Annotated in this window: 58 protein-coding genes, 4 pseudogenes and 2 riboswitches; of the genes and pseudogenes, 42 read left to right on the plus strand and 20 right to left on the minus strand. The window is 38.1% G+C overall.

The genetic code is table 11. The annotated features are described in order from the left end of the window. The first annotated feature begins 462 nt into the window (after window positions 1-462). On the plus strand, window positions 463-1,023 hold the full coding sequence (locus tag ACQKMR_RS18870) for a dihydrofolate reductase family protein (protein WP_427698686.1): 561 nt from the start codon (window positions 463-465) through the stop codon (window positions 1,021-1,023). A gap of 179 nt (window positions 1,024-1,202) precedes the next feature. On the opposite strand, the gene ACQKMR_RS18875 is transcribed toward ACQKMR_RS18870, so the two are convergent. Beyond that, window positions 1,203-1,691, minus strand: a complete 489-nt coding sequence (locus ACQKMR_RS18875) for a DUF4825 domain-containing protein (protein WP_336483014.1) — start codon at window positions 1,689-1,691, stop codon at window positions 1,203-1,205. A 93-nt stretch (window positions 1,692-1,784) separates the two neighbouring features. After that, window positions 1,785-2,329 (minus strand): annotated as a pseudogene (locus tag ACQKMR_RS18880) (IS1595 family transposase); the annotation flags it as partial. A gap of 246 nt (window positions 2,330-2,575) precedes the next feature. On the opposite strand from ACQKMR_RS18880, the pseudogene spoIID reads away from it, so the two are divergent. The 4 genes and pseudogenes from spoIID to ACQKMR_RS18900 all read left to right on the plus strand — a co-directional run bounded on the left by spoIID (window position 2,576) and on the right by ACQKMR_RS18900 (window position 5,743). Beyond that, window positions 2,576-3,610, plus strand: a pseudogene (spoIID, locus tag ACQKMR_RS18885) (stage II sporulation protein D). A gap of 307 nt (window positions 3,611-3,917) precedes the next feature. Continuing rightward, window positions 3,918-4,328: an SRPBCC family protein gene (locus tag ACQKMR_RS18890; RefSeq protein WP_427698687.1), complete on the plus strand. Its 411-nt coding sequence runs from the start codon at window positions 3,918-3,920 to the stop codon at window positions 4,326-4,328. A gap of 20 nt (window positions 4,329-4,348) precedes the next feature. Then, window positions 4,349-4,729 carry a VOC family protein gene (locus ACQKMR_RS18895; protein ID WP_427698688.1) on the plus strand — a complete coding sequence of 127 codons (381 nt, stop codon included), beginning with the start codon at window positions 4,349-4,351 and terminating at the stop codon, window positions 4,727-4,729. Between the two features lie 468 nt (window positions 4,730-5,197). Beyond that, window positions 5,198-5,743 carry a GNAT family N-acetyltransferase gene (locus tag ACQKMR_RS18900; protein ID WP_427698689.1) on the plus strand — a complete coding sequence of 182 codons (546 nt, stop codon included), beginning with the start codon at window positions 5,198-5,200 and terminating at the stop codon, window positions 5,741-5,743. Between the two features lie 1,104 nt (window positions 5,744-6,847). Here ACQKMR_RS18900 and ACQKMR_RS18905 read toward each other — a convergent pair. The 3 genes from ACQKMR_RS18905 to ACQKMR_RS18915 are packed head-to-tail and all read right to left on the minus strand — an operon-like array spanning window position 6,848 to window position 9,211. Beyond that, window positions 6,848-7,294, minus strand: coding sequence for a PaaI family thioesterase (locus ACQKMR_RS18905; RefSeq protein ID WP_427698690.1), 447 nt, complete (start codon window positions 7,292-7,294; stop codon window positions 6,848-6,850). A 16-nt stretch (window positions 7,295-7,310) separates the two neighbouring features. Next, a complete protein-coding gene (locus ACQKMR_RS18910) occupies window positions 7,311-8,861 on the minus strand; it encodes a solute symporter family protein (protein WP_427698691.1) in 1,551 nt (516 codons plus the stop codon). Then, window positions 8,858-9,211, minus strand: a complete 354-nt coding sequence (locus tag ACQKMR_RS18915) for a DUF485 domain-containing protein (protein WP_427698692.1) — start codon at window positions 9,209-9,211, stop codon at window positions 8,858-8,860. Before ACQKMR_RS18915 ends, ACQKMR_RS18910 begins: the two co-directional genes overlap by 4 nt. Before the next feature lie 280 nt (window positions 9,212-9,491). Here ACQKMR_RS18915 and paaK point away from each other — a divergent pair, with 280 nt between their 5' ends. The 15 genes from paaK (at window position 9,492) to paaX (ending at window position 22,327) form a co-directional block, all read left to right on the plus strand. Continuing rightward, the gene (gene paaK, locus ACQKMR_RS18920; protein WP_427698693.1) at window positions 9,492-10,823 is read left to right on the plus strand and encodes a phenylacetate--CoA ligase PaaK; all 1,332 of its coding nucleotides are present in this window, start codon (window positions 9,492-9,494) and stop codon (window positions 10,821-10,823) included. A gap of 18 nt (window positions 10,824-10,841) precedes the next feature. Then, on the plus strand, window positions 10,842-11,858 hold the full coding sequence (locus tag ACQKMR_RS18925) for an NAD(P)/FAD-dependent oxidoreductase (protein WP_427698694.1): 1,017 nt from the start codon (window positions 10,842-10,844) through the stop codon (window positions 11,856-11,858). Between the two features lie 19 nt (window positions 11,859-11,877). Continuing rightward, on the plus strand, window positions 11,878-12,117 hold the full coding sequence (locus ACQKMR_RS18930; RefSeq protein ID WP_427698695.1) for a ferredoxin: 240 nt from the start codon (window positions 11,878-11,880) through the stop codon (window positions 12,115-12,117). Between the two features lie 134 nt (window positions 12,118-12,251). Beyond that, window positions 12,252-13,208, plus strand: a complete 957-nt coding sequence (gene paaA, locus ACQKMR_RS18935; protein ID WP_427698696.1) for a 1,2-phenylacetyl-CoA epoxidase subunit PaaA — start codon at window positions 12,252-12,254, stop codon at window positions 13,206-13,208. A gap of 15 nt (window positions 13,209-13,223) precedes the next feature. After that, window positions 13,224-13,583, plus strand: a complete 360-nt coding sequence (paaB, locus tag ACQKMR_RS18940) for a 1,2-phenylacetyl-CoA epoxidase subunit PaaB (protein WP_201182242.1) — start codon at window positions 13,224-13,226, stop codon at window positions 13,581-13,583. Beyond that, window positions 13,573-14,376, plus strand: a complete 804-nt coding sequence (gene paaC / locus ACQKMR_RS18945; RefSeq protein ID WP_427698697.1) for a 1,2-phenylacetyl-CoA epoxidase subunit PaaC — start codon at window positions 13,573-13,575, stop codon at window positions 14,374-14,376. The genes paaB and paaC overlap by 11 nt, the downstream gene beginning before the upstream one ends. A 26-nt stretch (window positions 14,377-14,402) precedes the next feature. Then, window positions 14,403-14,900 (plus strand): 1,2-phenylacetyl-CoA epoxidase subunit PaaD, encoded by a 498-nt coding sequence (paaD, locus tag ACQKMR_RS18950; RefSeq protein ID WP_427698698.1) that lies wholly within the window; start codon window positions 14,403-14,405, stop codon window positions 14,898-14,900. A gap of 19 nt (window positions 14,901-14,919) precedes the next feature. Further along, window positions 14,920-15,225: an EthD family reductase gene (locus ACQKMR_RS18955; protein ID WP_053344772.1), complete on the plus strand. Its 306-nt coding sequence runs from the start codon at window positions 14,920-14,922 to the stop codon at window positions 15,223-15,225. Continuing rightward, on the plus strand, window positions 15,222-15,998 hold the full coding sequence (locus ACQKMR_RS18960; RefSeq protein WP_427698699.1) for an enoyl-CoA hydratase/isomerase family protein: 777 nt from the start codon (window positions 15,222-15,224) through the stop codon (window positions 15,996-15,998). The genes ACQKMR_RS18955 and ACQKMR_RS18960 overlap by 4 nt, the downstream gene beginning before the upstream one ends. Before the next feature lie 10 nt (window positions 15,999-16,008). After that, a complete protein-coding gene (locus ACQKMR_RS18965) occupies window positions 16,009-16,782 on the plus strand; it encodes an enoyl-CoA hydratase-related protein (protein WP_427698700.1) in 774 nt (257 codons plus the stop codon). Between the two features lie 23 nt (window positions 16,783-16,805). Next, complete coding sequence (locus ACQKMR_RS18970; protein ID WP_427698701.1) at window positions 16,806-18,326, plus strand: aldehyde dehydrogenase family protein; 1,521 nt, start codon at window positions 16,806-16,808, stop codon at window positions 18,324-18,326. 115 nt (window positions 18,327-18,441) lie between these two features. Continuing rightward, window positions 18,442-19,314 (plus strand): 3-hydroxyacyl-CoA dehydrogenase, encoded by an 873-nt coding sequence (locus ACQKMR_RS18975; RefSeq protein WP_427698702.1) that lies wholly within the window; start codon window positions 18,442-18,444, stop codon window positions 19,312-19,314. After that, entirely contained in the window at window positions 19,311-20,519 is a 1,209-nt protein-coding gene (locus ACQKMR_RS18980; protein ID WP_427698703.1) for an acetyl-CoA C-acyltransferase, read from the plus strand. The genes ACQKMR_RS18975 and ACQKMR_RS18980 overlap by 4 nt, the downstream gene beginning before the upstream one ends. Before the next feature lie 61 nt (window positions 20,520-20,580). Beyond that, window positions 20,581-21,357 (plus strand): enoyl-CoA hydratase-related protein, encoded by a 777-nt coding sequence (locus tag ACQKMR_RS18985; RefSeq protein ID WP_427698704.1) that lies wholly within the window; start codon window positions 20,581-20,583, stop codon window positions 21,355-21,357. A 70-nt stretch (window positions 21,358-21,427) separates the two neighbouring features. Next, window positions 21,428-22,327: a phenylacetic acid degradation operon negative regulatory protein PaaX gene (gene paaX, locus ACQKMR_RS18990; protein ID WP_427698705.1), complete on the plus strand. Its 900-nt coding sequence runs from the start codon at window positions 21,428-21,430 to the stop codon at window positions 22,325-22,327. 91 nt (window positions 22,328-22,418) lie between these two features. Here the strand turns inward: paaX and ACQKMR_RS18995 are convergent, their stop codons facing one another. Beyond that, on the minus strand, window positions 22,419-22,931 hold the full coding sequence (locus ACQKMR_RS18995) for a gamma carbonic anhydrase family protein (RefSeq protein ID WP_387592248.1): 513 nt from the start codon (window positions 22,929-22,931) through the stop codon (window positions 22,419-22,421). A gap of 79 nt (window positions 22,932-23,010) precedes the next feature. Between ACQKMR_RS18995 and ACQKMR_RS19000 the strand changes: the two genes are divergently transcribed. Both ACQKMR_RS19000 and ACQKMR_RS19005 read left to right on the plus strand, forming a co-directional pair. After that, complete coding sequence (locus tag ACQKMR_RS19000; RefSeq protein WP_427698706.1) at window positions 23,011-23,979, plus strand: NAD(P)H-dependent flavin oxidoreductase; 969 nt, start codon at window positions 23,011-23,013, stop codon at window positions 23,977-23,979. A gap of 609 nt (window positions 23,980-24,588) precedes the next feature. Then, window positions 24,589-24,809, plus strand: a pseudogene (locus ACQKMR_RS19005) (transposase); the annotation flags it as partial. Between the two features lie 120 nt (window positions 24,810-24,929). On the opposite strand, the gene ACQKMR_RS19010 reads toward ACQKMR_RS19005, so the two are convergent. Continuing rightward, entirely contained in the window at window positions 24,930-25,079 is a 150-nt protein-coding gene (locus tag ACQKMR_RS19010) for a YjcZ family sporulation protein (protein WP_427698707.1), read from the minus strand. A gap of 199 nt (window positions 25,080-25,278) precedes the next feature. Between ACQKMR_RS19010 and ACQKMR_RS19015 the strand changes: the two genes are divergently transcribed. From ACQKMR_RS19015 to ACQKMR_RS19035, 5 genes are all read left to right on the plus strand, one after another. Further along, a complete protein-coding gene (locus ACQKMR_RS19015) occupies window positions 25,279-26,022 on the plus strand; it encodes a metallophosphoesterase family protein (protein WP_427698708.1) in 744 nt (247 codons plus the stop codon). A gap of 101 nt (window positions 26,023-26,123) precedes the next feature. Beyond that, complete coding sequence (locus ACQKMR_RS19020) at window positions 26,124-26,258, plus strand: hypothetical protein (protein WP_427698709.1); 135 nt, start codon at window positions 26,124-26,126, stop codon at window positions 26,256-26,258. Between the two features lie 209 nt (window positions 26,259-26,467). Beyond that, complete coding sequence (locus ACQKMR_RS19025) at window positions 26,468-27,397, plus strand: cation diffusion facilitator family transporter (RefSeq protein ID WP_427698710.1); 930 nt, start codon at window positions 26,468-26,470, stop codon at window positions 27,395-27,397. 295 nt (window positions 27,398-27,692) lie between these two features. Next, window positions 27,693-28,382, plus strand: coding sequence for a response regulator transcription factor (locus ACQKMR_RS19030; RefSeq protein WP_427698711.1), 690 nt, complete (start codon window positions 27,693-27,695; stop codon window positions 28,380-28,382). Then, a complete protein-coding gene (locus ACQKMR_RS19035) occupies window positions 28,372-29,802 on the plus strand; it encodes an ATP-binding protein (RefSeq protein ID WP_427698774.1) in 1,431 nt (476 codons plus the stop codon). The genes ACQKMR_RS19030 and ACQKMR_RS19035 overlap by 11 nt, the downstream gene beginning before the upstream one ends. Window positions 29,803-29,870: 68 nt before the next feature. Here ACQKMR_RS19035 and spx (ACQKMR_RS19040) read toward each other — a convergent pair whose 3' ends face one another. Beyond that, window positions 29,871-30,266 carry a transcriptional regulator Spx gene (gene spx, locus ACQKMR_RS19040; RefSeq protein WP_427698712.1) on the minus strand — a complete coding sequence of 132 codons (396 nt, stop codon included), beginning with the start codon at window positions 30,264-30,266 and terminating at the stop codon, window positions 29,871-29,873. Window positions 30,267-30,361: 95 nt separating this feature from the next. On the opposite strand from spx (ACQKMR_RS19040), the gene ACQKMR_RS19045 reads away from it, so the two are divergent. Next, window positions 30,362-30,595 carry an ATP-binding protein gene (locus ACQKMR_RS19045; RefSeq protein ID WP_427698713.1) on the plus strand — a complete coding sequence of 78 codons (234 nt, stop codon included), beginning with the start codon at window positions 30,362-30,364 and terminating at the stop codon, window positions 30,593-30,595. Window positions 30,596-30,631: 36 nt separating this feature from the next. On the opposite strand, the gene spx (ACQKMR_RS19050) is transcribed toward ACQKMR_RS19045, so the two are convergent. After that, window positions 30,632-31,051 carry a transcriptional regulator Spx gene (gene spx / locus ACQKMR_RS19050; RefSeq protein ID WP_053344784.1) on the minus strand — a complete coding sequence of 140 codons (420 nt, stop codon included), beginning with the start codon at window positions 31,049-31,051 and terminating at the stop codon, window positions 30,632-30,634. Window positions 31,052-31,199: 148 nt separating this feature from the next. On the opposite strand from spx (ACQKMR_RS19050), the gene ACQKMR_RS19055 reads away from it, so the two are divergent. After that, complete coding sequence (locus ACQKMR_RS19055) at window positions 31,200-31,556, plus strand: hypothetical protein (RefSeq protein ID WP_427698714.1); 357 nt, start codon at window positions 31,200-31,202, stop codon at window positions 31,554-31,556. Then, entirely contained in the window at window positions 31,553-32,206 is a 654-nt protein-coding gene (gene modB, locus ACQKMR_RS19060) for a molybdate ABC transporter permease subunit (protein ID WP_427698715.1), read from the plus strand. Before ACQKMR_RS19055 ends, modB begins: the two co-directional genes overlap by 4 nt. Here modB and ACQKMR_RS19065 read toward each other — a convergent pair. Then, a complete protein-coding gene (locus tag ACQKMR_RS19065; RefSeq protein WP_427698716.1) occupies window positions 32,168-32,656 on the minus strand; it encodes a GNAT family N-acetyltransferase in 489 nt (162 codons plus the stop codon). The genes modB and ACQKMR_RS19065 overlap by 39 nt on opposite strands. 114 nt (window positions 32,657-32,770) lie before the next feature. Between ACQKMR_RS19065 and ACQKMR_RS19070 the strand changes: the two genes are divergently transcribed. After that, a complete protein-coding gene (locus ACQKMR_RS19070) occupies window positions 32,771-33,262 on the plus strand; it encodes a hypothetical protein (RefSeq protein ID WP_427698717.1) in 492 nt (163 codons plus the stop codon). A gap of 198 nt (window positions 33,263-33,460) precedes the next feature. After that, window positions 33,461-33,658, plus strand: a complete 198-nt coding sequence (locus tag ACQKMR_RS19075) for a cold-shock protein (RefSeq protein WP_028393295.1) — start codon at window positions 33,461-33,463, stop codon at window positions 33,656-33,658. Window positions 33,659-33,822: 164 nt separating this feature from the next. Here the strand turns inward: ACQKMR_RS19075 and ACQKMR_RS19080 are convergent, their stop codons facing one another. Genes ACQKMR_RS19080 through ACQKMR_RS19090 form a run of 3 tightly spaced genes read right to left on the minus strand, consistent with a single transcriptional unit; the run spans window position 33,823 to window position 37,622 of the window. After that, the gene (locus ACQKMR_RS19080) at window positions 33,823-34,242 is read right to left on the minus strand and encodes a flavodoxin domain-containing protein (protein ID WP_427698718.1); all 420 of its coding nucleotides are present in this window, start codon (window positions 34,240-34,242) and stop codon (window positions 33,823-33,825) included. Continuing rightward, window positions 34,232-35,284 carry a ribonucleotide-diphosphate reductase subunit beta gene (locus ACQKMR_RS19085; protein ID WP_427698719.1) on the minus strand — a complete coding sequence of 351 codons (1,053 nt, stop codon included), beginning with the start codon at window positions 35,282-35,284 and terminating at the stop codon, window positions 34,232-34,234. Before ACQKMR_RS19085 ends, ACQKMR_RS19080 begins: the two co-directional genes overlap by 11 nt. Window positions 35,285-35,324: 40 nt before the next feature. Beyond that, window positions 35,325-37,622 (minus strand): ribonucleoside-diphosphate reductase subunit alpha, encoded by a 2,298-nt coding sequence (locus ACQKMR_RS19090; protein ID WP_427698720.1) that lies wholly within the window; start codon window positions 37,620-37,622, stop codon window positions 35,325-35,327. A 137-nt stretch (window positions 37,623-37,759) separates the two neighbouring features. Further along, window positions 37,760-37,940, minus strand: a riboswitch (cobalamin riboswitch). A 293-nt stretch (window positions 37,941-38,233) separates the two neighbouring features. Here ACQKMR_RS19090 and ACQKMR_RS19095 point away from each other — a divergent pair. Further along, window positions 38,234-39,163 (plus strand): manganese-dependent inorganic pyrophosphatase, encoded by a 930-nt coding sequence (locus ACQKMR_RS19095; protein WP_427698721.1) that lies wholly within the window; start codon window positions 38,234-38,236, stop codon window positions 39,161-39,163. Window positions 39,164-39,287: 124 nt separating this feature from the next. On the opposite strand, the gene ACQKMR_RS19100 is transcribed toward ACQKMR_RS19095, so the two are convergent. Then, on the minus strand, window positions 39,288-39,434 hold the full coding sequence (locus tag ACQKMR_RS19100) for a hypothetical protein (protein ID WP_427698722.1): 147 nt from the start codon (window positions 39,432-39,434) through the stop codon (window positions 39,288-39,290). Window positions 39,435-40,076: 642 nt separating this feature from the next. Between ACQKMR_RS19100 and ACQKMR_RS19105 the strand changes: the two genes are divergently transcribed. The 7 genes from ACQKMR_RS19105 (at window position 40,077) to ACQKMR_RS19135 (ending at window position 47,810) form a co-directional block, all read left to right on the plus strand. Next, window positions 40,077-42,287 (plus strand): helix-turn-helix domain-containing protein, encoded by a 2,211-nt coding sequence (locus tag ACQKMR_RS19105; protein ID WP_427698723.1) that lies wholly within the window; start codon window positions 40,077-40,079, stop codon window positions 42,285-42,287. A 573-nt stretch (window positions 42,288-42,860) separates the two neighbouring features. Continuing rightward, window positions 42,861-42,951: riboswitch (cyclic di-GMP riboswitch) on the minus strand. A 343-nt stretch (window positions 42,952-43,294) separates the two neighbouring features. Beyond that, the gene (locus ACQKMR_RS19110) at window positions 43,295-44,431 is read left to right on the plus strand and encodes an acyl-CoA dehydrogenase family protein (RefSeq protein WP_427698724.1); all 1,137 of its coding nucleotides are present in this window, start codon (window positions 43,295-43,297) and stop codon (window positions 44,429-44,431) included. Between the two features lie 20 nt (window positions 44,432-44,451). Next, on the plus strand, window positions 44,452-45,312 hold the full coding sequence (locus ACQKMR_RS19115; protein ID WP_427698725.1) for a 3-hydroxyacyl-CoA dehydrogenase family protein: 861 nt from the start codon (window positions 44,452-44,454) through the stop codon (window positions 45,310-45,312). Then, on the plus strand, window positions 45,293-46,099 hold the full coding sequence (locus tag ACQKMR_RS19120; RefSeq protein ID WP_427698726.1) for an enoyl-CoA hydratase/isomerase family protein: 807 nt from the start codon (window positions 45,293-45,295) through the stop codon (window positions 46,097-46,099). Before ACQKMR_RS19115 ends, ACQKMR_RS19120 begins: the two co-directional genes overlap by 20 nt. Before the next feature lie 47 nt (window positions 46,100-46,146). After that, window positions 46,147-47,328 (plus strand): acetyl-CoA C-acetyltransferase, encoded by a 1,182-nt coding sequence (locus ACQKMR_RS19125; protein WP_427698727.1) that lies wholly within the window; start codon window positions 46,147-46,149, stop codon window positions 47,326-47,328. Window positions 47,329-47,364: 36 nt separating this feature from the next. Beyond that, window positions 47,365-47,490 carry a hypothetical protein gene (locus ACQKMR_RS19130; protein ID WP_427698728.1) on the plus strand — a complete coding sequence of 42 codons (126 nt, stop codon included), beginning with the start codon at window positions 47,365-47,367 and terminating at the stop codon, window positions 47,488-47,490. Window positions 47,491-47,591: 101 nt separating this feature from the next. Further along, window positions 47,592-47,810, plus strand: a complete 219-nt coding sequence (locus ACQKMR_RS19135) for a hypothetical protein (RefSeq protein WP_427698729.1) — start codon at window positions 47,592-47,594, stop codon at window positions 47,808-47,810. A 396-nt stretch (window positions 47,811-48,206) separates the two neighbouring features. Here ACQKMR_RS19135 and ACQKMR_RS19140 read toward each other — a convergent pair whose 3' ends face one another. The 3 genes from ACQKMR_RS19140 to ACQKMR_RS19150 all read right to left on the minus strand — a co-directional run bounded on the left by ACQKMR_RS19140 (window position 48,207) and on the right by ACQKMR_RS19150 (window position 50,890). Continuing rightward, complete coding sequence (locus ACQKMR_RS19140; protein ID WP_427698730.1) at window positions 48,207-48,704, minus strand: DinB family protein; 498 nt, start codon at window positions 48,702-48,704, stop codon at window positions 48,207-48,209. A 174-nt stretch (window positions 48,705-48,878) separates the two neighbouring features. Further along, a complete protein-coding gene (locus ACQKMR_RS19145) occupies window positions 48,879-49,424 on the minus strand; it encodes a dihydrofolate reductase family protein (RefSeq protein ID WP_427698731.1) in 546 nt (181 codons plus the stop codon). Window positions 49,425-49,678: 254 nt separating this feature from the next. Next, window positions 49,679-50,890 carry an MFS transporter gene (locus ACQKMR_RS19150; RefSeq protein ID WP_427698732.1) on the minus strand — a complete coding sequence of 404 codons (1,212 nt, stop codon included), beginning with the start codon at window positions 50,888-50,890 and terminating at the stop codon, window positions 49,679-49,681. A gap of 269 nt (window positions 50,891-51,159) precedes the next feature. Here ACQKMR_RS19150 and ACQKMR_RS19155 point away from each other — a divergent pair. Both ACQKMR_RS19155 and ACQKMR_RS19160 read left to right on the plus strand, forming a co-directional pair. Continuing rightward, window positions 51,160-52,462: pseudogene (locus ACQKMR_RS19155) on the plus strand (CitMHS family transporter). Between the two features lie 170 nt (window positions 52,463-52,632). Continuing rightward, window positions 52,633-53,265, plus strand: a complete 633-nt coding sequence (locus tag ACQKMR_RS19160) for a superoxide dismutase family protein (protein WP_427698733.1) — start codon at window positions 52,633-52,635, stop codon at window positions 53,263-53,265. Between the two features lie 105 nt (window positions 53,266-53,370). Here ACQKMR_RS19160 and ACQKMR_RS19165 read toward each other — a convergent pair whose 3' ends face one another. Genes ACQKMR_RS19165 through ACQKMR_RS19175 form a run of 3 tightly spaced genes read right to left on the minus strand, consistent with a single transcriptional unit; the run spans window position 53,371 to window position 56,725 of the window. Beyond that, entirely contained in the window at window positions 53,371-55,026 is a 1,656-nt protein-coding gene (locus ACQKMR_RS19165; protein WP_427698734.1) for a hypothetical protein, read from the minus strand. Between the two features lie 59 nt (window positions 55,027-55,085). Next, on the minus strand, window positions 55,086-55,844 hold the full coding sequence (locus tag ACQKMR_RS19170; RefSeq protein WP_427698735.1) for an ABC transporter permease: 759 nt from the start codon (window positions 55,842-55,844) through the stop codon (window positions 55,086-55,088). Next, window positions 55,841-56,725 (minus strand): ABC transporter ATP-binding protein, encoded by an 885-nt coding sequence (locus tag ACQKMR_RS19175; RefSeq protein WP_427698736.1) that lies wholly within the window; start codon window positions 56,723-56,725, stop codon window positions 55,841-55,843. Before ACQKMR_RS19175 ends, ACQKMR_RS19170 begins: the two co-directional genes overlap by 4 nt. Window positions 56,726-56,827 lie beyond the last annotated feature (102 nt).

A 56,827-nucleotide genomic window follows, 5' to 3' on the forward strand; every position in this document is an offset into this window, starting at 1 on the left:
AAAATAGTTAACTTTAATTTTGAATGTTGTCTTATTCGTAGGATTTCAAATATGTACGGAGTACCAGGTTTCTTGAACAAAAGGGCACTGTGACCTATCAGGATAGCATAACTGGCCTTCACCCCTTGGATAGGCATGACGAAGGAATGAGAGGGCAATTGACCCGTTGAGACATGGGAGGGATAGCCTCCAGGGGCGGCGTGGAGATGTACATTATATGGTAAAATATGGAGTGGTAGCTGACTCCTTTATTTAACTATGCCTTCACGAAGCCAAAATGATCTGATCTCATTTCAATTACCCGGAAATCCAATTACAAGGGTTATGAAATCCTGCGAATAAGTGAGCATTCGAGAGATATTCGTATCAAACTGAGGGAGTTGATAAAGAATAACAATTAGAGGAAATTAATAGAGTTTAATAGAAATAATTTAGAAAATTTCTTTTAAAGGGGACTAAATTATGTCTGAATTGATTTATCATGTGGCAACTACGGCCGACGGATATATTGCAGATCCAAATTACATTGCGGATGATTCGATTTTTCTTTATGAAGGTGACCACGGCCCAGACTTTTTATCTGATATTAGAGAATATGGAATTGCTTTAATGGGAGGAAAATCATACGAGCTCGGATTACAGGATGGAGTGAAACCAGGTGAGCCATGGCCACTTGCAAAGTTTGCAAATCCCGAACTAAAGCACTATGTTTTCTCGAGTAAATTGCATATTGAGTCGAATGAGGAAGTGGAGTTTGTAAAAGAAAACACAATTGAGTTTGTTAACACTTTAAAACATACAGTGAATCAAAAAATTTGGCTTTGTGGTGGTGGTCAACTGGCTGGTTCACTCCTTGACCACGAATTGATCGACACTCTTATACTAAAAGTCAATCCTGTCATGATTGGAGAAGGTATTTCACTTTTTGGTTCGAGTAAAAAGAAGATTCAATTAGAACTAATGGACCTAAAAAAATATAACAATGGGGTTATTTTGCCAAAATACAGGATTATATATAAGTAAACTATTATGGTAAGCGAAGAATAATTCAGTTTTTATTCATATTCTAGTTTTTTAAACGACTTTATTGTTACTGATTATGAGTAAAATGAGTACAGGTCCTTAAAAAATAGGCTCTGTTAAAGATAGTTGTTGATAATACCCTAAAAATAAGAGTGCTCTGGATTAGAGCACTCTTGCTTTTACTGGTGAAAAAACTGATTAACTGAGTCCTCAGACTTCAAGTGTTCCTGTATCAGTTTCTTTAAGTCTTGTTCATTTTCAAACCCATCCAATTTATTGTTGTACCAATCTTGTAATTTCTCTTTTGTTACAGAGAATTCTTGGTCTGGAAATTTGAATGTAATCCAATCTACATTTTTAATTAAAGCAAAAAGAAATGTAGAGTTTGATATAACAGTTTCCTTCATTTCTTTATCTACTTTTTTTACATCTATATCTTTGTATTCCAAAATAATTCCATATGGTTCTTTCTTGGTCTCAAGTGAAATTTGATTTAACTCTTTGTTATGTGCCAATTGTTTTACGATATTTCCAACCGCACTGTTGTCACCTACATATGAATTCTTATATTGAAACAAATCTGTTTTTGAATCAGCATTTAGACTACATCCACTCAATAATATCATTAGCGATAACAATGAAATAAAATAAATGGTAATCCTCTTCACTGTTTCCTCCTTTCATCTGATATTTTTATCTAATTTTATCATATTCAATAAAATTCATTCTAATAATTTCTTGTTTTGGGATTTTCAAAGCAATCAATTTACAGAGAATTTAGAGAGACGTAAGCTATCATAAAAGTATCCGTCATTTCAAATACAAATGATGACAGTAGAAATTCTTTAATATTGTGTTTAGTGTTTTCGTTGCTGCGGCTATCTACAAAGAGGAACCAGGCAAGATAATTGTCCAGATACTTTGTAGTCACGCCTTTAAAACGGTCTATCCATTGCTTCATACGAGAATGGAGACCGTTCACATTTTGAATGTGATATAGACCCTTTATAACGTGTTTTCCATCATTTGATTTAATTCGGTAGTGCTCTATCCCTTTCTCTTTTGCATAAGTCTTGTAGGCTCTCCAAGCATCTGTAACGAGTACATTATCAGATGTAAGTTTAGAACCAATCATACTCTCAACCTTTGTTTTTACAACACGCCCCATACACACAACCTTGGATACGGTTGCTTTGGTGCGGTCTCTAGAAACAAGAACACAAACCTGTTCGTGGCTAATTCCTCTATGTTTAGATTTACCGCCACGTTTACGAGGTTTACGGTCAATTATGCCACGTCGTCCTTTTACGATTGGAATTGTGAAGATATACACTTAAACTAACGGGTGCTTTACTTCAATAAGAGAGGTTGCTGAGGCAGCCTTTTTCTTATGGCACTAACGGGGCAGATTAGTTCATTAAGTATTGTTAAAATGGACTATATAAATTGTAAGTCTTATCTAATGATCGTATATGAAGTTTCCAATAGGTGGTAATATAAAGAATGAATTATTCATAACCTTAAAAAAGTGATTTATTTTTAAGGAGGAATGATGAATAAATTTCAACCATTAATGTGGATAGTTCTTACAATATTTTCTGTAATTTTAGTAGTACCTTCTCTTTTAGTAGTTTCATTTTCGAACAATCCAAAACAAGCATCTACAAAACAGAATATTATTGCATCAACTGACATTAAAGAAAGTAACAAAGATAAAAATTCGACTGAACCATCCATCGACGTGTCAGTTTATAGGACAAACACTAAAGAGATTGAAAATATTCCTTTAGAAGAATATGTGGTAGGTGTTGTTGCTTCAGAAATGCCAGTAACTTTTGAATTAGAGGCCTTAAAGGCTCAATCTTTAGCAGCTAGAACATTTTTAGTTAAACAAATGCTCTCTAATTCTAAAATTAATTTACCAGAAGGTACTGATATAACTGATAATATTCAATACCATCAAGTCTATAAAAATAAAAAAGAACTAGCTAATGAATGGGGAGAAGATTATAAATCAAATATCTCTAAAGTTCAGAAAGCAGTTGAAGCGACAAAAGGTCAAATTTTAACCTATGATGAGAAACCAATCGATGCTTCTTTCTTTTCAACCAGTAATGGATATACGGAGAGTTCTGAGGATTATTGGGGTAATAAAACGCCATATCTAAAAAGCGTTGAAAGTCCTTGGGACATACAATCTCCTAAATTCCAATACCAAACAACTATTCAAGTATCTAGATTTGAAGAGTTGCTGGGAATTAAATTGAATAATGATGTTAATATCGGGATGGTTATCTCAAAATCCAAAGGAAATCGTATAAAGTTATTTGAAATTAACGATAAGAAATATAGTGGGAAAACTATCAGAGATAAGCTAAAACTTAATTCTTCCGATTTCACATTTAAAAGAGAAGGTAGTAAGGTTATTATTACTACTAAGGGTAATGGTCACGGAGTAGGTTAATATGGCGCTAATGGATTGGCACAACAGGGTAAAAATTATAAGGATATTGTAAATTATTATTATCAAGATGTAACCATTTCTTCTGTTGACCCCTTTATAAACAAAATGTATGTAAAAAAGTAATAAATACACCTCTACTAACAGATTGCAATTCCACATAAAATTAAAATCGAAATGAGAAAAAATAACATTGGAGTATAGCCAAAGTAAAGGGACAATAAAGCAGTTACTTCAAGTTTTAGAAGATCTTGAAAAGCACCTAACAGGTGCATTACATCAAAAAGGGGGTTGCTTCGGCAGCTCTTTTCTTATGGAGCTAAAGGGGCAGTTTAGTTCAACAAGACTTTGGATAAAAAAGGAATTATTAGTAGGGATCAAGAACTTTAATATAAGAATTTTAAATTTTGTTTTTTAGATGAGAGGTGAAGAAATGGACACACGGAGAATTGTTGGTCAAACTAAAACGGTTGGATTTCAAGTAGGAATTAGAAGAACCTTTCCAATTTCACAGGAAAAAGCCTGGGAATTTGTCGCATCTGAAGATGGATTAAAATTATGGTTAGGTGAAAGCACCAAAATAAATCTTCAACCAGGTCAGAAATTCTGTACAAAAATGGGGGAAGGTGAATTTCGAATTGTTAAACCTCTACAACAACTTCGACTTGCTTGGAAAAAAGAAGGTTGGGATAAAACTTCTACCATTCAAGTTCGAATCATACCAAAAGAAAACACAAAAACGACCATTAGCTTTCATCAAGAAAACCTCTCTGATCAGAATGTGAGAGAAGAAATGCTGCAATACTGGGAAAGAATTCTTAAACAAATAGAAGAAGGGATTTAATTTAAAAGGAGGGATAAGTTATGAACCCATTTAGTCACATTGACCTTAGAGTAAATAATTTAGAGGAAAATTTACCATTCTATGAGGGTTTTCTTACCGCATTAGGCTTTATTCAAACATTCCATAGTGATAAGTGGAAGGTGTTTGCAGCCAATGGGAATCTTCCAAGTGTAGCCTATTTTGCCATCACTGAAGATCCTTTGCATAAACCAAACGGCAATCTAGTTGGATTTTGGGTAGAAAATCGTGATGAAGTTGACAAACTTGCTACACTAATTAAAGAAATTGGTGGAAAAATTACCTCTGGACCTCAACAATTTCCCATTAGCCCTACTTACTATGCAGTTTATTTTGAAGATCCTTGTGGAAATCAATATGAAATTGTTCACCGTTTGAACTAAACTATTGTTAAACTCCATAAGTTTCATATTCTTTGATATGTACTTGTAGTTGGGACATTAACTGAAGGTGATCTTAGGAGACTTTTTCACATCCCTCGAAATGGGTTTGTCAACGGAACAAGCAAAGGTTCCTCTTTTGTAAAAAGTTTGTGAAATAATGTACTTAAGCTAACGGGTGCGTTAGTTCATTAAGGAACACAAAAATGATCAAACTTTTTTATGAAAAAATAATCCAATTAAATAATATAAGGGCGTGTTTTTGATTAATCTTTTTTCAAAACATGCCCTTTCTATTATTCATTTATCAAGGTTTCTTGTATTAAATTTGATCAAAATTTGTTTCAAGGCTACAGAAATATGGCATGAAAATTTAGTAGGTTTTCACTTAAACTAACGAAGCATGATACTTCAAAAAGGATTATTGAAAGCTTTTATTGAATTTAAGAGCTGAGAGGGAGGGGGTTCGGAGTGCTTAATGTTGAGATTAGAAGGCCAAGAACTGAGAACATTAAAGAGTTAAATCATTTTTTTAGGGTAGTGATTACAGACACGTTTAATAAAGAAGGTATCGGAGAGAAGTTGGATGATATAGAAGATGAAATCGAAGCTAAGAAAAAATACTTAGAAAGTGATCTTGAAAGCAATGGGGAAAAACGATATTTTTTGATTGCTTTAGATGATGATAAAATTATTGGTTCAATCGAATACGGTCCATCAAGCGAGCTGATATGCAATTGTACAAAAAATGCTTTAAATAAGCTAATTGAGGTAGGTACAGTATTTGTTCATCCTGACTACCAGAGGAATGGGGTAGGTAATTTGCTATTGAAGACAATGTATTTTACTTTGAAGCATAGTGGCATAGAAGAATTTTGTTTAGATAGTGGATATATTCGTGCACAAAAAATCTGGAAAAAGAAATTTGGTGATCCTGATTATTTGTTAAAGGATTATTGGGATGAAGGGTATGATCATTTGGTTTGGAGAATCAAAGTCAATGATTTATTAAAATAGGATATTTTGCACTCGTTCGCTGTATGCTTTTATTCAATTAGACAGCATAAATGATCTTCCACAATCAAACGTCTTTGTTATAGAGAGCGTTCAAATTGCGTGTTTATAGCCTCAGAATTAAAGTGAAAAAGTTACCCTTAAATAACTAACAGGTGCGTTAGTTCAAGGTCAGAGCTGTCTTTAAGGCAGCTTTTTCATTATGCAACTATCGGGGCATAATGGTTTAAGATAAGCAATTTATACTTTTGTCTGATTATATATATAATCTAAGGCTTAAGACTGAAATTAATTAAGACTCTAAGTGTATAGAAATAATAATCAACAAATGTTAAAATTTTCTAGTGCAGTTTATAGTTGGGAATCTTAGGGGCAACAATTATGAAAAAAGTTTGTATGATATTTATATTTACTTTTAGTATAACTATACTTTTATTTGGGTGTAGCAATGAAAAAAAGTTATGAAAGAAGACTTTGGGCTTGAGAAAATCCAAAAGATAGAAGTGTCGTCAGTAGAAAATCCAGAATTGATTTTAAATGTTATCGATAATTAAGATGGTGTAAATGAATTTGTTAATACACTTAAAGTCGATAAATGGAGTATTGTGGATATTCCTTCAAATGCAACAAAAGAGAAAATTTATAAGATGTCCCAAGAGAATACAGTTAAACTTGGAGAGTCTAACACAGATGAAAAGGAACTTAAACAAATAGCTACAATTACTACCTATAAAGACAGTCTGGAGTTAGTATAGTTTCATGAGTTTTGGAAACGAATTTTTTCGCGAAAAATAAGTAAAGTGTTTATATGGGTCATATTTTCCCTTGTCAAATAACCGTCACGGAAAAAGAGTATATGAGGCTGGTGAAGTAAGTAAGCGGGAGCGGGGGGAGTGGTTAAAAGTTATAGAACCCGGAATTGTAGTAAATAACTAGTCGGAAGACTTATGGAATTTGTACAAGTGTAGCAATAGTTATTTTAAATATTATTTTTTTAATCCAGTTATCTAGTATTCTCCTATATATGTCTTGTTAAAGGCCTATCTATCAAGGGGAAAAAGCCAACCGGACAAGTCTACTGACTTGTCCGGTTATAATAATGCTTTATTAATCTTGTTGAACAAAATAATGATTCTTCCGGTATACCATCGCTTCCATGGTTGCGATTAGTTCCTTTTCATTTAGGACTTCGATTTTGTACCATGCAAGTTTGTGATTTTTCTTTACTTCTTTTGCATTTGCAGTTAAGGTCTCACCACGTTTGCCAGCTGATATAAAGTTAACATTGGTTGTGACACCGACTGCTGTTTTGCCATATGAATTGCTCGCAGCTGCGAATGCGTAATCTGCAAGTGAAAAGATAATTGCCCCGTGAACTGTTCCGTGTGAATTGAGCATTCGATCGTCAGGGATTAATTCAGCTTCCGCTGTGCCGGGACCGAGTTTTGTCAGTTTCATACCGAGAAAAGAAGCAAATGGTTCGTCTATTAGCACTTGCTTAATTTGATCGTAATGTAATTCGTGAATACTCTGATCATCTAATTGAATGGTCATGGAAATTCTCCTTTCTTTAATGGTCTTTTGCTGAACTTATCCCAAATCCGGTGTTAGATTTGAACAGTACTTCCGGAAATTTATTTTCCTCGTCTTTTGTTCTAGACAACACTGTCCCTAAATATGCACCGATAAAACCAAGTGGCACAGTGAAAATGGTTGGGTTGCTCATTGAGAAGAGAGGATCTCCAGTGAAAATACCCATTCCTGGTTCTGGATTCCACACATTCGGGCTGAGCATAACTAATAAAAGTGAGCTGAGTAATCCGAATAACATCCCAGTGATTGCGCCAGTTGCATTAAATCGTTTCCAGTAAATTGTACAAAGGATAATCGGCAAGTTGGCACTTGCAGCGATTCCTAATGCAAGTACAGAAAGAAAAGCAACGTTCAACGATTGTGCAAACAAAGCAAGCACGATTGAAATAACAGCAACACTAACTGATGCAACACGGGCTACAAGAATTTGCTGCTTTTCAGTTATTTTCCCGTCTTTAATAATTTCTCCATAAATGTCATGTGCGAAAGCGGACGCAGACGTTAAAACAAGACCGGAGACAACCGCTAAAATAGTGGCAAATGCGACAGCTGAAACGAAAGCGAACAAAAATTCACCGCCCACGGTTAATGCGAGGAGTGGCGCCGCCATGTTTCCAGCGGAGTTTGCTTCAACAATGCGGTCAAATCCGACGAAAGAAGCAGCTCCGAATCCTAGAAAAATAGTCATGATGAAAAATATGCCTATAAACCATGTAGAGTATACTACCGATTTTCTTGCAGTAGCCGCGTCCTTTACTGTAAAGAAGCGGACGAGCAAATGTGGAAGGCCAGCTGCGCCTAAGACAAGCGACATATTAAACGAAATCATGTCAAGTCCATCAGTGTATTTATTGCCTGGATTTAAAAAATTATTACCAAGAGGTGTTGCTGTTTGAACATGGTGGAACATTTCAGAGATGTTAAAATTGAAGCGGGAAAAAACAATAAAGGTCAGCACGGCGGAACCGCACAGTAAAAGAACAGCTTTGGTGATTTGCACCCAGCTTGTCGCTCTCATCCCACCGAAAATTACGTAAATTGTCATTAATACACCGACGAGAAGAACGGACAGCCCGTAATCGATGCCGAGCAACAGTTTAATTAATCCGCCAGCACCAACTAGTTGTGCAATCATGTAAAAGATTGAAATGACAAGTGTGTTCGCGGCAGCTATCCCACGTACTTTTTTTGATTTGAAACGCGCTGAAATCATGTCTGCAAGCGTATATTTTCCTAAGTTACGCAGTGGTTCTGAAACAAGATATAATAAGACAAGAAATGCAACAAGGTTCCCGATGCTCATATAAAAGCCATCAAAACCTATTAGTGCGATTGCTCCTGTAATTCCTAGGAAAGAGGCAGCTGACATAAAGTCACCGGCCACGGCTAATCCATTTTGCCAGGCGGTCAATCCCCCACCTGCTGTATAAAAATCGCTTGCGTTTTTCGTCTTTTTAGAAGAATAATATGTTATTGTAAGCGTTAACAAAATGATTCCTAAAAAAAGCGTAAGAGATAAAGTACTCATTCGCCAAGCTCCTCCCGATATTTAGTCAAAATATTTTTGGCCATCTTGTCGTACTTCGCTGATTTCTTAATATAGACAATTCCTCCGATCCATACGACAGCAAATTGGAGAAGTGCGTACACCCATGCCCATGTAATATTGAAAAAAGCTTCACCCTTTAATACATCTGTATAAGCAGCTAAAACAGGCAGGACAAAATAAAATGCAAGAAAGAATAGAGTGACTGGTACAATGAATGCTTTTTTCTTTTGAAGTAAATCTTTGAAATCTTCTGTTTCAATTAATTTACGATACTGAACCTCTCTGTCATGGCCTTTGATTAAATGATCTGTTTTTACTGGTGATTCCATAATGATCCCTCCTTGAAATTGTAATACGATTTCAAAACGTTTGTATCGAAAAATGATATATATCATAGTAAAAGTATCATAGTCAGAAAGTTATGTAAATTTAAATTTAAATATTTGTTAATTTTTCTATTTTTGTTAATTTCAAAGAAAACATTATTGACAACGTAGAAATGGCGTATTAATCTTAAAAATGAAACATAACAATAATTAATATTCCGTTTTAATATCGTTATGAAAAAGGGGCCGGATGAAAAACGAGCAAATAAGGGGGACTGAAACAATGTACAATCCAGAAGTTGAAACAGCTATGCGTGCTGAAATGGAAAGATTACAAGTGACACGCCTTAAAAAAACGGTAAGCCATGTATATGAGAATGTACCTTATTACAGAGAGAAATTTGAAGAACTGGGTATTAATCCACAGGATATTCAACAGTTAAGTGATATAACAAAGCTTCCATTTACAAAAAAACAGGTTCTACGCGATCAATATCCGTTTGGTTTATTCGCGGTTCCGATGGAAGATGTAACACGTATTCATGGATCATCCGGAACAAGCGGGAAGCCGACAATTGTCGGATATACGAAAAATGATTTGGAGAACTGGGCAACTATCGTCGCGCGAGGTATTGTCGCTGCAGGAGGGCGAAAATCCGATATATTTCATAATGCATACGGGTATGGACTGTTTACAGGCGGACTTGGTCTTCACTATGGTGCAGAGCAGTTAGGCGTTGCAACGGTTCCTATTTCAGGAGGAAACACAGATCGTCAAATTACCATTATTAATGATTTTAAACCGCGAGGCATTTGTGGTACTCCCTCTTATATTTTGAATATTGCTGAAAAGATGGAAGAGATGGGGATTGACCCAGCTGATAATGGTCTTGAGTATGGGATTTTCGGAGCTGAGCCATGGTCAGAGGAAATGAGAGCTACTCTGGAAAAGAAACTGAACTTGAAAGCGGTCGATATTTACGGTCTAAGTGAAATCATGGGGCCGGGTGTTGCTATTGAATGTCATGAAGCGCAGGATGGACTTCATATCGCAGAAGATCATTTCCTTGTAGAAGTAATCAATCCGGACACGCTTGAACCTGTAGAGGATGGAGAAGATGGAGAACTTGTTTTTACTAGCTTAACAAAGGAAGCGCTACCAATTATTCGATATCGTACAGGTGATATTGCTTCCATTACTCATGAAAAGTGTAGATGCGGACGTACGACAACAAGAATGTCCCGCGTTAAAGGCAGGACGGACGATATGATCATAGTAAGAGGGGTGAATGTATTCCCATCTGAAATTGAGCGTGTGCTGTTCCAAATGGAGGGGATTGTTCCTCATTATCAGATTCATCTTGTTAAGAAAGGTAATATGGATAGTGTTGAACTGCATATTGAAATTGAAAGCGGTTTCTATAGAGGTATAGATGGAGACTTAACACATGAAAATGTACAAAAATTAAAGAAGGCGATTCAGCATCATATGAAATCTACATGTCTTGTCACGATGGATATTGTGGTCAACATCCCAAAAAGCATTCCGCGTTCAGAGGGAAAAGCCATTCGTGTTGTTGATAAGCGGAAAGATGCTGTGATTAACGTAACTTGATGGAAAGGAAGATATTGGATGAATCAGCGAAGTAATGTAGTCGATGTCACGATTATTGGCGGAGGACCTGTGGGGCTTTTTACAGCATTTTATGGTGGCATGAGACAAATGTCTGTCAAAATCATAGAAAGTTTGCCACAGCTAGGAGGTCAGTTATCTGCGTTATATCCAGAAAAGTATATTTATGATGTTGCAGGATTTCCAAAAGTACGGGCACAGGAACTAGTTAATAATTTAAAAGAACAAATGAAAGCGTTTAAACAAGAGGTCTGCTTAGAGCAGGCGGTCGAAACAATCGAAAAGCAGGAAGATGGTATTTTTAAGCTGACAACAAATAAAGAAGTTCATTTTTCAAGAACAATCATAATTACTGCGGGAAATGGTGCATTTCAGCCGAGGAAACTAAAAATTAAAACAGAAGAAAAATTTGAGGGGAAAAACCTCCATTATTTCGTGGATAACCTAAATTCGTTTACGGAAAAGGATGTTGTGGTGTTTGGTGGCGGTGATTCAGCGGTTGATTGGGCCTTAATGCTAGAGCCTATCGCTAATAACGTAACTATTGCCCACCGACGTGATAAATTCCGAGCACATGAGCATAGCGTCGAAAATTTAACAAACTCTACCGTTCATGTTATGACTCCTTATGTCCCGGTTGAATTGCGTGGTTCTGAAGAGATTGAATATGTGGTACTTGAGAATGTGAATAATGGTCAAGAATCTATACAAAAGGTAGATGCAGTTGTGGTTAACTATGGTTTTATCTCATCCCTGGGACCGATTAAAGACTGGGGGCTTGAAATTGAAAAAAATGCAATTGTCGTTAACTCAAGAATGGAAACGAATATTCCTGGAATTTATGCTGCGGGTGATATTTGTACATACGATGGCAAAGTAAAGCTAATAGCAAGTGGTTTTGGTGAAGCTCCTACTGCAATCAGTAATGCAAAAGTATACGTTGATCCGTCCTCAAAAGTGCAGCCGCTTCATAGTACAAGTTTAATGGAAGAGAAGAAAGAACCTATAATTAAATAAGAATAAGGAGGAAGGCATCATGGCTAAATATACAATTGTGGATCAAGATACATGCATTGCATGCGGTGCATGTGGTGCAGCGGCACCAGAAATTTTTGATTACAATGATGAAGGAATCGCATTTGTTCTTCTGGATGAAAATGAAGGAACTGCAGAAGTTGCGGAAGATTTATATGATGATCTGGATGATGCAATGGAAGGCTGCCCGACAGATTCTATCAAAGTAGATTCGTCTCCATGTAAGGTTTTGGCTGAATAATAGGAAAATGGTTCAATCTCACCATTTTCCTATTATTTAGAAAAAGTGACGCATTAGTCTTGCTTTTAATATAACGATAAAATATAATAACGTTATATTAACGTTATATATATTATTGGATAAGAGGTGTTTAGATGAACGTTCTTTTAAATGATATGGCAGAACAAGAAAAGTTAGATCAATTTATTGCCAGAATCAAAGCAGGAGAAAAGATAGAAGCGGATGATTGGATGCCGGAAGATTACAGAGGCACACTCATTAAATTAATTTCAATGCATGGAATCAGTGAAATCATGGGGGCACTTCCAGAAAAAGAATGGGTACCTAAAGCCCCTACCTTGAATAGAAAACTTGGAATCATGGCAAAAGTGCAGGATGAAATGGGACATGGACAATTATTGCTTCGCGTTGCCGAGGATTTGTTAAAGCCGTATAACAAAAAAAGGGATGACTTGATGCAAGATTTGTTCAAAGGAGATTTAAAGTTTCATAATGTCTTCCATATGGAATCTAAATCTTGGGGAGATGCAGGGTTGATCGGCTGGCTGGTGGATGGAGCAGCTATTATTTCCCAAACGAACATGCTTGGTGCTTCATACGGTCCTTATGCTCGTGCTTTACAAAGGATTTGCGCGGAAGAAGTTTTTCATGCCCAGCATGGTGAAGCGATAATCATGGCTTTGGCAGAAGGAACGGAAGAACAAAGAAAAATGGTTCAAGACTCTATCGATTATTGGTGGGAATCACTTTTGCTCTTCTTTGGACCTCCTAGTAAGAATGAAGTTGGCTCTTCCAAACAAGATGTAACGATTAAGTACAGAATCAGAACAAGCACGAATGAAGAACTTCGCCAAGCCTTTTTTTCTAAATATGTGAAGCGAATCCTTTCACTTGGCTATACCATTCCTGATGAAACACTTCGATTTGATAAAGATACTGAAACGTGGATTTACCAACAACCCGATTGGGGAAAATTGAAGATAATAGCAAGGAATGAAGGTCCCCGTTCACAGCAGCGCTTAAATCTTAGAAGGATTTCTTATGAAAATAATAAATGGGTACGCGAAGCGTTAGCTCCAAAGGTCATCTAAGGGGGGAAGAGCAATATGGAAACTAGACAAAAAACTTACTTTGAAGAATTTGAAGTATTTAGCCGTAAAACTCAGACTTCACCAGTCCAATATCATTTTAGCCTGCTAGCCCCTAATGAGGATATCGCCATCATGATGGCACAAGAAAATTTCATGAGACGTGAAGCGGTTGATGATATCTGGGTTGTGAAAAGACAGAATATACGGAAAATGACGGTTGAAGAAAAGAAAACACTTCAACGTATAGATAATAAAGATTACAGGACAACTAAAGGTTATGGGTATCTAAAGAAAAAATGGCGGAAGTACGAGCAGGAAATGCTCGATGAAAAAGAGATAATGTCTTGGGCAGGAGGCGTGAAAAATGGAGAATAATTCATCATTGGATAACACCGCAATTAAGGAATTGTTGTTTCAATTGGCGGACGATGACTTTATCCATTCATATCGTGGATCAGAGTGGCTAGGACTCGCTCCACATATCGAAGAAGATGTAGCATCTTCCTCGATAGCCCAAGATACGATGGGTCATGCAGCCATATTCTATAAATTATTGGAAGAACTCGGTGAAGGGGATGCAGATCAGCTAGCCCACGATCGTCCCGCGAAAGAACGGCGTAATGCGATAATTTTAGAAGTGGTCAATGGTCCTGGAAACTATATGGAGGACCCGGATTATGATTGGGCTTTTGCAGTAGTACGAAATTATTTATATACCCAAGCTAAAGCGATTAAGATTCAATCCCTTCAGTCAAGTTCATATGAGCCGCTGGCTGAAGTAGCCCAAAAGGTACAGATGGAACTTTACTATCATTTGATGCACTGGAAAACATGGTTCATTCAATTGCTGGGTTCAGGTCACGAAGAAGCAGTTTCGCGAATGAAAGCAGCTATTGAGAAAACATTACAGGATTTTCAAGGAGTATTTTCACTTGGTCATTTTCGAGATGAAATGGTGAAGCAGGGTTTGATAGAAAGTGAAGCGGTTTTATTGAATAAGTGGATTCAGAAAGTTACCCCGGTTTTTGAAAGTGTAGGGTTGGCGCACTCTATTGAGGTCGGAATGGTCAAAGGCGATGGACGCAGTGGACACCATACAGAAGATTTGGAGAAAGCGTTAGAAACGTTAAGCGAAGTATACGCAAGCGATAAAGCAGCATCTTGGTGAAATATTAGAAAAAGGGGAGGGGTACCATGTCGACCGTACTGTTAAACACAGAAGAAATTTATAAACTACTGGAAGACGTTAAAGATCCCGAAATCGATACAGTCAGTATTCTGGATTTAGGGATGGTTGAGAATGTGACGGTTTCGGGACCGGACGTTTCAGTAAAAATGCTGCCAACTTTTCTAGGATGTCCAGCACTGTCCATCATCCAGAAAAATGTGGAGACAGCCATAAAACAGCTGACTGCCGTTAGAAATGTAAGTGTGGAATTTCTACGTTCCCCTTCCTGGACATCTGACCGGATTACGGAAAAGGGGAAAGCGGGATTAAAGGCTTTCGGGATCTCCCCTCCTCCTCGACAAATGAAAAAAGATGGATCATGGCATGTAGATTGCCCGTATTGTGAATCTACCTATGTCACGATGGAAAACATATTCGGCCCAACAGCTTGCCGTAGCATTTTATATTGCAAAGCATGTAAAAATCCGTTCGAAGCGATGAAACCTATGATAAAAACTATCTAAAAAAATGGAGGTTCATAAAATGGTAAAGTTAATTGCCCTATACAAACAGCCTGAAAATAAGGAAGCGTTTGATGAGCATTATTTCAATGTACACGGTCCAATCACGGAAAAAATCCCTGGTCTTCAAAAAATGGAAGTCACTAAAATAGTCGGAACCCCAATGGGCAAAGACTCTGAATATCACATTCTATGTGAAATGTATTATGAAGACCATGAAGCACTTCAACAAGGAATGCGTTCTCCTGAAGGAAAAGCATCAGGAAAAGACTTAATGGGCTTTGCTGGGAAACTTGTAACGATGATGATTGGTGAAGAAGTAAAATGAATGCGCTTCAATTTATTGAAACTTCAATTGAGGACGGAATTGGCTATATCTTTTTAAATCGCCCGAAGCAATTGAATGCATTGAATCGACAAATGGTCAGCGAAATAGTTTCTTCAATGGAAGCATTTGACCGTGATTCCGAAGTGAAGGTGATTTTGCTAACGGGCAATGGGAAAGCTTTCTCTGCTGGAGCTGATATTGACGAGATGGTGAATGACAATCCAATCAGTATGGAGTTAACAAACCAGTTTGCTGATTGGGACCGAATAGGTCTAGTTAAAAAGCCCGTAATTGGTGCGGTAAAAAGTTTTGTATTCGGCGGCGGTTTTGAACTTGCTTTATCCTGCGACTTTTTGATCGCCGCAAGTGACACACAGTTTTCCTTTCCTGAAGTTACTCTTGGAGTCATGCCGGGTGCAGGCGGAACGCAAAGACTGACGAAATTGGTAGGCAAGACGAAGGCACTTGAATGGATATTGACTGCCGAAAGGATTAATGCAAAGACAGCTTTACAATATGGCTTTATTAATAAAATTGTTGCACCAGAATTGTTAATGGAGGAAACGGTTGATTTTGCTAGAAAAATCGCCGAACAGCCACCGTTAGCTGTCAGGATGATTAAAGAATCCGTCAATAAAGCCGTTGATTATTCCCTATATGAGGGAATGCAATATGAACGGAAGAACTTCTATATCCTTTTTGCTTCAGAAGACCAAAAAGAAGGAATGAAGGCATTTGTTGAAAAAAGAAAGCCTAATTTTAAAGGCGGATAAGGAGTGCTCTATGTACGAAACAATCACTTATAAGGTTGAAAACGGAGTGGCCTGGCTTACTTTAAACCGTCCTGATAAACTTAATGCTTTTACATCTCAAATGAATAGGGAAATACAAAAAGCGATCAAAGCATCGGCGAGCTCTGAAGAAGTTCGTACCATTATCATTACTGGGGAAGGCAGGGCCTTTTGTTCAGGCCAAGATTTATCTGAAGTGGATGAAGGTGTGAATTTAGGGCAAATGCTCCGTGAAGATTACGGTCCGATGATGCAGCAAATAGCAAGCTGTGAAAAACCAATTATTGCAGCAGTAAATGGAGTGGCTGCAGGGGCAGGCTTCAGTCTGGCGCTGGCATGTGATTTCCGTCTAGTTTCTGAGAAAGCCAGTTTTTTAAATGCTTTTGTCAATATCGGTTTGATTCCAGATTCAGGAAATCTATATTACCTTTCGCGAATTGTTGGTCATGCAAAAGCATTGGAATTATCCGTATTTGGAGAAAAGGTGCCTGCTGCTGAGGCGAAAAACATGGGTCTAGCTACAAAAGTAATCAATGTGGAAGAATGGAACGAGCAAGTGAAAGCCTTTGCAGAAAACATCGCAAGCAAACCTACGAAAGCAATTGGATTAATCAAAAGATACTTAGAGGCATCTTATCACCTTTCGTTGGAAGAATATTTAAAAGAAGAAGCAGAAGGTCAGAGAATTGCTGGCTTAACGATAGATTATTCTGAGGGTGTAACAGCCTTTACAGAGAAAAGAAAAGCTCAATTTATTGGGAAATAATATGAAAAAGGGAGTGGGATTACATGGTTAAAGTTCAAGAAACAGTATTTGAAAAAGCAGAAACGAAGCGTGATTATTACCACCTAATTATTAACGGCGAAAGAGTGGAAAGTTCTAACGGATCTACTATTGATGCCATTAATCCTGCGACTGGCGAAGTCATTGCCAAGGTTGCAAAGGCTACTAAGGAAGATGCAGAAAAAGCAGTACAAGCTGCACGTGAAGCATTTGATAATGGTAAATGGAAAAAAACACCGATCAATAAGCGGTCTCGTGTATTAAACAAAATTGCGGCTATTATGCGTTCACGCTTCAATGAATTAGTAGAATTAGAGGTTTTGAACAGTGGGAAATCCATTTCTGCAGCGCAAGGTCAAGTTATGCAGGCGATAGAAGACTTCGAGTTTTATGCGGGAGCTTTAGTTGGACATCGTGGATCAGTCAATAATGTTCCAGGTCAATTCCATAACTATACGGAAAAAGAACCTGTGGGAGTATGTGCGCAAATCATTCCTTGGAACTATCCATTGATGATGGCAGCTTGGAAAATTGCACCGGCCATTGCAGTGGGCTGTTCTGTCATTGTTAAGCCGGCATCTTTAACTCCGCTTACTGCCATTGTATTAGGGGAAATTTGTATGGAAGCAGGCGTTCCTTCTGGGGTAGTCAATATCATTCCTGGTCCTGGATCTGACGTAGGGAATTATCTTGTTGAACATCCGAAAGTGAATAAAGTAGCCTTCACAGGATCTACGCCAATCGGAAGAGATCTTATGGGCAAAGCCTCGCAGACATTAAAAAGGGTAACATTGGAGCTTGGCGGAAAATCTCCTAATATTGTCTTTGAAGACGCTGACATTGAAGCAGCTATTGATGGGTCTCTATATGGTATTTTCTACAATACAGGTCAATCTTGTGAGGCGAGATCACGTTTATACGTACATGAAGATATTTACGATGAGTTTGTCACTAGATTCGTAGAAAAAACGAAAAAACTGAAATTAGGCAATCCATTAGATAAAGAAACACATGTAGGTGCAGTCATTGATCAAGGACAATTGGATGTTATCGAAAAATATGTTCAATCTGCTATTGCTGATGGAGCAGAAATCCTAGTGGGTGGAAAACAAGCTGTTATTGAAGGATTTGAAAGTGGTTATTGGTATGAGCCGACAGTCATTGCGAATGTTAATCATGACATGGATGTCGTTAAAGAAGAAATATTTGGTCCAGTTGTCGTTATCATGAAGTTCAAAGATGAAAAAGAAGCCATTAGACTAGCGAATGATACGGAATTTGGTTTGGGTTCTGCCCTTTGGACAAAGGATGGAGGCCGCGCAACTCGTGTGGCAAATCAAATCGAAGCAGGGATTGTCATGGTCAACTGTCCATTCTCAGCTTTTCCTGGAACACCTTTTGGCGGCTATAAACAATCAGGATTCGGCAGGGAACTTTGTATTGAGACATTGGATCTTTATACAGAAACAAAAAGCATCATTTCCTATCATGGGAGCCGTCCATTAAATCCTTTTGGTATTAAATAAAAACATTGAATAGGAAGCTGGCTGAATAATCTGTCAGAAAAGTAATTCAGGTATAGTTGAATGCTGATCTGATTTATTGCAGCCAGCTTTATCTATTTAAAAGGAGAATGATCGAATGATTAGAAATATAGTGGTTGTAGGTTCTGGAGTTATGGGCAGAGGTATAGCCTATGTAGGGGCAACGGGCGGCTTTGACGTAATATTGGTAGATGTGAATCCAGATGCATTGGAAAGTGCGAAAAAAGAGATTGAAACTATTTTTGAAAAAGGGGTTCGCTACAACAAAATCACCCAAGAAGAAGCAAACGCAGCAAAAAGCCGATTTTTATATTCTTCCAATTTAAAAGAAGCAGCTGCAAAAGCTGATCTAATTATAGAAGCAGTTCCAGAACGGACAGAAATTAAGAAATCCGTTTTTGAAACAATCGAAGAACATGCACAAGAAAACTGCTATTTTGCTACTAATACTTCCACTATGAGCCCGACTGAAATTGGTTCTTATGGAAAGCGTCCTGAAAAAACGATCGCGATGCATTTTTTCAATCCTGTACAAAAAATGCCATTAGTAGAAATTGTTCGTGGCCTTGAAACCAGTGATGAAACGGCAGCGGTAATAAAAGAGGTTGCTGAGAAAATGGGAAAAGAGACAGTGGTCATTAACGAATTCCCTGGTTTTGTAACAAGCAGAATTAGCTGCCTGGTTGGAAATGAAGCTTTCTATATGCTTCAAGAAGGATTAGGTACACCTGAAGAAATCGATAAGGCAATAAAACTTGGACTGAATTATCCAATGGGACCATTTGAACTTGGGGATTTAGTGGGACTGGATGCCCGTTTAAATAATTTAAGATATTTACATAGTAAACTTGGTGAGAAATATCGACCGGCACCGCTTCTTGAACAGTATGTAAAAGCAGGCCGGCTCGGTCGCAAGTCTGGTAAGGGTGTATACGACTATACTAAAAATGAAGAGCCGGTGGGAAAATGAGAGAAGTTGTGATTGTAGATGCTGTGAGAACACCTATTGGGAGATATAAAGGGGCTTTAAAAAGCGTACGTCCGGATGATCTTGGTGCAATTGTAATAAAGGCGCTAACAGAACGAAATCCTGGTCTGCCGCCGGAACAAATTGAAGATGTCATTTTCGGAAATGCAAATCAGGCAGGAGAGGACAACCGTGATGTGGCGAGAATGTCTGCACTTTTAGCAGGTCTTCCAGTGAACGTAGCAGGAACAACCATTAATCGTTTGTGCGGCTCCGGACTTGATGCAGTTATGTATGCTGCACGCTCGATAGCTGTCGGGGAAGGGGATATTTACGTAGCAGGCGGGACTGAGAGCATGACTAGGGCGCCGTATGTCATGGCCAAACCTGAGAGTGATTTCCCCCGTGGGTCGATGGAGCTTCAAGATACAACAATCGGCTGGCGTTTTACGAATAAAAAGCTTGAAGAAATGTATGGAGCAGATTCCATGCCGCAAACAGCAGAAAATGTAGCCCAGCGTTTTAAGGTTTCAAGGAAGGATCAAGATCAATTCGCGTTTCAAAGTCAGCAAAGAGCGAAAAAGGCAGTGGAAAATGAGCGTTTTGTTAATGAAATTGTACCTGTTCGTTATACGGATCGGAAAGGGAATGAGGTCATCGTCGATAAAGATGAACATCCGCGTCCAGACACGACAATTGAAAAGCTAGAAAAACTCAAACCAATTTTTAAAGATGGTACTGTAACGGCTGGGAATGCTTCAGGTGTAAATGATGGAGCTTCAGCGTTACTATTAATGAGTGCAGAAAAAGCGAGGGAACTTGGGTTAAAACCTCTGGCTAAATATATTGTAGGGGCAGTAGCGGGCTTAGAGCCATCGGTTATGGGCCTCGGTCCTATCCATGCAACAAAAAAAGCGTTGGATAGAGCTAATTTATCTATTGAAGACATCGGGCTAGTTGAATTAAACGAAGCCTTCGCTTCTCAATCTGTTGAATGTATTCGCCAATTAAAGTTGAATCAGGAAATAGTGAATGTAAACGGAGGAGCGATAGCGTTTGGTCATCCACTTGGAGCGAGCGGTGCGCGTATATTAACAACACTGGTACACGAGATGAAAAAGAGAAATGTCCGGTTTGGTCTTGCCACGATGTGTGTCGGTGTAGGTCAGGGTATATCCGCTATTATAGAAAATATTGAGAATGATTAATAGTAAGCCCTTATTAGCTAGTCTACATAAGGGCTAATTTAAATAAAGGGGGAGAGTACGTATGTCTAATGTTATTTATAAAGTGGAAAATCATACCGGCTATATTACAGTGAATCGTCCAGACGTATTGAATTGTTTTGACTATGAGACCCTTTTTGAGTTGCAGAAAGTCATAAATGCGGTGTATACAGACGGGGATATCCGCGTTGTTATTTTCACAGGTGCAGGAGACAAAGCATTTAGCGCAGGGGCAGATTTAAAAGAAAGAAAGACTTTAAATGAAGCAGAAGTACGAAGAAACGTTAAAGCAATTCGCGATGTATTTAATAGTATCGCAGGTCTTCCTCAGCCAACTATAGCTGCAGTAAATGGATATGCACTGGGGGGGGGATTTGAATGGCTGCTGTCGTGTGACTTTGCAATAGCAGCTGAAGGTGTTTCCTTGGGTCTTACTGAAACAAGTTGGGCAATTATCCCTGGGGCAGGCGGTACACAGCGTTTGCCGAGATTAATTGGTGAAATGAAAGCGAAAGAATTGATCTTTACTGCTAAAAAATTGTCAGCAGAAGAGGCGTATGAATTAGGAATTCTTTTGAAAGTTGTTCCGCGTGACCTCCTGATATCTGTTTGTGAAGAATTGGCAGCAGATATTATGAAAAATGGGCCGATCGCAGTTAAACAAGCAAAGTATGCTATCACTCAAGGGATGAATACAGACTTACAAACAGGGATGGCCATCGAGGGAAAAGCATATGAATTAACGATTCCAACTGAAGACAGATTGGAAGCGCTCCAAGCATTTAGCGAACGGAGAAAGACACAATTTACAGGTAAATAATATTGCGGTTTCATTTTAAAAAGATATAATAATAATTACGTGTTCCGTGTGAAATCGGTAACAATGTTTAATGGATGAGGTGAGAAAAATAGGTACAAATACACAATCCATGATTTTTACGATTTACGGAGACTATATCCGTAATTATGGAAGTAAAATCTGGATAGGTAGTTTAATTCGTTTATTAAAGGAATTCGGTCATAATGAGCAGGGTGTACGTGTAGCCGTTTCTAGAATGGTAAAGCAAGGGTGGATTCAGTCCGAAAAGCAAGGAAATAAAAGCTATTACTTTTTGACTGATCGCGGCGTGAAGAGAATGGAAGAAGCGGCCAATCGTATTTATAAGATGAAACCAAATGAATGGGACGGTAAATGGCGTATTTTAATGTACACGATACCTGAAGATAAACGGCAATTACGCGATGATCTTCGTAAGGAATTATTATGGAGCGGATTCGGCAGTTTTTCTAACGGTTGCTGGATTTCACCAAATAATTTGGAGAAAGAAATAAATCTTTTAATTGAGAAATATGACATCAGTGAATATGTGGATTTTTTTATTTCAGAATATAAGGGTCCCCAGGAAAATCAATCGCTTGTCGAGAAAAGTTGGGCATTAGCTGAGATTGAAAGTAAATACGAAGATTTCATTGAGAAGTACAGTAAACAATTCATCGTTCATCAAAGCATCATTAGCAGAGGAGAAATGTCAGATGCGGATTGCTTTGTAGAACGAACAAATTTAGTTCATGAGTATCGTAAGTTTTTATTTATCGATCCGGGTCTTCCTAAAGAACTTTTGCCTTCAAAGTGGAACGGTAATCATGCAGCATTATTATTTAGTCAGTACTATCAAGTTTTGGCTGAACCAGCAAGCCGTTTCTTTGAAAGTGTATTTCAGGAAAACAATGATTTATGTAGGAAAGATGAAACCTATGATGCAAAGGACCATCCTCTTATTATTAAGTAAAAAAGAGCTGCAGAAAGTCGCTAATGACAACTTACTGCAGCTCTTTTTAAAGTAAATGGAGAAATCTCAGAGAATGTGGCACCCCATACAATTAATCAAGAATTTCTTTAAAATCCTTTCCTTTTTGTACATATGTATCAATGGAAAGTTGAATTAATTGAAGATCTTTATCATTCAATTTGCGAACCACTTTCCCTGGAGAACCGATAACGAGTGAACGTGGAGGTATACTTTTACCAGCGGCAATTAATGTATTTGCCCCAATAATACATTCTTCGCCTATTTCGACGTTATCCAAAATTGTAGATCCCATACCGATAATTGAACGTCTGCCCACTTTACAGCCATGTAGAATAACGTTGTGACCGACTGTTACTTCATCTTCAATAACAACAGGACAACCTTCAAATAAATGAATGGTGGAGTTATCTTGTATACTGCACTTTTCACCTATGGTAATTGAATCTTCATCGCCACGTAGTACAGAGTTAAACCAAATAGTAGATTCTTTCCCAATCGTAATATCACCAATTAAATGAGCGCCAGGCGCTACAAAAACAGTTTCGTCAAAAGAGGGCTTTTTATTGTTGTATGGAATAATCATATTATCGCTCCTTGTGAAAAGTCAGAATTGTTTTTCTATTGAATATAGTATAACATTAAATAGATAGGGAGGGTTAAAAGTGAAACGTATTTGTGAGTTTTTTTCTATAAAATATCCAATTATACAAGGCGGTATGGGGAATATAAGCAACGCAAGTCTTGCGGCTGCTGTATCTAATGCTGGGGGTCTAGGTACAATAGGGTGTGGGACCATGAACCCTGAACAGGTAGAAGCTATTATTCTTGCAACAAAAGAAAAAACCAATAACACTTTTGCGTTGAACATCCCGATAAATGTTAGTCCATATACAGATGAGTTAATCAATCTTGTCTTTAAGCATGATATTCCTATAGTGTCTTTATCTGCAGGAAATCCTGCTCCTTTCATTCCACTTTTACATAAAAAGAATATTAAAGTGATTGCTATAGTTGCGTCTGTCAAACATGCTCAAAAAGCGCAAGTTGCAGGTGCGGATGTATTAGTTGCGGAAGGGTTTGAAGCTGCCGGAATTAATTCTAATCTAGAATTAACAACCTTTACCCTTATCCCACAAATTAGCAAGAATGTTACGGTACCGGTTTTGGCTGCAGGAGGAATTGGCAATGGACAGGGGTTAGCAGCTGCATTAATGCTCGGAGCTTCAGGAGTCCAGTTAGGAACCAGGTTAATTGCTACAAAGGAAGCACCGTTTCATCCGTCATATAAACAAAAACTACTCGAAGCATTCGATAATGATACGTGTATATTGGGTCGATCCGTTGGTCAGGTTAGAAGAGTATTGAAGGACCCGTACACAGTGAAAGTTTTAGAATTGGAAAAAAAAGGTCTGTTACCTGTGGATTATCGTGAAATGACATCAGAGGAACATCATATTAATGGTGCAATAAACGGAGATGTTAAAAATGGTTTTATGAACAGCGGACAGGTGGCCGGATTGATTGATGATATTCCAACGGTTAAGGAATTACTTGATGGGATGATGAATGATGCGAAAAAACAAATGGAAGACAGGTTGAATAGTCTTTCCATGACCTTTACCCAAATGTAAAGCCATAGAAATCTATCAGATGGATACCCACCTTGCTAGTGGTTTATGTCTCGAGTAATGAGAAGTAAAGGAGAGAAGATTCCTATGAACGAAGTATTGATATCACAGAGGAGAATCAGTCACCTTATCTAAGGGAATCGAGACTTTCATGGGTTCTTTGCATATGGGATTTGAATATCAATTGTAAACTTTTATCTTATTTAGGGATGTTACTGGCGTTGTATTAAGACATGGAAACAAAAGTGAATCAATAAAAAAGAAGGCGCCTCAGACTGTAGACAAACTCGATAGTAATGGAGATTGTCTACAGTTCTTTTGAGGGGGTGTAAAATTTGAACGTTACTTTCCACTTCAGGCACTCGCTTTCCGCGGGCGGTCCGGGAGCCTCCTCGGCGCTTTTGCGCCTGCGGGTTCTCCCTTGGACGCGCTTTTCCCGCAGGAGTCTCACACCTTCCGTTCCAATCCACTTTGTTTTAAACAATTGGATATAAGCTTTTGCCTACAGTCTTTTTTGTTTTAAAAAGAAGTATTAAAACTTGAGGTGATAAGGATGCTTTCTAAACATGATTCTATTCAGCAAGATCAACTTGAAATGATTACTTTAGAAATCACCTGCGTCATCATCAAGATGTAAAACCTATCTATGCGAAACGCAAGGAAACGATTGAGCGTGTATTCGCAGATGCAAAAGAAAAGCATGGCATGCGTTGGACTACTTTAAGGGGACTTAGTCGATGCAGGCGATGCTCACTTTCGCTGCCATGAATTTAAAGAAGATGGTCAATTGGACAGGGCAAGGTCCAAAATGGCCTAACATAGTGGGCTCGTAGAGACCCAATGCCTTAATATTGAGCAAAATTCAAAGGAAATTTCAAAAAGGGTTCGGAATGTTTTAATTCCGAACCCCTTTTGTCTACAAACTGAAGGCGCCGTTAGCAGGCGCCTTTTTATTATTTATTATTAAAATCCACCGAATCCCAACTGCAGCCAATGATGATTAACAGGATAAATAATACAATCAGTAATGCAAATCCGTTATCGAAACCGTCACCACCGTCACAACAATCATGTCCATGCCACCCATTTAAGTTCCTCCTCATACATATTATGAATTACATCCCTAGTAAAACATCTTTACTGGGAATACTTCATATTATGTATTCTAGGCCGAAGTGTTTGCTTATTCATTAAAAATGGGCTTTGGCATATGAGGGGAATAAGCCCGAATATTTTTTTGATTGTTTTTAAAATGCTATAATATACCATGTGGATTTTTAGAGAAGGGAGCTGAACTTAGTCATGAAAGTTGCCATTATAACGGATGTACATGGTAATGCTTCAGCGTTAAAAGCCGTTCTTAGGGTTATTGATGAAAGGGCTGATATTGATCATATCTATTGCTTAGGAGATATGGTTGGGATAGGTCCTGATACAAATGAAGTCCTGGATCTTTTATTTTCAAGAAATGATTTATCAATGATAACTGGAAATCATGATGAAGCAGTCCTGGCCATCATTAAAGGGGAACCACATCCAGAGGGTCACATTCATGTCAAAGAGCATCATGAATGGATAGCGGAAAGAATGAATCAAACTTTTATATCCAAACTGGAAAAATTGCCTCGCACCATACAACATATGATTAACAATTACTCCTTTTTCTTTACTCATTATCATATGGAACCGAAGAAACTAGATGAACACATAAGTCAAAATCCTTTTAGTAAAATCGTTGAACCGAATCTAAATAACTTAGAAAGACTATTTAAGAATCAGTTTCACCATTTAATTGGATTTGGACATCATCATCCCATACATCATTTTAGAAATGACCAAACTATATACTTAAACCCAGGTTCACTCGGATGTAATAGTGAACCAGTAGCACCTTATGCCATTGTTTCGATTGAAGACAGAGGTATTCAGGTGAATCTTGAAAAAGTCACATATGATAACACATTGTTTTTATTATCGTATAAGAACTTACAAGTTCCTGAGCATGAATTCATTATACGTGCTTTCCATGGGAATCAGAGGGTTTAGGACGGTTTAAACATTATAAAAAATGGGGAAATATTCAGCATAAAGGTACATGCCTGGGGATACGATAATAGGCAAAACATGATTCTTTTGGAGGTAAGACTATGAAAGAAAAAGAACAAGATATAAATCTTCAGGGACACGAAGAGATAGATCAGCACAGTCTTGTCTGTAATAATGAATTGTTTAATAAGGACTTGCGCGCCATTGTAGATGATACAATGCAAGAGGAAGGATAGGGAGCGGGAACACGCTGCAGGAATTTTAGTCTGCAGCGTTTATTTTTAGCTTTATAATGGCGAAGGCCAACCGCATTAATCTCTCGGATTTTTCTACATGCACTAGTTCCACAATTTTTACAGCAGAAAATGCGAAAGTGAATCATTTGAAACCATTCTGAATTTATCCCATACTATATATAAGCTTTAAATCCGAGAGGAGGCATAGCATGGGACATCAGCATGATCACGCTCATGATGGGCATGGACATCATCATCATCATCATTCTGAAAATAAAAAAGCTTTGTTGGCATCTTTTCTACTGATTTCCACATTTATGGTCGTTGAAGTAATTGGAGGATTTATGACAAATAGTCTGGCTTTATTGTCAGATGCAGGTCATATGCTAAGTGATGCGGCCGCACTCGGCCTAAGCTATACAGCGATAAAATTAGGTGAAAAAAAAGCAACCCAGACTAAATCTTATGGATATAAGCGATTTGAAATCATCGCTGCATGTTTGAATGGATTGACCTTGATTGTTATATCTGTATTTATTTTTTTCGAGGCGATTAGAAGGTTTGTGAATCCCCCTGAGGTGCAAAGTCTAGGTATGCTAATGATTTCAATCATTGGCTTACTGGTGAATATCATTGCAGCATGGATTTTAATGAGCGGAGATAAAGACGATAACTTGAATGTACGGAGTGCCTTTTTACATGTAATTGGTGATATGCTTGGTTCAGTGGGTGCAATTGCGGCCGCACTCTTGATTTATTTCTTCGATTGGGGAATCGCGGACCCGATTGCAAGTGTTGTTGTAGCGATTTTAATTATTATTAGCGGCTCTAGAGTAGTGAGGGATTCTTTTCATATCTTGATGGAGGGGACACCAGACCAAGTAGATATGAAAGAAGTGAAAACTTCATTGAAAGAATTGCCGAATGTGTCCGATATCCATGATCTCCATATCTGGACGATTACATCTGGTTTTTTGACGATGAGCTGTCATATTGTTATTGATGAAAACGGCAATCACGATACAGTTTTAGCAGAAGCGCAAAAGCTTCTTCATGATCAATTTGGTATTGAACACAGTACAATTCAAGTGGAAAGACAGGAAGTGGGCTGTCCAAATCCCCACGAGACATGTAATTGAAAAGAGGTTGGCTCAAGTGTCAGAGCCAGCCTCTTTAAGGTGTTAGTAAAAGGGGAATCCTCAGAAAGTACAAGCAACAATTTTAATTGTCAGTGTTAGACTAGAGAGAAGGTTAAAAAAAGGAAGAGGAGCAGAGGTAATAGAAATATTATGTAGAAAAAGTATCCGCGAATTTTACTGCGAACATAATCCTGACACATTAAAAGGGTATGATGGAGAAAAAATGCCTTGCTGACTTGAATGGCTGGCGAATGCAAAATAATTCCACTATAATTCAGGAAGGAGGAATCCCTTAATGAAGAAAATTCTTGTCGTTGAAGATGAAATTGCCATTTCTATGGTATTGAAAGCATATTTAGAGCGTGAGGGTTTTGAGGTAATCCAAGTATATGATGGGCTTAAGGCTGTTCCTATTTTTGAAGAAACGAACCCAGACCTTGTGCTACTTGATGTAATGCTACCGGGTAAGGACGGTTGGGACATATTGAAGGAAATTCGGGAGAACGATATGTGCCCGGTTATCATGTTGACTGCGCTGAACGATGTTGATTACCGATTATCTGGATTTAAGTCAGGCGCAGATGATTATATTTCTAAACCTTTTGTTGCCGATGAAGTCGTGGCCAGGGTACATGCCGTTTTAAGAAGATCCTCGACGATTGTTGGTGAAGAAAATCATACACATCAGTTTGGTAGTTTATCCATTGATGATCAATCCTATATGGTGAAATTAAAAGGGGAAGAGATAAACTTGACGCCTCGTGATTTGTCGCTGCTCATTTTTTTCGCTAAGCATCCGAATCAGATTTTTACGAGAGAGCAGCTACTCGATCAAGTATGGGGCATGGATTATGATGGAAGTGACCGCGCCGTGGACCTGGCGATCAAACGAATAAGAAAGGCAATCGATTCATGGCCTTCTTGTGAAGGGGAAATTAAAACATTGCGTGGATTGGGGTATCAACTTAGTGTCTATGAAAACTAGAAAAAGAACCACTTTGCAGCGCTATTGGACGAAGAGATACGTATTGACCTTGATTTCGGGATTGGTATTATTATCCATTTTTTCATTGTGGTGGATGGAAAAAACCGCATTAGAATATAGGCTAAGCCTCCTTAAGTACTTAGCTGATGAAACATCTGACCGTGCGATTAAGGCAAATGGCCAGATTGTCGTTGGGCCTATCCTTTCGGAAATCGTTGAGGAAAGGGAAAAAATCCTTCACTTGAACCAGCAGCCGATTATCTATATCGTCGATCCCGATGGCAGCATCATTTATACGATGCCTCAATTATATATCGATGCAGATGAAAATAAGCTTCCTAACGTTATTATGAAAAATGCTGAATTAATTCAGAAGGTCAAAATTTCGGACAACAAAGTATATGTCGTCAAATCTCCCATTACGTTTAATGAAGAGACTAAGGGATGGGTAGTCATTGCCCAGGAAGAAGGGGCATTAAAAGAACTCAACCAGGACCATGGCTTGTTGGCAATCATGATTGGAGGCCTCCTCGTGCTGGGCACAGGAGTCATTTATCTACTTTCTAGACAGATTTCGAGGCCAATTCAAGACGTCGCTAACGCTGCCGTTCAGGTTCGTGAGGGCAACTATGACATCCATTTCAAAGAGGAAGAGGACATAAGGGAAGAAGAAATTTATGAACTAATAGAGTCATTTAAGGAAATGACCAATCGTTTAAAGGCCATGGAAAAATTAAGGGCGGAATTGCTTGCAGGTGTCACCCATGATTTGAAAACACCGGTTACCTCCATTAGCGGACTAATTCAAGCAGTTAAGGATGATGTTGTTACCGGAGAGCAAAGTAAGGAATTCTTGGATATTTCCTTAAAGGAAACACAACGCCTGCAAGGAATGATAGAGGATTTGCTCAATTATAATGCTATTTCAGCAGGTGCCTTTAAAATTCGTGTTCAAAAAGAAAATATCAATACATTCATCCAGGAAATCGCCTATCGTTGGCAGGTCACCCAAGATGATCAAGAGTTTAATCTGGACATAAAGGTTCCTGAAGAACCTATTTTCGGCCAAATTGATTCTTTGCGGATGCAGCAAATTGTCATTAACCTTTTAAATAATGCCAGGCATTCACTTGATGGCATAGGGAAAATAGAGATTAATCTTTACGAGAAGAAAGAAGACAATAGAATTTGTATTGATGTGCAGGACAGTGGCCGAGGAATTCCTGTACATGAACAACAGTATGTGTTCGAACCATTTTATCGAGGTGAAAACAAAAAGCTGAAGGTACGTGGTTTAGGTTTAGGACTGCCATTCAGTAAGATGCTTGCCAAAGCGCAAAAGGGAGATCTTGTGCTGAAAGAAAGTAATGAACAAGGGACGACGTTTACTATTAGTTTAGAGAAATCAGATCAGATATAGAAAAAAGGGTTGTCCGCTTTAATGGACAACCCTCTTATTATGCAACTGAATGTAGGATGGTGGTTTGATTAAGCCAGTTGGCTGATTGCACGCCATAATTGAATATGACGTACTTTTCTAGGAAGGAAACGTCCCATTTCTTCTTCGTTATAACCGGCATGCAAGTTCTTTTGGTCGAAAATGATTGGTCGGCGAAGTAAATCCGGGTTATCTTGAATAAGCTTACAAAGTTCATTAAGTGGTGTATTATTTATATCTATATTTAAGCTATTGAATTTTTTAGAACGAGTTGAGATGATTTCATCTGTACCGCCTTCTGTTTTACGTAAAATCTCTTTAATTTCTTCTATAGAAAGCGGTTGTGAATATAAATTACGTTCAGTATAGGAAATTTCGTTTTTCTTAAGCCAAGCTTTTGCTTTACGACATGCTAAACTGCTTGGAGTAGTATAAATTGTTACCATTTAAAATCGACTCCTTCAAAGTGCTAAAGTTTATGGAATGAAATTATTTTTGTTTTTGTGATACTCTTACTTTAACGTTTCTTTGTGTCAGCAATATGTCAAGAAAAATAAACTTAAAAGTTATTTTAATTCCTGTACATGAACAACAGTATGTGTTCGAACCGTTTTATCGAGGTGAAAACAAAAAGCTGAAGATACGTGGTTTAGGTTTAGGACTGCCATTCAGCAAGATGCTTGCCAAAGCGCAAAAGGGAGATCTTGTGCTGAAAGAAAGTAATGAACAAGGGATGACGTTTACAATTATTGTAGAGAAAGCAAATCAGATATAAAAAAAGGGTTGTCCGCTTTAATGGACAACCCTCTAATTATGCACCGATGTGGGATGGTTGATAATCCAGTTGGCTGATTGCGCGCCATAATTGAACATGACGTACATTTCTAGGAAGGAAGCGTCCCATTTCTTCTTCGTTATAACCGGCATGTAAATTCTTATGGTCAAAAATAATTGGTCGGCGAAGTAAATCCGGGTTATCTTGAATAAGCTTACAAAGATCATTTAATGGTGTATTATTTATATCGATATTTAAGCTACTGAATTTTTTAGAACGGGTTGAGATGATTTCATCTGTACCGCCTTCTGTTTTACGTAAAACCTCTTTAATTTCTTCTATAGAAAGCGGTTGTGAATATAGATTACGTTCATTGTAGGAAATTTCGTTTTTCTTAAGCCAAGCTTTTGCTTTACGACAGGCTAAACTGCTTGGAGTAGTATAAATTGTTACCATTTAAAATCGACTCCTTCAAAGTGTTAAAGTTTATGGAATGAAATTATTTTTGTTTTTGTGATACTCTTACTTTAACGTTTCTTTGTGTCAGCAATATGTCAAGAAAAATAAACTAAAAGTTATTTTGAAAAGAAAGGGAGAAAATGAAATGCAATCTGCCTTTAATAAAGAAAACACTGATAGTACGCTGCCATTTAATTTTGGTTCTTTAGTGAAGCAAAAGCAGCAAATTTTCAATATTACACCTGTTGATTTTTCTCCATTTAATTTCATAGTGAATGATTGGATCATATACGACTGCATTGATTTTATAGGCAATACAACCATAATGGCTTTACATAAGGATGAAGATAATAAGCCGATAGCAGCAAAGACAGTTGCGGGCAGCACACCAAAAATTGTTACAGCCGGGCAATATGTGATGGAAACGTTCGATTTAATGCAAGTAACGGACAAAGTCCAAGATACGCTGGTTTTTTCTAAGGATGTGTGGAAAGTATCATGACAGCAGATTTTTGGTCACCAGTCAGACTGTCGATCCAGGTAGCGGGACTCGCAGGTATCCTTGTTTTTATTTTAGGAATTTTCCTTGCACGAATAATGGCTAAAAAGGAATTCAGAGGAAAAATCATGTTGGAAACAGCATTTTTATTACCACTTGTTCTGCCTCCTTCTGTCGTCGGTTTTTTATTGATTGTAATTTTTGGGAAAAACGGAAAGCTGGGTGAATTCATTGAAAGGGTTTTTAATCAGCCCTTAATGTTCACATGGTGGGCAGCGGTTATTGCATCTACCGTTGTCGCTTTTCCACTTATGTACCAATCCGCTAAAACAGGTTTTGAAAGTATAGATGAAGAAATAGAGAATGCAGCAAGAGTTGATGGGGCAGGCGAGTGGAGGTTGTTTCTGCTAGTATCCCTTCCATTGGCGGTTAAATCAATCGTCACAGGTGCCATATTGAGTTCTGCACGTGCTTTGGGTGAATTCGGGGCTACGCTCATGTTTGCCGGAAATATTCCCGGAAAGACACAGACAATTCCTACCGCTATTTATATCGCCATGGACTCCGGGAATATGACATTAGCCTGGCTATGGGTCGGTGTAATCATTGCTATTTCATTCATCATGCTTTTTGTCGTGACGTACATTAAATGAATGATGATGTTTCTCATATAGGCTAATAAAAAAATGAGGTGCGGCTTCTACATCTTTTAAATGTGTGAAGCCGTTTTTCTCGTACAGTTTTCTTGCAGGGAGGTTCATTTTACCGGTTGAAACGGATAGTTTTTCCCAATTACAAGTAAATTGAAGATGATTCAGCAGTGTTTCTGCTATTCCTTGTCGAAAATAATCTGGATGGACGACAATTCGGCAAATCTCTATATGCATAATTTCTTTTGTATAGGATATTGCTCCAGCTAATGTATCGGCCTTGAAAAAGCCGATAAACGTTTCATTACAATTTATAAATTGGTCATATGTTTCTAATAATGGGGGAATGTCGGCAAATCCAATAATATCTGCTTCTATCTGATAGGCTTTTTTCTGAAGCATAAAAAGCTGTTGGCCATAATTTGAGTCTAGGACTTGAATTTTTTTTATCAAATAATCACATCCTTTAGTTACATTATAATAGATGATGACGAGGAAGATTATTGTTTCTAATCAGTCTATGTTATAATCGACAAACAATATGAACTAATGAAATGAGGAAGAAATTTGTTAACATTTGAAGAAAAATTGAGCATTATTGAAACTTTTCCTGAATTACAGAGGAAAGATGTTTCACTTGGCCGTGTGAATTTCCACTATCCGGAAAGTGTCCAAGAGAAAAAGATCGTCGTTCAGCACCTGCATCCAAATGGAAATGGATTCGTATACGCAGGTCATATGAGAAAGAAAGAAACTGACCGTAAAGGATTTATCAATATACGTGACTATACTGAAGAGGAATTAAAAGATTTGATTCAAAAAAGCATAGCTTATCTATCCGAACCTCCAGTTGAAATCGAAGAAGAAGAAAACGAGTTCGCTAGGTTGGAAGGAACATGGATCGGACTTGAAAAGCAGGAGCTTTCGCTTGTTAGAGAAGATCAACTCTGGAACGTATACTCTGGATCGAATTTGGAGGAGTGTTTCGAGAGCCCGATTGAGGCAGAGCGCTATTTACTGGACGAAGGTTTCCGTCAAAGTAAGAAGAGAAAAATGTAGAATTTTAGGATAATTTGTCGTTGGATTTACAGCGATAATCTTGTTTTTTTTTGATTTTCCATGATATAATATAAGTAATTATTTTTGTTCGGAATAAGTTTGATAGATGGATTTACCGTTATAGGATTCCTCTTGAAACATTATCCAGAACCAAAAATAGTAATAAAATGGATTTTTCCAAACACAGGAGGAACTATCATGGTACAAGGTAAAGTAAAATGGTTTAACGCAGAAAAAGGTTTCGGTTTCATCGAAGTTGAAGGCCAAGACGATGTATTCGTACATTTCTCAGCTATCCAAGGCGAAGGCTTCAAAACTCTTGAAGAAGGCCAAGAAGTTTCTTTCGAAATCGAGCAAGGCGCTCGTGGACCACAAGCAGCTAACGTTCAAAAATAATTGAACGCTTATAAAAAAAGACTCCGATTCTGGAGTCTTTTTATTTTTCCTCTGAAAAGAAAAAAACTAATATGATGCAGGGACTAAATGATTTTCATAATCAGGATTCTTTTTTTACTAATTAACGAATGAAAGGGATATGCATAATCGCATATCCCTTTCATTCAGTTCCTAAATAAAGAGGCGAACTTTTGAAGTCTTGGCAAGTCTGACTCTTGATACATTTGTTCGATTTTTAATGTCACCAATAACTGGCTCTTGGCAAATAGCATGTCCCGAAAATGATCGACCGCTCCGCAAAAATGATTGTAATTGGTTTCACCTGTCCCGAAGACGCCTGTCTTTAAATGAGAAATCGGTAATTGCTCTAGTTCTGCATAAAAGGCAGCTGTTTTGGCAGGAAGCTCTCCATTACCCCATGTATAAGTACCGATGATCAAAGCATCGTATTCTGGCAATATACTGGTATCAAATTCGCTAGTTCGAAAAAGTCCTGCTTCTGGCAAAAGGGAAGCGAGGGCTTCAGCAAGCGCTTTTGTATTGCCGCCAGCGGAATGATAGACAATTGCAACTTTATAGCTCATCGAACCCATTGCTAGCATTTACTTGACTGTATGTTCTTGATTTTTGTTCAAAGAAATCAGTTTTGGTGAGGCCTATGGATTCGTCGTCGAACGTTTTAATCCAGGGCATAGGGTTCTCACTATACTCTTGATACAAGTTTTCAAGTCCTAGCATACGCAGTCGTTTGTTGGCGATGTATTCGATGTACTCGTTGAATTCTTCCAAGTCGAGATCTGCTTTGGTTTGGATATCCTCAAGCATATACTCAGACCATTCTTTTTCAAGTTCAACTGCTTTTTCAATCGTTGTATAGATGAACTTTGTGTTTTCTTCATTATTTAACTCAGGGTATTCATACATCAAGATTTGTACGAGCATTCCAATGAAATCGAAGTGAACCATTTCATCTCGATGTATATAGGAAATCATCGTAGCAGAACCGGTCATTAAGTTTTGGCGCCCTAAGTTGTAATAGAAGGCGAATGCCAGGTAGAAATAAATACCTTCGAGGTTCGTGGAATGAATGAGTGCTTCAAATAAGTGTTGGGGATTGGGATCGTCCACAAACGTTTGATAGGCATCTACAATCGGTTGATTCCGCTTTATCACTTCCGGGTGTTCTTTAATGCGGTCGAAAAGCTGTTTTTGCTTTCCTACCGGAATCAAGGAAGCAAGGATATAGGAATAAGATTCATTATGAATAGATTCCTGCTGGGCCATGTTGGCCAGGATCGCTTTTGCTGCCGGGTCTTTGATATAACGAAGTATTTCCACTAAAGTGGGCGTTTGAAGGCTGTCCATTCCTGCAATCATAGTAAGGATATCAAGGAAAGCATCCTGGATATCTTCATCCAATTCGCCCCACTGCTTTTTATCCTGAATCATGTTCACGCTTGAAGGCTTCCAAAAGTTATTGATGAGCTGTGTATACGTATCATAGAATTTTTCATACTGAATATCGTTCCAAAGGAGAAAGCCTGAGGCTTCCCCTTTGAATACGCCTGTTGCTTTAGTTGGATGCGTAGGTTCGAGCATCCGAATTTTTTTGATATGATTGGACATTCGTTATAACTCCTTTAAAAATAGATTACTGATTTGATCGTTAACTTGAGCAGCTTTCGCAGACATTATCATATTCGGAAGAAGTGGAACGAACATAATATGTTGACTTCAATCCGCTTTCCCATGCTGTTAAATGGATATCCAATAGAACTTTAGCCTTGATTGTGTTGTGGACATACAGGTTAAAGCTGATAGCTTGGTCAATATGACGCTGACGGGCTGCATTTTGTCTGATGCTTTCCAGTTGGTCTAAGTTAAATCGTGTTTTTTTATAATATTCATACGTATTAGGCGTCAATCCAGGTGCTGTCACTTTGAATTTGAAGTTTTTCTTTTCTTCATAAAACTCAATTTCATATAAGGGATCGATTCCATCCGTGGAGTTACCGATTTTAGCCGTTGATGAATTAGGTGCAATGGCCATTAAATATCCGTTTCGGGTACCGTGTTGCTGCACATTTTCTTTTAAATCCATCCATTTTTCATCGGTATAGTCACGAAGTTCGAAATATTGGCCTGTATGCCAATCAGATCCTTCAAAGTATGGGTACGTTCCTTTTTCCTTAGCCAATTCATTGGACGCTTTGATAGTTAAGTAAGCAATTTTTTCGTATAAAGAATCAGCATATTGAACGGCCTCATCTGATTCCCAATATATATTCTGGGTGGCAAGTAAATGATGCCATCCAAATGTTCCTAAGCCAATAGCCCGGTAACGCTTGTTTGAGATGGATGCTTGCTTCACCGGAAGATTGTTCACATCAATTACGTTATCGAGCATGCGAATCTGAATCGGAATCAATCTTTCTAATACATCGCTACTTACCGCGCGAGGCAGATTAATGGAAGAAAGGTTACATACAACGAAATCGCCGCTTTTACGAACTACAACTACATCCCCATCTTCTGTTTCGTATTCATCCGTGATCGTTGAAGGGCTTAAGTTTTGAGCAATCTCTGTGCAAAGGTTGGAACAATAAATCATTCCTTTATGTTTATTAGGATTCTTACGGTTCATTTCATCACGATAGAACATATACGGTACGCCTTCTTCTAGCTGAGAAATCATAATGCTTTTCATGATGTCCATCGCGTTGATTTTTTCAAAGCTATAGCTAGGAAGTGTGCCATTTTCCGCAGCCTCAACAGCGAGAGCGTAATGATGTCTGAAGCTTCCTTCGCCTTTTTTCTCGTCATAAAAATCTTCGAGTGAGAATCCAAGGGTTTGCTTTACGGTATGTGGGTCGAAAAGATACCATTCTTTCCGATCGCGTACGGCTTCCATGAACAAATCAGGAATACATACACCTGTAAAAATATCATGAGCTTTCAACCGGTCATCACCGTTTTGTGTCTTCAAGTCAAGGAAACTCATGATATCTTTATGCCAAGCATCCAAATAAATCGCGATTGCCCCTTTACGCTGACCTAATTGATCTACGCTGACAGCTGTCTGGTTAAACAAACGGATCCAAGGGGTCGTGCCTGAACTGTTTCCAGAGAAACCACGGATATCTGAACCAAGTGAGCGGATTTTACCGACGTAAAGTCCTACACCACCGCCGAATTTAGATACTTTAGCGGCATCATAGTTCGATAGATAAATGCCATCAATAGAATCTTCAATCGCATCAATAAAGCATGAACTTAACTGGCCATGCGTTTTTCCTGCGTTTGATAGGGTAGGTGTCGCGACGGTCATGTACAGATTGGACATCGCCCAGTATGCCTCTTTCACAAGTTGTAGGCGATGTTCTGTTTTTTCCATTCTCATAATTTCCATAGCGATAATCATGAAGCGCTCCTGAGGCAGTTCGTAGACCTTGTCTTTTTTCGGACGGGCTAGGTAGCGGTCGTTTAATAGGTAGATGCCAATATAAGAAAATAGTTTATCTTTTTCCGGATCGATCTCTAAGCCCAATTCTTCTATTTCTTCTTTGGAGTAAGAGTTGAGTAGTTCGGGTTTATAAATCGGGTAGCGTTGTCCCTCTTGCAGTTGAGAGAGTTCTGCGATTAATTCATAGAACGGACCATAGCTCACACTCTCATAGCCCCGATTTGCTTGTGCATCCCTGTACATGGTATTCAAAAGTTCTGCTGCAGCAACAAACGTCCAATCTGGAGCATCTATGTCCACACTTTCGAGAGCAAGCTGGATCAGTTTTTTTGATGTTTGTTCTTCTGTTGATTCACTTTTACGATCTAGCCATTTTGTAAAACGCTTTTTGAATTTTTCCATATCAAGCTGGCCTTCGAATTCCTTGGATAACATCTCAAGCTGGATAGAACTTGTTTCTGTGTCATTTTTCTCTATAGTAGAGTTATATGTTTGAGTCATGAATAATCCTCCTTGTAAACTTCCGTTACATAAAAAAATCCGCCCAATAAATTGAGCGGATCAAACGATAGAATAAAAGAGCCATGAAAAAATAGCCGTTATACTATCGTTTCATCATCTCAATCCCCGAAGAATAAGAAACGTGAAAAATCCAGGCAGGTCTCCTGACTCATGATCATCCTACTTTGAGTTCTTCCCGTATAAAGAGCTATACAGTGGTTTTCTCATTTCGTCACATTTACAGTTGCGGGGACAGTTCCGGGTTTACACCGGATTCCCTTTTCAGCCATCACTGGCACCTTGGATTATATATAATTCTATATATAGTTATTTTTGTGGTTTTTAATATCAATATCTAGTATTTATGCTTATATTATCGTAAGCCATATGAGACGATAATTCAACTAATATATTTGAGAAAAACCAATCCTTATCTATTGACAAAGTGAGGGAAGAGGAAAAAAGATAGAAAGAATTAATAGAGAAATGGGAAATTCAAACACTGAATATAAGAGATTTTATGTTAAAATAAAGTGTATAGTAAAGGTGGATCTCCCTTATAGTAATGATAGAGGTTCCCGGAAAAATATTTATTAAAAGGAGAAATAATCTTGGAAAAAGTATTAGTTTTTGGACATAAAAACCCGGATACAGACACAATCTGTTCAGCTATCGCTTATGCGGATCTGAAAAAACAACTAGGTATCAACGCTGAACCTGTTCGTCTTGGTGAAGTGAATGGTGAAACACAATATGCATTAGACCAATTCAAATTCGAAGCTCCTCGTCTTGTAGAAAAAGTGGCAGGGGAAGCGGATGGTGTGATTTTAGTCGATCACAACGAACGTCAGCAAAGTGCTGAAGACATTGACCAAGTCCGAGTATTAGAAGTTATCGACCATCACCGTATCGCTAACTTTGAAACAAGTGATCCTTTATATTACCGCGCAGAACCAGTTGGCTGCACGGCAACTATTTTAAATAAAATCTATAAAGAAAACGGTATTGAAGTACCTAAAGCAATCGCAGGTCTAATGCTGTCTGCCATCATTTCCGATTCTTTATTGTTCAAATCTCCAACCTGCACAGAGCAAGACGTTGCAGCAGCAATGGAATTAGCGGAGATTGCCGGAGTCAATGCTGAAACATACGGCTTAGAAATGTTAAAAGCAGGCGCTGACCTTAGCGACAAAACAATTGCCCAGCTAATTACTCTTGATGCAAAAGAATTCTCTATGGGAACTGCGAAAGTGGAGATTGCTCAAGTCAATGCTGTGGATCCGAACGAAGTACTTGCAAAACAAGCTGAATTAGAAGCAGCTATTGAAGCGGTTATTGCTACGAAAGAATTAGATTTATTCTTATTCGTTGTAACGGATATTTTAACAAATGATTCTGTTGCCTTGGCTCTTGGGAAATCAACGGAAGCAGTTGAAAAAGCTTATAACGTTACATTGAGCAACAACATTGCCGTCTTAGAAGGCGTTGTATCACGTAAAAAACAAATCGTGCCGGTTTTAACGGACATATTCACTAAATAAAGATGTGAAAAGGGTGCTCTGAAAACTTCGAGCACCCTTTCTATGAACTTTAATAATCAATTTTCAATCATGTCTATAAAAAAGGACTCAAACAAGTCATTTAAATGACGTTTGAGTCTTTTTTTTAATTCAAAGCATCCTTCTCTTTTTCATAGGCGATGACAATTAGTTCTTTATTTGCGTCCTGGCCTAGTTTACTTTCAAAGCTTTTTAGTTCATTCAGTAAATCTTGTGACAGGTTTGCTGCCGTATAATCCTGCTCGGATATCATACTTTTTACTCCTTCCATCTAGATATATTTCATGTATCTATTTTGTCAGTTTAAAAAGTTTCTATTCAGCAAAATTTAAACTTAAGATATTTTACTATCATAAGTGGCGAGCTTTTCAAGCAATTGGGAACTTTCCTGATCGAGACCAAGTATCTGGGAAGAATCACCAACTGAAATTTAAGGACAACCTTATCAACTGCGCCGACTGCAGAAGCATCCCATATTTTTGAATGGGAAAAATCAATGGTGATAGAATCAGACTTTTCATATACCTCGAACTTGGAAACAAAGTCCTGGACCGAGGCAAAAAATAATTATCCGGTTATACGATAAATAATTTTATTAGCCTGAGCGTCCTCTGTTTTTTCAACCGACACTTTAGAAATTTTAGCCGAGAAGAAAATCATGCTCAATATGGGCTATTCATTCAAGAATCTGCAACATGATAGAAAGAAGCATTTTTATTGCCGATAATATTTATAGAAGGAAACAATGCACTAACATAAGAATCATTGGATTTAAATGTTTGAATTTCCAAAGACTTCTGTTTACCTTTTGCTATATGTTACTATTAATATACTGATTTTTCTGTATTTACAGTAGGTTATTCTTCAACAATGGATAAGAACAGGGGATGCTCCTATGAATAAAAGTGAGAAGAGAACTAAATTAGTAGAAAAAATTGAAACGCATTTGAGAATGACTGCAAGAAATTTAGTGAAATTCGATACAATTCAGGAAACTTTGGATTTTACGGTAGAATCCTTTCAATTGGAGTTTTCATGGGATTTCGTGGCAATCGTTTTAAGAGAAGATGATATCTTATATCCAAAAGTCTGGAAAGGCGGTTCGCCGCATTTTGCAGATTCTTTTCCAATTCACCTAAGTGAATGCTCTCCGGAGATTCTCGAAGAAGGATGGGATATTAGTAGGAAAAAAGAAAGCAGCCTCAATTGCAAATTTTATAAGTTAATGAAAAATGAAAGAATTTCAACCTGGTTTACTGTTCCTTTAAAAGATGATGGAATCAGCTATGGGTTCTGTATTATTGGTTTTCATAATTTCGTTCCTTTAATTTCTGAAGTTGAGCAAATTTTTGTTGAATTTGGAAAAGATGTCGCAGTTGCTATGCAGCTTGCAAAGGAGAAGGAATTTGAGAAACGAAAGTTAAGCAGCATAAGATGGGTCAATGAAAATGTGACACCGGGTTCATCGATGGAAGAGTTAGTGCAAAAGGTGCTAGAGCTATCATGCCAAGGTACGATGGCGGAGGACGCCTCCATCTATTTGTTCAATGAATCGGAAAACTGTTTTTATTTGCAAAGCCCTTTGATAGGCTCTCCTAAACTGGAAGAAACTATTGCGGTTAGAGGAGAGAATAAATTAAGTACATACTTTCCATTTTTTGAAAAATCGGGTGGCTTTCAGTTGTCGGTTCCGTTGGTGGTCAATCTTAAGACTGTGGGAATGATTCATTTAGCCAATAAGGCAATGGGTGCATTCACAGTGGGGGATCTCGAGCTTCTAAAATTCTTATCAAACCATGTGGCCGCATTATTTGAAAACGCTAGGCTATATTTAAATGAAATTTATTTAAAGCAGCGGTTACAAAGGATTATGGGCTATCAACAGGAACTGGTCAAAGAGACATTGTACGGGGAAGATTTTGATGTCATCACGGATACCCTCAGCAGGTTGTTGTCTTGTTCGATTATACTTTTTGATAGATTTTTTAGGTACATCTCTATTCACCTAGAAAACGAGGATGAATATTCACTTCCCGATATATATAGTCTTATCGAGAAAGAGAAAGCGAAAATTGGTAAGGAAAAACGGGGAATATGGCTCGGGGATTTAAAAAAGGATTCGACATCGATTGGTTTTTGGCCGGTTATAGGAAGTGGAGAATTATTAGGCTATTTAGCGATCATCACAAATAAGAATGCTGTGGATGAGGTTACGAATTTAACAATTGGACATGCCCTAAATGTATATGCCATTCAGTTCATCAAACAAAAACTGATTATGGAAACTAAAGAGCAGGTGAAGGACAGTTATATAACAAAACTGTTTGAAGAGAAGATAGAGGATAAGGCCAAAATAGTGGAATACGCGACGCTAATGAACATAGACTTATATCGGCCACACCGGATTGCTGTATTAAAACTGGAAGAGGAATCTTTACCTTCCCATTCGAACCTGATTGAGAGAGAAGCGGAAAAAGCCTCTGAATGGGATCATATGAAAGAACAGCTGTATCTTAAATACAAAGAAATCATCGTGACTAAAAGAGATGATATGATGATTCTCATGATTCCAGTAGAAAGAGAAAAAGACCTGGCTTCCTCGTATTGGGGAGAGTTATATCAATATCTTAGAGAGCAACCGATTTTCAAGAAGCTTTCCTTGACGATTTATATGGGAGTGGGAGGGGCGACGGATAAGCTGGAGGATTATTATTATGCCTACAAACAGGCCATGCATGCTTATAATGTTAGCCGAAATGGCTTCCCCAAAAATGGCCCAGTTATATTTGATGAATTGGGCTCGTATTCTCTTTTAAATAACCTGAAAGACCCTGAACTTGCCGATTTATTTCTCAAAAAATATTTAGCTCCGTTGATGGATTATGAAAAGGGAAGTGGAGCAGATCTTCTGAATACATTAAGAGCTTATTTATTTAATAACGGAAATCTGAAAAATACCATGGATGTACTTTTCATACACCGCAGTACTCTGCGCTACAGGTTGGAAAGAATTCGTGACATTCTAGACATGAATTTAGAAGATGCAGAAACGCGATTAAATCTGATGATTGCTTATAAACTTCATGATCTATATCAATCTAGCTAGTCATAGATTGACAAAATGTGTCCCCAACATAATCAATGATAAAGACCTTGAAGGGGTCTTTTTTTTGTAGTAATAAAAGAGTTTATAAGCTGTTTGTTACTTGCACAAGCTTTCTATCTTCATCTTATATGATATATGGTGGGGTTGAACTAGACTCAAGCTCAAGAAAGCCTATGAAGAAAGAAGGAAAGAAAGCCAGCGCAAAGGAAAAAGCTACTTGTGAGAGCTTCTGTTTCGAAGTGATAGAGTGGATAGAATTTACGTCTATGTTCCAAGAGAGAGCAAGCAAGTCTAGACTATTCTTTATATATAATGCTTGATTTACACTCGGGACATGTTACTTCTTTATAATGCTTGAAGCTAATCTTTCTTAGATCCCTTCTGTTTAACATAGTGAATACATTATATCTTGCGCCGCATGCACAAGTATATTTGTCTTTAACTATGTGTCTCTCATCTGTATTAGCTGAATAAATAGTAGGAAAAAACATATAAAACCCTCTTTTATCTAATTTTAGGCAAATTAAAAAGGGGGCAAGAAATAAATAATTAATTAATCTAATCAAGATATATCTTGGCAACCCGGCTGCCATGACAACTAAATTGTTGGTTTAGGCCCGTGGCTTTGCGTCTTTTATTTTCATAAAATTTGCCTAAAATAATCTTAACATAAAAATCAATTCGTTTTGGAAGTGCAGAAAAAATACTTATCTATTATGGTAAAGAACAAATGATGGAAAGAACCCATGATAAGTGAACTTTCCAAGGTGTTAGCCAGACTGAATATGATTATTGGATATATGGGAACGTCTCAAATATAAAATTTGGTTATTCAAGCTGAGGGTATGAAACACAGTTGGTTACTCTATGGATCTCGATTGGTACAAAACATACGAATTAAAGGGAGCCGTTTAGTACGCTATGTACCTATAACTGGTTAATTTATGGAGATATAATGACAATTATAAGATAATAAAATAAAAATTCAGTCAATTAGGAGGGCAACTATGGATTTCAACTTAACAGATGATCAGCAAGCGATTGTTTCCATGGCAAGGGATGTAGTGAATGCTGAAATCATTCCACTAGCAAGAGAGTTCGACGAAAGAGAGGCTTTTTCAGTAGAAATCATGAACAAGTTGAGGGAATGTGGACTTTTCAATCTATCTATTCCTGAGGAATACGGGGGTCCTGGAATTGATAAATTATCACATGCCTTAATCGTGGAAGAAATAGCAAGAGGCTGTGCTGGCATAGCAACTTCATTGGAAGCTAATTCACTTTCATCTTATCCAATTTTAGTTGGTGGGGATGAATCACTTAAGCAAAAATATTTGAAACGTTTAACCGAAGAAGGTCAATATGCTTCTTTTGCCTTAACAGAACCGGGCGCAGGCAGTGATGTATCTGGCATGTCATCAACTATTGTAAGAAAAGGTGACGGTTACATATTAAATGGGGAAAAGTGTTTTATCACCAACGCAAGTTATGCTCATTTCTATGTAGTACTCGCCAAACAGACGCTTGAAAATGGGGAAAATTCTTTTACCGCTTTAGTTGTCGAAAGAGATTCTGAAGGTATTAGGGTTGGTGAAAAGGAAAAGAAAATGGGGCTTAGAGCTTCTAACACAGCTTCGGTTATCTTCGATGATGTCTTTGTACCCCTTGAAAATCGAATCGGAGAAGAAGGAAATGGTTTTAAGGTTTTTATGAAAGCCCTTTCTTTTGCAAGGCCAATGGTTGGAGCCCAGGCAGTAGGAATTGCACAGGGAGCTTATGAAAGCGCTTTAAATTATGCGAAGGAAAGAAAGCAATTTAGAAAGCCAATCGCTAATTTCCAATCCATCCAATTCATGCTGGCTGATATGGCGATGACCATCGAAGCATCAAGGTTATTGGTTTATAAATCTGTCTTTCTCTTGGAACAGGGAACGCCTTCAGCGAAGCATGCTTCTTTCGCTAAATGTTTCGCCGCTGATACCGCCATGAAAGTAGCCGAAGATGCGGTGCAAATTCACGGAGGTTACGGATTCATTCGGGAATATCCAGTTGAGAAGTATTTCCGTGATGCTAAAATCATGCAAATTTACGAAGGTACAAATCAAATACAGCGTGTCGTCATTGCAAAAGAGATATTGAGCTAACAAAAAAGGAGGAAATGAAAATGGCAGAGACAATTATCGGGGTCGTAGGATCAGGAACAATGGGGGGAGGAATCGCTCATCAAGCAGCGTTATCCGGTTTCAAAGTAATTTTATGTGATGTAGAAGATCGGTTTTTAGATAATGCGATTAATAGAATGGAAACGTACATGGATAAAAGCGTAGCAAGAGGCAAGATGAAGGAAGGGCAAAAGCCTGAGGTGCTGGGAAGAATCACAACAACGACTAATTTGGAAGATCTAAAGGAGGCCAACTTTGTTATCGAAGCAATCATCGAGAACTTGGAAGCGAAGAAAGCGATATTTTCCCAGTTAGATAACGTTCTTGGCGAAGAAGCGATAATTGCTACCAATACTTCATCGATGTCAATCACAGTCATTGCGGGAGCGACCAAGCGGCCTGAGAAGGTAGCGGGTATGCATTTCTTTAACCCGGCGCAAATCATGAAATTAGTGGAAGTGGTCCGTGGCTATAATACAAGCGATGATACCATATCGAAATTAATGGAGCTTTCAAGGGCATTTGGCAAAGAACCAATTGAAGTCAAAAAAGACTCGCCTGGATTTATCGTGAACAGAATCATGATTCCGCAATTCATCGAAGCCATCAAATTGGCTGAAGAAGGGGTAGCTTCTTATGAAGATATTGATAAGGCTGTTAGATTGGGCTTGAATTATCCAATGGGTCCTTTTGAATTGCAGGACTTTGCAGGCGTCGATATTGGTTTGCACGTCATGGATTATTTTTATGATGAATTTAAAGACGGGCGTTTTGCAGCTCCTCAACTTATCCGCCAAATCGTAAATGCAGGACGTACAGGTAAAAAGGCAGGTGCTGGATTTTATGACCACGACAAAAAATGAGGGTGTAATAAAAGTAGAATTAGAAGTGTTGAAATATGAAATTGCGCAAGGTGTAGCAACTGTTTATTTGAATAGACCGCCTCACAATCCATTAAACTGGCAGTCTTTTAAAGAACTTTCCATGCTTATGGATCAATTGGACCGTGACAGCAGGGTAAGAGCAGTGATTATTACGGGCAGTGGTGATCGATCATTTGCAGCCGGCGCAGACATTAAAGAGATGATGGACCTGACGGAATTGGAGATTCTACAGAATAATGAAATTTCCCGAGGAGCTTTTGAAAAAATGGAACGGTTGTCAAAACCTATAATTGCAGCTGTAAATGGTCTGGCTTTAGGCGGCGGTGCGGAACTTGCCCTTGCTTGTGATTTGATTATTTGTTCTGAACGGACAAAATTCGGATTTCCGGAAATTAATCTTGGGATTATACCAGGAGGGGGAGGAACTCAGCGTTTTCAACGTTTAGTTGGACAAAAAGCGGCTAAGGAAATTTTGTATTTTGGCGAAATGTTCTCAGGTGAAAGAGCCTATGAGCTTGGTTTTGTTAATAAAGTCGTTCCAGCAGATCAACTGTTGACTGAAGCGAAAGAATGGGCAGTTAAATTGGCTGGTAAATCTTCGATGGCGATAAAGATGATGAAAAAGGCAGTCAATGCAGGCGCCAATGCAGACTTAGATACGGCACTGGATATTGAACTAGCTTGCTTTGGTAACTCATTTGCCTCTCCTGACCGTAAGGAAGGCATGCAGGCTTTTGTAGAAAAAAGAAAAGCTAATTTTAAATAACAAAATGGGGGCGCCAGCGTCCCCTTAAAAAAGGGAGGATACAAAGCATGGCGGGAAACGATATTGTTTTAATAGAGGGAGCAAGAACTGCATTTACTGAATTCGGGGGATCTTTCAAAGATGTTTCAGCAATTGACCTCGGTGTAATAGCTTCTAAGGAAGCGATGACTCGTTCAGGGATAAAACCAGATGAAGTAGATCAAGTAGTGATGGGGAATGTTATTCAATCAAGCGGCGACGCTGTGTTCCTAGGTAGGCATATTGGATTGAAATCTGGTATCCCGATGTCAACACCAGGGCTTACCGTCAATCGTTTATGCGGTTCCGGATTGCAGGCAATTGTATCGGCAGCCCAAACCATCAGACTTGGTGAATCACAGGTAGCTCTTGCTGGTGGAGCGGAAAATATGAGCCAAATTCCTCACGTTATTCGTGGAGCACGCTTTGGGATCCCTCTTGGGCAAGCACCAATGGCCGATTTTCTATGGGAATCCCTATATGATCCATATGGAGATTGCACGATGTCCATCACGGCAGAAAATATTGCCGCAGAGTATGGTATCACCCGAGAAAGCTGCGATCAGTTTGCTGTAAGAAGTAATGAGCGGGCACTAACCGCAATTGAAAAAGGTTACTTTGGCAAAGAGATTACCCCAGTAGCTATTAAAACAAGAAAAGGCGAAGTAAATATTGACCAGGACGAACATCCTCGTGCTTCAACGTATGAAAAAATATCCAAGCTAAAAGCACGGTTTAAAGATAATGGGGTCGTTACAGCAGCCAATGCAAGTGGTATCAATGATGGAGCGGCAGCTGTCATTCTAACATCTTCAGATTATGCTGAAAAAACTAACATTAAACCCTTAGCCCGCCTTGTTTCCTATGGAATCTCCGGCGTTGATCCAAAATTAATGGGATTAGGTCCAGTTACAGCTATTCAGCAAGCGCTTTCAAAGGCAGGTATGAATATTAAGGATCTCGATCTTGTTGAAATTAATGAAGCATTTGCTGCTCAATATCTTGGGTGCCAAAAACTGCTTGATTTTGATCCTGAAATTGGAAATGTCAACGGAGGTGCTGTGGCTTTAGGCCATCCGCTAGGCGCCAGTGGTGCACGTATTTCACTTTCCCTAATTTATGAATTGCAAAGACGCGGGAAAAAGTATGGCGTATCTGCGCTTTGTATCGGTGGAGGTCAAGGGATTGCTGCAATTTGGGAAGCAATTTAATGAATCGTTTTAGTTTTAGTAAAGGAGGTAAGGCATTTGATAGCCAATCGTATTGGGACGAATTCATATACAGTATCACAGGTCTTTAAACATGCGGTTTTGCAGAAATTTGCAGTTGCTAATGCAAGCAGTGGACTCCGAAGACATTGGATACTTTGCTGAACTTTTGACTCAAGTTGTACACTCTCAGGGATTGCGCAAAATACAGAACAGCGTATGAGACGTTGGATCGTGAAGAGAGATTATTGAAAGAGGATTTAGTTGTGGCACGAATTAGATATTTTCTGGAACGAGGAGTTTTTAATTCCTCATCTCGATCATTGGACGCTATTCAGCTATTCCTCAATGCATGTGAATTAGGAAACCAGTCCAGTGAGGATTATTATGCTGTTGATGCAGCGTATATTTGGGGATTGCTGAACTCCGGAGAAACGTATGGAATGGAATTTGAAAGCGCTAGACTATGCCGAAAAGCGTCCTAAAGCAAGCCTTTTGAGGATAGTTATATAACAACATTGGTTGGGCAAAAGTTGAGAATGGAAAACTTGAGGAAGCACTTGAACTGTTCAAGCGGGCGTTGCAATTCCACAAGGCGCAAGGCACCCGATATTCGGTGTTTATTGCAAAATGGAGTGTAGCAAAGGTACTGAGTTTAATGGACAGGTTGACGAGTCTTTTACATTCAGAAGGAATTACTTGCTGAAACCGAACAACTGGTATGGTCTTTAAATGTATGACCGAATTCATACAAATGACCTTGAAAAATGAACAAGTAAAAAGAGCATGTTTTGAAAAAAAGATGATCAAACATGCTCGTAACATATACAATTGTATGATTCTTTTATGAAAAATTATGATCATTTTCCATACTGAAGGGGTTAATTAACTCCATTTTTAGAATCCCATACCCCTAGTGTTTTTCTTATTTCCACGATTTGTCCGATATGATATGCATTATGAATATTGATATTAGCAATAACTGACGACCAAGGTGAATCAGATTCCTTATATGCAGCACTATGAAATTTTACTTCATCGCATTCTTTAATAGCTTCAGCCCAATCAGACATTACTCTATGTAACTGCAATACTGAGGATTGCCATTCTTCATTGGTTTCATTCGGATTGGTACAATCAAACGTATCGTCATTGTTGACTTCTTCTTGGGAAAGTGGTAAACCTTTGAATCGGTTTAGATACCGTTCATTCCAAAAAATTAGATGGTTAACTATTTGCCATATGGAATTGCTGTCCCCAGTTTTCCAAGCAGCTTGTTCGGCTGAGAGTCCATCTATGGCGATGTTAAGGGGTACAAACCAGCTCATTTCGTCATAACAAGCATCCATTTGTTCTAATAATACAGCTTTTAGATTCATTCTAAAGCCTCCTTAAAGTAAATGGTTATAAATAGCCTTACAAATCCTATATTTCGTTATACTGCCCTTTTACTTCAACAAGCTTGCCTGGATAGCCCCATAAGAAAAAGAGCTGCCGAAGCCATCTCCATTTTGAAGTAAGGCACCCGTAAATTCCTGGAAAATCAACATATCCTAAGAATAAATAATATTATAAGTTGGTTTTACTACTCCATTCGTATATTGTTTCAAATCAACTAATTCTAAGGTCAAACGAGGTTTAACACTGCCGAATAGAGGAATGCCTTCACCAATCATAACGGGATTGACCTTTAACACTAATTGATCAATGAGTTTATGTTCGATTAACGTACCACCTAGCTGGCCACCCCCGCTTAGCCATAATTTACCGGATTCTGTAATTTTGAGGTTGTGTATATAATCCACTGCGTTGCCTTTTATTAATTTCACTTCATCGTTGGATTCAAACTGCATGGTATTTGAGAAAATATAATGCTTCAGTCCTTTATAAGCACTAGGTTCGCCTGGCTTAAGACCAAATTGAAAGCCGTATTCGTACGTTTTTCGACCCATTAAGACCGCATCATATTGCTGTATATCGGAAATGAAATCTGTAACGTGCTCACCTTCGTATAAAAAGATTGAATCGTCAGCTACCCCATTCAAATCTGCAATAAAGTTGTCAAGTGTACATGCAACATGATAAATCAATTTTGCCATTCAGACATCTCTCCATGAAAACAAACTTCTTTATTAATTCTATAAAATTAGTTTATTTTCCTTTAATTGTTACTATCCTAACCCGGTCCGGTTAGTCTAATAAAAAAAATGCTCCATTTAAATATTCAATTGAATTATTCTATTATATGTGGACACGTTTTAGTCATTTATTTATCATTTAAAGGGTGTTTTCTGTTAGTAGAATAAAACAGCCTGTTTCCAAATTGGAAGCAGGCTGTTTTGCGGAATTGTGATTAATGTGATCTGGCTAACTCTGGATTGCGGTGCATTGCGGCATAAAGGACAAGCCCGGCGATGAAAAGCAAGGTGCTGGTCGTGATGAAAACAGCTGAGAATCCATAGAAGCCAGCGACCATTCCGCCCATTGCAGGTCCGATGATATTGCCTAAAAAGCGTAGACTCGTATTGTAACCAAGTACTTCCCCCTGCATTGCAACAGGCGCTTCTTGGCGAATGTAGGCAATTCTTACAGGGATGATGCCACCTATGGCCATACCTAGTATGAAACGTACAAAAACAAGCTGCCAAAAATGATTAATAAAGGCACCAGGCAAGTAGACAGTAGCAGTCAGAAAAAGTAGCAGCACAAGAATCTTCACATGTCCATGCCGATCACCTATTTTGCCCCAGTGCCGCGCCATCAATAAATTCCCAAGGCCTGCTGCAGAAAAAGCGATACCTGAATAAAATCCTAGATTGGAAGTTCCATGCAACTCGCCAACGTATAAAGATAGAATAGGCTGGATGCTGAAGTGGGCAACCTGAACAAGTGTCGAAATGAGCATGACATTCACTAGGATGGGATTACGTAAGATATGCGAGAGAACCTCCCTGCTTGTATAGCTTGTCTTTGTTCCTTTTTGTCGTTCCACTTGGTATTCTCTGGTTGCAAAAACGAGTAGTCCAGATATGAAAATCGTAATAGAGGTGAATTTAAAGGCTGTTGAATAGCCGAGAGTGTCTGCAAGTATGCCACCAATCAATGGTCCGAAGAGTGAGCCAGTTATATTACCCGTTTGCAATGTTCCTAAAACGCGTCCGGCAATTTCCTTCGGTGTCTGGGTGGAAATAAAGGCCTGCGACATAGAAATGAAGCCAGTGAATATTCCCATGAACATTCTTAAGACGAATAGCTGCCATACATTTTGAACAAAGCCCATTAAGAAAATAGACAGCCCCATTCCAAAGGCACAGGCTATCAAGATTTTCTTTCTCCCGTACCTGTCTCCAATCCGCCCCCAAATAGGTGAAAATAAAAAGGCAGTCACAAAAGTAATTCCAAATGTCCATCCGGACCAATGCTGGATATATTGAGTAGAATAATTGCCGAATGTACCAATGTATAAAGATATGAATGGAAGAACCATCGTCATGCTTCCGCCAATGAAGAAGTTGGCGAACCACATAATGAATAAATTCCGTTTAGCTAATTTATTAGCATTCATTTACAAGCAACACTTCTTTCCTCCGAAATAAACTTCGGGTTCCTAAATAATAGTATACAGAATTATACTAACTTATTAAACGAATTTGATTTTGGATGAGTTTTTGGGATACATGGTAGTTCTAGTTTGAAAAACCTGTTTTTTAATGAAAGATCCAATGATATAATGAGAAAATATTGATTTTTCAGAAAAGTTAGAAAAATGAAAGGGGACTGTAGATTTCATTAAAAAGAAGTGCGTTTACTTTTCAAATTAAAGGAGATTTTCACATGTTATCTATTCTAGGGTTTTGCATGATTTTAACGTTTCTTGTCTTAGTCATCACAAAGCGTCTATCCGTAGTTGTCGCTTTCATCTTCACTGCTATAGCTTTTGGCTTGATTGGCGGGTTTGCTTCTGAAATGGGTGAAATGATGGTGGCAGGCATTTTAAAGGTAACACCAACAGCAGTCATGATTGTTTTTGCTATTTTATATTTTGGTTTGATGATTGACGTTGGTTTATTTGAACCTATGATCGCAAAAATACTGAGTTTTGTAAAAGGCGACCCGCTAAAAATTGTCATGGCTACTGCCATTATAACGATGTTAGTAGGTTTAGATGGAGACGGTTCTTCCACATTTATGATCGCCGTTTCGGCAATGTTGCCGCTTTATATGAAGCTAGGGATGAACAGGCTTGTATTGGCCAGTGTTGTTGGTTTAGCTGCAGGGGTCATGAATATTATTCCTTGGGGAGGTCCGTTGGTGAGAGCGGCCGCCAGTCTTCAAGTGGAAGTATCAGATTTATTCATCCCTCTTATACCTGTTATGATTTGCGGTCTGTTATGGACACTGTTTGCGTCTTATATACTTGGCAAAAGGGAGAGAGAGATTAGGTGTTAGTCCGATGGAGACTGCTATGCCTTCTGGAATGAGTGAGCAGGCTGCGGCTGTTGAAGCTTCTAATGAAACATCAAAGTTATTTTGGTTTAATTGGTTCTTAACAATTTTACTTATGGTGTTGTTGGTGATGGAAGTGCTGCCAATTCAAATCTTATTTGCTTCTGCTTTTGCGATAGCTTTATTTGTTAACTTTCCAAATCCACAAGAACAGCAGGAAAGAATTCTAAGTCATGCCAATAGTTTTGTCATGATTTGTACATTAATTTTCGCCGCCGGGATTTTTACGGGTGTGTTCACGGAAACAAAAATGATGGATTCGATGGCAGCTTCTATCGTAACAGTTATTCCAGATTGGCTTGGTGCACATTTGCCATTAGTGGTAGCGCTAACGAGCATTCCGATGGGCTTCATTTTTTCACCTGATGCCTATTACTTTGGAATTCTTCCTATTATAAGTGAAACTGCATCGAACTTTGGATTTACTCCTGTAGAAATAGGCAGGGCCGCTTTGTTAGGTCATTCAACAACAGGGTTCCCCTTATCCCCATTGGTACCTGCGACATTCATTTTGATTGGCCTTGTAGGAGTGGATTTTGGAGACCATCAAAAATTCCTATTTAAATGGGCGTTTGGGACAACAATCGTTATGACGATAGCGGCCATTACTTTCGGCGTTATCTCATTGTAAAATGTGAGTCTATTAAGCTACAATAAAAAATCTTTGACTGTGAAATTAGTAAGGTGTTTCCTCTCAATAGTATAATCTATTTTCCTATTTATCCCGATTTCTGTTTATTCTTCCATGATAGTGGAAAGTATTAAGTAGAATATACATAACAGAGAGAGAGGGAATTTAACATGAACTATAAACAAAAACTTATGCTGCCTATGTGTGCTGCCTTTTTACTGTATGGATGTAATTCAGAGGATAATTCAAATGATACCGACAGAAAAGCTGAAGATACAAAAACAGTGAGTCAAGATTCTCCAACGGAGGTAGATCCGCAGGTGAAGGCAGAAGTCAAAGATGTAGAAGGTAAAACATTAGGTACTGTCAACTTTTCCGAGGAAGAGAATTCCGTAGTAATTGAGACCACTTTGGAAGGCTTAGAGCCAGGCTATCATGGATTCCATGTTCACGAAAACGCAGCATGTGAGGCTGATGCAAAGGAAGGTCCTTTTACTACAGCAGGAGGACACTTCAATCCAACTGATGAAACGCACTCCAGTCATGCTGGAGATATGCCTCCCCTTTATGTAAAAGCAGATGGGACTGCCAAATATAAGGCAACATTAGATAACATAACGGTAGACCAATTGAAGAAAGAAGAGCTGGCTGTCATCGTTCATGCAAATCCGGACAATTTTGCTAATATCCCTGACCGTTATGAAGCTAATGGAGAAAAGGGACCAGATGAAGATACCTTGAAAACAGGTGATGCAGGCGATAGACAAGCTTGTGGAATTGTTGTAAGTGCAGAGGAAAAATAAGTAAGAGTATGAGCGATTCCTCTAAGGAGGAATCGCTTTTTCTTAAAGGTAGAACTGGGAAAGGTGGCTGACTAGTAAAACTAATAACTTATTTTGAAGGGACAATTATTGTCTCCTTGGATATGATAGATATCCAGCTATCAATATGCTGACCGTTGAAGCAATAAGTACATAAAAGCCAGTTTGAACATGTATGCCGGGTTGATTCAGCACCATAGCTAACTCCCCGTTAACCACTTTGGGTATATCAAAATATGTAAAAGGGGATAGGTAAGAATAATCCGTTAGCATTTTGGTGCTGACTAAGAATCCTAATGTAATAATTACGATTGTCGTTATAAAAATAGTGAATGCATTCTTTAAAAAGATGGATAGAAAGTTTGATAAAACAAGTATCAACAGTAAAATAAGGAACAATAGAAACATACTTTCCCATAAATAATTCCCTAAAGCTAGAAAGTGAAAGCCACCGTTTTTAGATACATGCCCTGTATAGGATACTGATTCAACAATGCTTGGGTGATCATAGTATAAAACCGGATATTTCAAATCACCGAAGCGATTAAAAAGTGTACCTATTAAAACTACGAACAAGCATAATGTTGCACAGCTTACCATAGAAAGAATGACAGCAGTTAGCGTTTTCCCTGCTGAAATATCCCTCTCTTTAATAGGCTGAGTTTTTAAAAAATTCAAGGTATACTTCTTACCTCTTTCCCCAGCCAATCCTGAACCAAACAAAAATAAAAATGGAAATATTAATATAAGGTATAAATAATTTTCAAAAAAGTAATAAAGAGAATAAAGACCACTATTATCAATTTTTTGATTGGCTTTCAGTACATCATTTTTTAGGTCCCCATCCCAAAATATCGTTCGAACATATTCTCCGGAAAAAATCGGACGAATATCAAGTTCAATCAGCCATTCTTTTTCAGCAACACTGGCATCAATTGAAAATCGACCTAGCTCCGTTTTATAATCTATTACCAATTGTCCAGTGTCAATATCTCCGTTGGCAGCCCGATTTTTAAAAAGTTGGTAGTCAACCAAAGGACGCCAATCTCCTTGTTCATAAGAAGCGATTGATTCTTTATTCTTTTCTATCATTTTAGTACCGTAAGCTTCTGTTTTTTTCAAGAAATCCAGATGGATATCTTCCGCTTGTTGTTCTTTTTCCAACGTAGCAATACTCTCCTTTACCGTGGGTAAAAGATACATTTCTACTTGCTGTGCCTCATCATGCAATCGTTTAAAGTACTCCTTTTCTTTATCTTCCGTTTCCCCGGCCAGAAAAAAATACCCTAAGACTATTAAAAATGAAAATAACAAGTTTACCTGCTTCAATAAACCTCTACGACGTGCTTTTCGAAATTCAAAAACTGAAATTGCCCGAATAGATTGAACGTTGCTTTTTGTTTGTCCATTCCGAAATGGTTTCTTATGGCCCGAAAAATTGAACAAACCAGTATCTTTTCCATTGAAAATTATGGATATTCCTACAAAGCCGACACTCCAAATCAGAGCAGATAGAAGATACAGCCAATCCATACTTTTAGGAATTTCAGCAAGCAATGCCTTGAAATGAAAAACTTGATAGGGATTCCATGCATTTTGGAAAAACGCATGATTATCTGTTATGAAATAGCCAACCACTAAGATAAAACAAGTCGACAGTATCAAAGTAAACGAGTTCTTTAGCCAACTGCTTAATAGAGTCACAACTGCAAAAGTAAATAGACAAGCACTACTAAAGAACATGCATGCTCTTAAAACATAACTTGTCGTCGAAATATAGCTAAACGCTTTACCCGTAGAAACTATTGAGGATACTGAAAATTAAATACTCGCTCTCCAAAAATAAATGGAATAATGATGCATATACTGAGAATCATCACTAAGAATATCAACACCAAAAAAAGCAAGCTGATATATTTAACTACAATTATATTCCCCTTAGGAATCGGCTGGGTTGTTAAGGTGCGCCAGGTATGATTCTCTTTTTCAGTTGCTATAATATTTCCAAAAAATAATAATAAAAGGAAGATAGCTCCTGCCCCCCAAAAAAGCGAAACATTTTCTTTTACGAATAATGCGGGTGTTACCGGAAAAGCTTCATCCATATATGGAAGATCATGATTCAAAAGCCAATCATTTTTCTTCATTGCCGTTTCGAGTTCGATTCCTTCCAAGGATTCAAATTCGCCACCATGTGTAACATACTGTTGCACATGCTTCAGAAATTCGCGCTCAATTATCGGTATTTTATCCCATTGTTTATTATAGATAGCATCTTTCCAATCCACTAATGCTTTTCCAAGCCCAATCACTTCTTCTAGCTGCTCTTTTTGCACATCAGTAAGAGAACCTTCCATTTCAATCTCTTTTAAAATCCTATAGCTTGTGTCACTATCTGCGATATAAGGTTTGATAGCTTTAGAGGCACGCTCTGACATTGTCGACTGCTTTTGATGATTTTGGATAAAAAGTCCACTTATACAGAATAAAATAATAATGAACAGCCAAAGAAGCTTTTTTTGGCGCCCAATTTTTTTCAGTTCAAATAGAAAGGTCTTCATGTCACACCATCGCTACTAAAGAATATTTTCTTATATCGTTCCTCAGTACCTAAAATTTTCTTTTCAATATCCAAGACGACTATGTTATGTAGTTTTAATATTTCGAAAATAAAGTTCAAGGTTTCATCTTTTAAACAGATGTAAAGTCTACTTCCTTTAAAATTAGTTGTTATTTTAGCTTCACGTAAGACAAGTTCTGCCCTTTCAGCATCCATCACTTTAATTTCATACCACACTTGTTTGTGTGCAGAAAGGCCTTCTTGGATGAGTACACCATTTTTCAGAAACAAGATATTGGTAGTAACCCTGTCAATTTCCGCTAAATTATGTGACGATAAAAGAATGGCTGTGCCTTGTTCGGCCAGCTGTAATAAAAGCTCACGGACCTTGATTGCACTGGTTGGGTCGAGACCATTCAATGGCTCGTCAAGGATAAGCAATTTAGGATGATTGATAATGGCCATCGCCAGTAATAAATGTTGCTTCATTCCGAGCGAATAGTTTCCGGTCTTTTTATTCAAATAGCCAGCTATCCCAATTCTTTCAGCTGTTTCTAAAATCTGTTTTTTTGAGATTCCTTGCACATCCCCGATAAATTGTAGATGATCATATCCCGTTAAATAATCATAAAGAACAGAGTTATCCTGCATAAACGAAATTTTCTTGAATATTTCCGGATTTTTGTTATTTTCTCCAAGAATCGTGATTTTGCCTTTATCTGCTTGTAACAAGTTATTAATAATGTTTAGAAGGGTCGATTTTCCAGAACCATTTGGACCAACGAGAGCCACAATGTCAGGATTGTTTAGTTCAAACGAAATGCCTTTCAATACTTCTTCTTTACCATACGATTTATGTATTTTATTAACAGATAAAATCAATTTGTTTTCCTCCATTATTAAGTAGCTTTATAATATAAAAAAAGGTAATTTAGTATTGGATTTAATCAACTTAATAAATGAAAGCTCTTGAAACAGTCTTTT

Origin of the sequence: Peribacillus sp. NPDC096540 (assembly GCF_050278525.1) — a bacterium.
Classification (GTDB): domain Bacteria; phylum Bacillota; class Bacilli; order Bacillales; family DSM-1321; genus Peribacillus.

Bases quoted from the DNA above. Each gene is read 5' to 3' on its own strand.
- paaA (WP_427698696.1), top strand. From the start codon at position 12,252: ATGAACGTTCTTTTAAATGATATGGCAGAACAAGAAAAGTTAGATCAA.
- ACQKMR_RS18870 (WP_427698686.1), top strand. From the start codon at position 463: ATGTCTGAATTGATTTATCATGTGGCAACTACGGCCGACGGATATATT.
- ACQKMR_RS18930 (WP_427698695.1), top strand. From the start codon at position 11,878: ATGGCTAAATATACAATTGTGGATCAAGATACATGCATTGCATGCGGT.
- ACQKMR_RS19105 (WP_427698723.1), top strand. From the start codon at position 40,077: ATGAATAAAAGTGAGAAGAGAACTAAATTAGTAGAAAAAATTGAAACG.
- ACQKMR_RS19170 (WP_427698735.1), bottom strand. From the start codon at position 55,844: ATGAAGACCTTTCTATTTGAACTGAAAAAAATTGGGCGCCAAAAAAAG.
- ACQKMR_RS19085 (WP_427698719.1), bottom strand. From the start codon at position 35,284: ATGTCCAATCATATCAAAAAAATTCGGATGCTCGAACCTACGCATCCA.
- ACQKMR_RS19100 (WP_427698722.1), bottom strand. From the start codon at position 39,434: ATGATATCCGAGCAGGATTATACGGCAGCAAACCTGTCACAAGATTTA.
- ACQKMR_RS19115 (WP_427698725.1), top strand. From the start codon at position 44,452: ATGGCAGAGACAATTATCGGGGTCGTAGGATCAGGAACAATGGGGGGA.
- ACQKMR_RS18975 (WP_427698702.1), top strand. From the start codon at position 18,442: ATGATTAGAAATATAGTGGTTGTAGGTTCTGGAGTTATGGGCAGAGGT.
- ACQKMR_RS19030 (WP_427698711.1), top strand. From the start codon at position 27,693: ATGAAGAAAATTCTTGTCGTTGAAGATGAAATTGCCATTTCTATGGTA.
- ACQKMR_RS19125 (WP_427698727.1), top strand. From the start codon at position 46,147: ATGGCGGGAAACGATATTGTTTTAATAGAGGGAGCAAGAACTGCATTT.
- paaD (WP_427698698.1), top strand. From the start codon at position 14,403: ATGTCGACCGTACTGTTAAACACAGAAGAAATTTATAAACTACTGGAA.
- ACQKMR_RS19075 (WP_028393295.1), top strand. From the start codon at position 33,461: ATGGTACAAGGTAAAGTAAAATGGTTTAACGCAGAAAAAGGTTTCGGT.
- ACQKMR_RS18960 (WP_427698699.1), top strand. From the start codon at position 15,222: ATGAATGCGCTTCAATTTATTGAAACTTCAATTGAGGACGGAATTGGC.
- ACQKMR_RS18965 (WP_427698700.1), top strand. From the start codon at position 16,009: ATGTACGAAACAATCACTTATAAGGTTGAAAACGGAGTGGCCTGGCTT.
- ACQKMR_RS19045 (WP_427698713.1), top strand. From the start codon at position 30,362: ATGTCAAGAAAAATAAACTTAAAAGTTATTTTAATTCCTGTACATGAA.
- ACQKMR_RS19120 (WP_427698726.1), top strand. From the start codon at position 45,293: ATGACCACGACAAAAAATGAGGGTGTAATAAAAGTAGAATTAGAAGTG.
- spx (WP_053344784.1), bottom strand. From the start codon at position 31,051: ATGGTAACAATTTATACTACTCCAAGCAGTTTAGCCTGTCGTAAAGCA.
- paaC (WP_427698697.1), top strand. From the start codon at position 13,573: ATGGAGAATAATTCATCATTGGATAACACCGCAATTAAGGAATTGTTG.
- ACQKMR_RS19015 (WP_427698708.1), top strand. From the start codon at position 25,279: ATGAAAGTTGCCATTATAACGGATGTACATGGTAATGCTTCAGCGTTA.
- ACQKMR_RS19140 (WP_427698730.1), bottom strand. From the start codon at position 48,704: ATGAATCTAAAAGCTGTATTATTAGAACAAATGGATGCTTGTTATGAC.
- ACQKMR_RS19055 (WP_427698714.1), top strand. From the start codon at position 31,200: ATGCAATCTGCCTTTAATAAAGAAAACACTGATAGTACGCTGCCATTT.
- ACQKMR_RS18895 (WP_427698688.1), top strand. From the start codon at position 4,349: ATGAACCCATTTAGTCACATTGACCTTAGAGTAAATAATTTAGAGGAA.
- ACQKMR_RS19150 (WP_427698732.1), bottom strand. From the start codon at position 50,890: ATGAATGCTAATAAATTAGCTAAACGGAATTTATTCATTATGTGGTTC.
- ACQKMR_RS19145 (WP_427698731.1), bottom strand. From the start codon at position 49,424: ATGGCAAAATTGATTTATCATGTTGCATGTACACTTGACAACTTTATT.
- ACQKMR_RS19035 (WP_427698774.1), top strand. From the start codon at position 28,372: ATGAAAACTAGAAAAAGAACCACTTTGCAGCGCTATTGGACGAAGAGA.
- spx (WP_427698712.1), bottom strand. From the start codon at position 30,266: ATGGTAACAATTTATACTACTCCAAGCAGTTTAGCATGTCGTAAAGCA.
- ACQKMR_RS18995 (WP_387592248.1), bottom strand. From the start codon at position 22,931: ATGATTATTCCATACAACAATAAAAAGCCCTCTTTTGACGAAACTGTT.
- ACQKMR_RS18915 (WP_427698692.1), bottom strand. From the start codon at position 9,211: ATGGAATCACCAGTAAAAACAGATCATTTAATCAAAGGCCATGACAGA.
- ACQKMR_RS19090 (WP_427698720.1), bottom strand. From the start codon at position 37,622: ATGACTCAAACATATAACTCTACTATAGAGAAAAATGACACAGAAACA.
- ACQKMR_RS19165 (WP_427698734.1), bottom strand. From the start codon at position 55,026: ATGTTCTTTAGTAGTGCTTGTCTATTTACTTTTGCAGTTGTGACTCTA.
- ACQKMR_RS18925 (WP_427698694.1), top strand. From the start codon at position 10,842: ATGAATCAGCGAAGTAATGTAGTCGATGTCACGATTATTGGCGGAGGA.
- ACQKMR_RS19110 (WP_427698724.1), top strand. From the start codon at position 43,295: ATGGATTTCAACTTAACAGATGATCAGCAAGCGATTGTTTCCATGGCA.
- modB (WP_427698715.1), top strand. From the start codon at position 31,553: ATGACAGCAGATTTTTGGTCACCAGTCAGACTGTCGATCCAGGTAGCG.
- ACQKMR_RS18905 (WP_427698690.1), bottom strand. From the start codon at position 7,294: ATGACCATTCAATTAGATGATCAGAGTATTCACGAATTACATTACGAT.
- paaK (WP_427698693.1), top strand. From the start codon at position 9,492: ATGTACAATCCAGAAGTTGAAACAGCTATGCGTGCTGAAATGGAAAGA.
- ACQKMR_RS19160 (WP_427698733.1), top strand. From the start codon at position 52,633: ATGAACTATAAACAAAAACTTATGCTGCCTATGTGTGCTGCCTTTTTA.
- ACQKMR_RS18890 (WP_427698687.1), top strand. From the start codon at position 3,918: ATGGACACACGGAGAATTGTTGGTCAAACTAAAACGGTTGGATTTCAA.
- ACQKMR_RS19020 (WP_427698709.1), top strand. From the start codon at position 26,124: ATGAAAGAAAAAGAACAAGATATAAATCTTCAGGGACACGAAGAGATA.
- ACQKMR_RS19080 (WP_427698718.1), bottom strand. From the start codon at position 34,242: ATGAGCTATAAAGTTGCAATTGTCTATCATTCCGCTGGCGGCAATACA.
- ACQKMR_RS18970 (WP_427698701.1), top strand. From the start codon at position 16,806: ATGGTTAAAGTTCAAGAAACAGTATTTGAAAAAGCAGAAACGAAGCGT.
- ACQKMR_RS18980 (WP_427698703.1), top strand. From the start codon at position 19,311: ATGAGAGAAGTTGTGATTGTAGATGCTGTGAGAACACCTATTGGGAGA.
- paaB (WP_201182242.1), top strand. From the start codon at position 13,224: ATGGAAACTAGACAAAAAACTTACTTTGAAGAATTTGAAGTATTTAGC.
- ACQKMR_RS19010 (WP_427698707.1), bottom strand. From the start codon at position 25,079: ATGAGGAGGAACTTAAATGGGTGGCATGGACATGATTGTTGTGACGGT.
- ACQKMR_RS19025 (WP_427698710.1), top strand. From the start codon at position 26,468: ATGGGACATCAGCATGATCACGCTCATGATGGGCATGGACATCATCAT.
- ACQKMR_RS18910 (WP_427698691.1), bottom strand. From the start codon at position 8,861: ATGAGTACTTTATCTCTTACGCTTTTTTTAGGAATCATTTTGTTAACG.
- ACQKMR_RS18955 (WP_053344772.1), top strand. From the start codon at position 14,920: ATGGTAAAGTTAATTGCCCTATACAAACAGCCTGAAAATAAGGAAGCG.
- paaX (WP_427698705.1), top strand. From the start codon at position 21,428: ATGGATGAGGTGAGAAAAATAGGTACAAATACACAATCCATGATTTTT.
- ACQKMR_RS18985 (WP_427698704.1), top strand. From the start codon at position 20,581: ATGTCTAATGTTATTTATAAAGTGGAAAATCATACCGGCTATATTACA.